The 57,671-nt window shown below is 61.5% G+C and carries 42 protein-coding genes and 3 pseudogenes (1 of these 45 running past the window's edge); 28 read left to right on the top strand and 17 right to left on the bottom strand.

Going from position 1 to position 57,671, the window contains the following annotated elements; genetic code table 11:
- The 7 genes from NKI08_RS20930 to NKI08_RS20900 form a co-directional block, all read left to right on the top strand.
- Positions 1 to 162 carry the 3' portion of a hypothetical protein gene (locus NKI08_RS20930; protein WP_352771872.1) on the top strand. 15 nt of this gene lie to the left of the window's left edge, so only the last 162 of its 177 coding nucleotides appear in the window; the start codon falls outside the window, past its left edge; it ends in the stop codon at positions 160 to 162.
- Between the two features lie 645 nt (positions 163 to 807).
- The gene (locus tag NKI08_RS20925; RefSeq protein ID WP_352771981.1) at positions 808 to 2,805 is read left to right on the top strand and encodes a conjugal transfer protein TraG; all 1,998 of its coding nucleotides are present in this window, start codon (positions 808 to 810) and stop codon (positions 2,803 to 2,805) included.
- On the top strand, positions 2,789 to 3,244 hold the full coding sequence (locus NKI08_RS20920) for a CopG family transcriptional regulator (protein ID WP_352470524.1): 456 nt from the start codon (positions 2,789 to 2,791) through the stop codon (positions 3,242 to 3,244). Before NKI08_RS20925 ends, NKI08_RS20920 begins: the two co-directional genes overlap by 17 nt.
- A gap of 297 nt (positions 3,245 to 3,541) precedes the next feature.
- A complete protein-coding gene (locus NKI08_RS20915) occupies positions 3,542 to 4,540 on the top strand; it encodes a LacI family DNA-binding transcriptional regulator (protein WP_352540063.1) in 999 nt (332 codons plus the stop codon).
- The gene (locus NKI08_RS20910) at positions 4,537 to 6,054 is read left to right on the top strand and encodes a sugar ABC transporter ATP-binding protein (RefSeq protein WP_352771870.1); all 1,518 of its coding nucleotides are present in this window, start codon (positions 4,537 to 4,539) and stop codon (positions 6,052 to 6,054) included. The genes NKI08_RS20915 and NKI08_RS20910 overlap by 4 nt, the downstream gene beginning before the upstream one ends.
- On the top strand, positions 6,054 to 7,109 hold the full coding sequence (locus NKI08_RS20905) for an ABC transporter permease (protein WP_352502907.1): 1,056 nt from the start codon (positions 6,054 to 6,056) through the stop codon (positions 7,107 to 7,109). The genes NKI08_RS20910 and NKI08_RS20905 overlap by 1 nt, the downstream gene beginning before the upstream one ends.
- A 73-nt stretch (positions 7,110 to 7,182) precedes the next feature.
- Positions 7,183 to 8,172, top strand: a complete 990-nt coding sequence (locus NKI08_RS20900) for a substrate-binding domain-containing protein (RefSeq protein WP_352470518.1) — start codon at positions 7,183 to 7,185, stop codon at positions 8,170 to 8,172.
- A gap of 724 nt (positions 8,173 to 8,896) precedes the next feature.
- On the opposite strand, the gene NKI08_RS20895 is transcribed toward NKI08_RS20900, so the two are convergent.
- The 11 genes and pseudogenes from NKI08_RS20895 to NKI08_RS20845 form a co-directional block, all read right to left on the bottom strand.
- Entirely contained in the window at positions 8,897 to 9,547 is a 651-nt protein-coding gene (locus NKI08_RS20895) for a hypothetical protein (RefSeq protein WP_352502906.1), read from the bottom strand.
- Between the two features lie 32 nt (positions 9,548 to 9,579).
- A complete protein-coding gene (locus NKI08_RS20890) occupies positions 9,580 to 16,041 on the bottom strand; it encodes an RHS repeat-associated core domain-containing protein (RefSeq protein WP_352771867.1) in 6,462 nt (2,153 codons plus the stop codon).
- A 25-nt stretch (positions 16,042 to 16,066) separates the two neighbouring features.
- Entirely contained in the window at positions 16,067 to 18,904 is a 2,838-nt protein-coding gene (locus tag NKI08_RS20885; protein WP_352540059.1) for a leucine-rich repeat domain-containing protein, read from the bottom strand.
- A gap of 65 nt (positions 18,905 to 18,969) precedes the next feature.
- A complete protein-coding gene (locus NKI08_RS20880) occupies positions 18,970 to 21,087 on the bottom strand; it encodes an RICIN domain-containing protein (protein WP_352771865.1) in 2,118 nt (705 codons plus the stop codon).
- An 18-nt stretch (positions 21,088 to 21,105) separates the two neighbouring features.
- Entirely contained in the window at positions 21,106 to 23,151 is a 2,046-nt protein-coding gene (locus NKI08_RS20875) for a hypothetical protein (RefSeq protein ID WP_352771863.1), read from the bottom strand.
- A complete protein-coding gene (locus tag NKI08_RS20870) occupies positions 23,148 to 24,488 on the bottom strand; it encodes a hypothetical protein (protein ID WP_352771861.1) in 1,341 nt (446 codons plus the stop codon). The genes NKI08_RS20875 and NKI08_RS20870 overlap by 4 nt, the downstream gene beginning before the upstream one ends.
- Positions 24,485 to 28,333, bottom strand: coding sequence for a hypothetical protein (locus NKI08_RS20865; protein WP_352502900.1), 3,849 nt, complete (start codon positions 28,331 to 28,333; stop codon positions 24,485 to 24,487). Before NKI08_RS20865 ends, NKI08_RS20870 begins: the two co-directional genes overlap by 4 nt.
- Positions 28,330 to 29,658 carry a hypothetical protein gene (locus tag NKI08_RS20860; RefSeq protein WP_352771859.1) on the bottom strand — a complete coding sequence of 443 codons (1,329 nt, stop codon included), beginning with the start codon at positions 29,656 to 29,658 and terminating at the stop codon, positions 28,330 to 28,332. The genes NKI08_RS20865 and NKI08_RS20860 overlap by 4 nt, the downstream gene beginning before the upstream one ends.
- The gene (locus tag NKI08_RS20855; RefSeq protein ID WP_352502898.1) at positions 29,655 to 30,785 is read right to left on the bottom strand and encodes a hypothetical protein; all 1,131 of its coding nucleotides are present in this window, start codon (positions 30,783 to 30,785) and stop codon (positions 29,655 to 29,657) included. The genes NKI08_RS20860 and NKI08_RS20855 overlap by 4 nt, the downstream gene beginning before the upstream one ends.
- Positions 30,786 to 31,159: 374 nt before the next feature.
- Positions 31,160 to 31,795, bottom strand: a complete 636-nt coding sequence (locus NKI08_RS20850) for an Lcl C-terminal domain-containing protein (protein WP_352771857.1) — start codon at positions 31,793 to 31,795, stop codon at positions 31,160 to 31,162.
- Between the two features lie 225 nt (positions 31,796 to 32,020).
- Positions 32,021 to 32,851, bottom strand: a pseudogene (locus NKI08_RS20845) (IS5 family transposase).
- A 358-nt stretch (positions 32,852 to 33,209) separates the two neighbouring features.
- Here NKI08_RS20845 and NKI08_RS20840 point away from each other — a divergent pair.
- The gene (locus NKI08_RS20840) at positions 33,210 to 33,380 is read left to right on the top strand and encodes a hypothetical protein (RefSeq protein WP_352612588.1); all 171 of its coding nucleotides are present in this window, start codon (positions 33,210 to 33,212) and stop codon (positions 33,378 to 33,380) included.
- Positions 33,381 to 34,093: 713 nt separating this feature from the next.
- On the opposite strand, the gene NKI08_RS20835 is transcribed toward NKI08_RS20840, so the two are convergent.
- On the bottom strand, positions 34,094 to 34,399 hold the full coding sequence (locus NKI08_RS20835; RefSeq protein ID WP_352612590.1) for a hypothetical protein: 306 nt from the start codon (positions 34,397 to 34,399) through the stop codon (positions 34,094 to 34,096).
- A 669-nt stretch (positions 34,400 to 35,068) separates the two neighbouring features.
- Positions 35,069 to 35,962: a hypothetical protein gene (locus NKI08_RS20830; RefSeq protein ID WP_352771854.1), complete on the bottom strand. Its 894-nt coding sequence runs from the start codon at positions 35,960 to 35,962 to the stop codon at positions 35,069 to 35,071.
- A 603-nt stretch (positions 35,963 to 36,565) separates the two neighbouring features.
- On the opposite strand from NKI08_RS20830, the gene NKI08_RS20825 reads away from it, so the two are divergent.
- Positions 36,566 to 36,868 carry a hypothetical protein gene (locus tag NKI08_RS20825; RefSeq protein ID WP_352771852.1) on the top strand — a complete coding sequence of 101 codons (303 nt, stop codon included), beginning with the start codon at positions 36,566 to 36,568 and terminating at the stop codon, positions 36,866 to 36,868.
- A 96-nt stretch (positions 36,869 to 36,964) separates the two neighbouring features.
- Here the strand turns inward: NKI08_RS20825 and NKI08_RS20820 are convergent, their stop codons facing one another.
- A complete protein-coding gene (locus NKI08_RS20820; RefSeq protein ID WP_352502879.1) occupies positions 36,965 to 37,183 on the bottom strand; it encodes a DUF3072 domain-containing protein in 219 nt (72 codons plus the stop codon).
- A gap of 443 nt (positions 37,184 to 37,626) precedes the next feature.
- Positions 37,627 to 38,391 (bottom strand): Crp/Fnr family transcriptional regulator, encoded by a 765-nt coding sequence (locus NKI08_RS20815; protein WP_352771850.1) that lies wholly within the window; start codon positions 38,389 to 38,391, stop codon positions 37,627 to 37,629.
- A gap of 261 nt (positions 38,392 to 38,652) precedes the next feature.
- Here NKI08_RS20815 and NKI08_RS20810 point away from each other — a divergent pair, with 261 nt between their 5' ends.
- Complete coding sequence (locus tag NKI08_RS20810) at positions 38,653 to 38,883, top strand: hypothetical protein (RefSeq protein WP_352502878.1); 231 nt, start codon at positions 38,653 to 38,655, stop codon at positions 38,881 to 38,883.
- Positions 38,884 to 38,898: 15 nt separating this feature from the next.
- Positions 38,899 to 39,191: pseudogene (locus tag NKI08_RS20805) on the top strand (GSU2403 family nucleotidyltransferase fold protein).
- A gap of 226 nt (positions 39,192 to 39,417) precedes the next feature.
- Here the strand turns inward: NKI08_RS20805 and NKI08_RS20800 are convergent.
- Both NKI08_RS20800 and NKI08_RS20795 read right to left on the bottom strand, forming a co-directional pair.
- Positions 39,418 to 39,804 carry a type II toxin-antitoxin system VapC family toxin gene (locus NKI08_RS20800; protein ID WP_352612595.1) on the bottom strand — a complete coding sequence of 129 codons (387 nt, stop codon included), beginning with the start codon at positions 39,802 to 39,804 and terminating at the stop codon, positions 39,418 to 39,420.
- Positions 39,804 to 40,061 (bottom strand): type II toxin-antitoxin system VapB family antitoxin, encoded by a 258-nt coding sequence (locus NKI08_RS20795; RefSeq protein ID WP_352492342.1) that lies wholly within the window; start codon positions 40,059 to 40,061, stop codon positions 39,804 to 39,806. The genes NKI08_RS20800 and NKI08_RS20795 overlap by 1 nt, the downstream gene beginning before the upstream one ends.
- A 516-nt stretch (positions 40,062 to 40,577) precedes the next feature.
- Between NKI08_RS20795 and trbB the strand changes: the two genes are divergently transcribed.
- From trbB to NKI08_RS20710, 17 genes and pseudogenes are all read left to right on the top strand, one after another.
- The gene (gene trbB, locus NKI08_RS20790; protein ID WP_352502876.1) at positions 40,578 to 41,594 is read left to right on the top strand and encodes a P-type conjugative transfer ATPase TrbB; all 1,017 of its coding nucleotides are present in this window, start codon (positions 40,578 to 40,580) and stop codon (positions 41,592 to 41,594) included.
- 74 nt (positions 41,595 to 41,668) lie between these two features.
- On the top strand, positions 41,669 to 41,932 hold the full coding sequence (locus NKI08_RS20785) for a TrbC/VirB2 family type IV secretion system protein (protein WP_352474837.1): 264 nt from the start codon (positions 41,669 to 41,671) through the stop codon (positions 41,930 to 41,932).
- Complete coding sequence (locus tag NKI08_RS20780; RefSeq protein ID WP_352685422.1) at positions 41,932 to 42,195, top strand: VirB3 family type IV secretion system protein; 264 nt, start codon at positions 41,932 to 41,934, stop codon at positions 42,193 to 42,195. Before NKI08_RS20785 ends, NKI08_RS20780 begins: the two co-directional genes overlap by 1 nt.
- A gap of 10 nt (positions 42,196 to 42,205) precedes the next feature.
- The gene (trbE, locus tag NKI08_RS20775; RefSeq protein ID WP_352771979.1) at positions 42,206 to 44,713 is read left to right on the top strand and encodes a conjugal transfer protein TrbE; all 2,508 of its coding nucleotides are present in this window, start codon (positions 42,206 to 42,208) and stop codon (positions 44,711 to 44,713) included.
- Entirely contained in the window at positions 44,710 to 45,459 is a 750-nt protein-coding gene (gene trbJ / locus NKI08_RS20770) for a P-type conjugative transfer protein TrbJ (RefSeq protein ID WP_502898815.1), read from the top strand. Before trbE ends, trbJ begins: the two co-directional genes overlap by 4 nt.
- 12 nt (positions 45,460 to 45,471) lie before the next feature.
- Positions 45,472 to 45,840, top strand: coding sequence for a putative entry exclusion protein TrbK-alt (trbK-alt, locus tag NKI08_RS20765; RefSeq protein ID WP_352771847.1), 369 nt, complete (start codon positions 45,472 to 45,474; stop codon positions 45,838 to 45,840).
- Positions 45,837 to 47,207 (top strand): P-type conjugative transfer protein TrbL, encoded by a 1,371-nt coding sequence (trbL, locus tag NKI08_RS20760; RefSeq protein WP_352771845.1) that lies wholly within the window; start codon positions 45,837 to 45,839, stop codon positions 47,205 to 47,207. Before trbK-alt ends, trbL begins: the two co-directional genes overlap by 4 nt.
- Complete coding sequence (trbF, locus tag NKI08_RS20755) at positions 47,204 to 47,890, top strand: conjugal transfer protein TrbF (RefSeq protein ID WP_352771843.1); 687 nt, start codon at positions 47,204 to 47,206, stop codon at positions 47,888 to 47,890. The genes trbL and trbF overlap by 4 nt, the downstream gene beginning before the upstream one ends.
- Positions 47,887 to 48,951: a P-type conjugative transfer protein TrbG gene (gene trbG / locus NKI08_RS20750; RefSeq protein ID WP_352771841.1), complete on the top strand. Its 1,065-nt coding sequence runs from the start codon at positions 47,887 to 47,889 to the stop codon at positions 48,949 to 48,951. Before trbF ends, trbG begins: the two co-directional genes overlap by 4 nt.
- Entirely contained in the window at positions 48,948 to 50,162 is a 1,215-nt protein-coding gene (locus NKI08_RS20745; protein ID WP_352771839.1) for a TraB/TrbI/VirB10 family type IV secretion system protein, read from the top strand. The genes trbG and NKI08_RS20745 overlap by 4 nt, the downstream gene beginning before the upstream one ends.
- Positions 50,159 to 50,266 (top strand): annotated as a pseudogene (locus tag NKI08_RS20740) (DUF2274 domain-containing protein); the annotation flags it as partial. The gene NKI08_RS20745 and the pseudogene NKI08_RS20740, both read left to right, overlap by 4 nt.
- A 41-nt stretch (positions 50,267 to 50,307) precedes the next feature.
- Positions 50,308 to 50,595 (top strand): DUF2274 domain-containing protein, encoded by a 288-nt coding sequence (locus NKI08_RS20735; RefSeq protein ID WP_352502869.1) that lies wholly within the window; start codon positions 50,308 to 50,310, stop codon positions 50,593 to 50,595.
- A gap of 292 nt (positions 50,596 to 50,887) precedes the next feature.
- Positions 50,888 to 51,646 (top strand): Tll0287-like domain-containing protein, encoded by a 759-nt coding sequence (locus NKI08_RS20730; RefSeq protein ID WP_352771837.1) that lies wholly within the window; start codon positions 50,888 to 50,890, stop codon positions 51,644 to 51,646.
- Positions 51,643 to 54,435, top strand: coding sequence for an ATP-binding response regulator (locus NKI08_RS20725; RefSeq protein WP_352771835.1), 2,793 nt, complete (start codon positions 51,643 to 51,645; stop codon positions 54,433 to 54,435). Before NKI08_RS20730 ends, NKI08_RS20725 begins: the two co-directional genes overlap by 4 nt.
- Positions 54,432 to 54,803 carry a response regulator gene (locus NKI08_RS20720; protein ID WP_352474820.1) on the top strand — a complete coding sequence of 124 codons (372 nt, stop codon included), beginning with the start codon at positions 54,432 to 54,434 and terminating at the stop codon, positions 54,801 to 54,803. Before NKI08_RS20725 ends, NKI08_RS20720 begins: the two co-directional genes overlap by 4 nt.
- A gap of 24 nt (positions 54,804 to 54,827) precedes the next feature.
- Positions 54,828 to 56,390 carry an adenylate/guanylate cyclase domain-containing protein gene (locus tag NKI08_RS20715; RefSeq protein ID WP_352771832.1) on the top strand — a complete coding sequence of 521 codons (1,563 nt, stop codon included), beginning with the start codon at positions 54,828 to 54,830 and terminating at the stop codon, positions 56,388 to 56,390.
- Positions 56,391 to 56,480: 90 nt separating this feature from the next.
- Positions 56,481 to 57,305: an IS5 family transposase gene (locus NKI08_RS20710; RefSeq protein ID WP_352771830.1), complete on the top strand. Its 825-nt coding sequence runs from the start codon at positions 56,481 to 56,483 to the stop codon at positions 57,303 to 57,305.
- Positions 57,306 to 57,671: the final 366 nt, after the last annotated feature.

The following is a 57,671-nucleotide window of genomic DNA, read 5'->3' as shown; positions in this document are numbered from 1 at the left end:
GACGACCGTGCCCGCCGTACTGAGCGGGACACATCCGCAGCCCGTTACCTGGCCACAGAGACCGGCATCTCGGAGAACCAGGCGCGAGACCTCATCAATATGATCGGGTACGATCGCCCGTCGTTGCTGCGCGAGGCTCGCATAATGAAGAAGGTGCCTTAAGAGTCGCTCGCCGCCCTCTGTACATGGCCGGGATACAGGACGAGGAAGAACTTGTTTCGGCCTCCAAGCTACCAATGGGACGATAAGCGGCGGCCCCGCCACGGTGTATCGGACCGGAGCCCACCGCGAAGGGTGCGGCGGGCTTTTTCTTCGTTTGCGGGCGCGCGTTCCTCAATCCTAGAACACGTTGATCAACCGCAGAAAATAGCCACCGCAGCCGCGATCATCTTTCAAATTGCGGATCTTATGCGCGGCTGCACGTGATCAGGGCGTCGGCAGACAGTGCGATCGGGCGCAAGAGATCGAGCGGCTCTGGGCCGGACGTTCCATGTGCCAGGTCTATCAGACCCATTTCCATTCAAGGCGCAAGTGAGATGGTTGTGCAGATCTGCGATTTAGTAGATCTCCTTCACGGCCACCACAATGAGAACAGCCACGATTGTTCCAAGGTGGCCCAATGCCAACGACCCGACTCTGATCTCTCTGCCCAAAGTGAAATACTTTCCAAAGAAATCTCGGACCGAATTCTACAAGTCTTTCCATCTCAGAGTACGTCCTGCCGCTTTTGACAACTCCTTCCCCTTGCATATCTCGACACTCGGTCTTTCTTCGTGGTTCGGGTCATTCAGATCGGAGAAACAACAAGTGCCGGCAACCAAGATTTTGTGGGGACAGGTCCTCACCGCCTTTCTGATCGTCGTCGCGACAACATGGGGAGCAACACAGTGGACGGCATGGCGGCTCGGCTTTCAAAGCCAACTCGGTCCGCCGTGGTTCGAATTGGCTGGACACCCCATTTATCCCCCGCCAGCCTTTTTCTGGTGGTGGTTTTTCTACGACGCCTACGCGCCGAAGGTCTTCCTGGAGGGCGCGGCGATTGCGGCGAGCGGAAGCCTCATGGCTATCGTCGCAGCGATCGGGATGTCGCTGTGGCGGGGGCGCGAGGCAAAGGACACCACGACTTACGGCTCGGCGCGCTGGGCGACGCGAGACGAAATCAAGGCCGCTGGGATGATCGGTCAGGATGGGGTGATCCTGGGTATGTTGGGCCGACACTATCTGCGCCACGACGGTCCCGAACACGTGATGTGTGTTGCGCCGACGCGAAGCGGCAAGGGTGTTGGCTTGGTCGTGCCGTCACTACTGACCTGGCCGGGTTCGGCAATCGTCCACGACATCAAAGGCGAAAACTGGGAACTGACGGCCGGATGGCGGGCCCGTTTCGGCCAGGTGCTTCTGTTCGATCCGACCAATGCTGGATCAGCAGCCTACAATCCTCTGCTGGAGGTGCGACGGGGCGAGTGGGAAGTTCGAGATGTGCAGAACGTGGCGGATGTCCTGGTCGACCCAGAAGGCACATTGGAACGCCGCAACCACTGGGAGAAGACCAGCCATGCGTTGCTGGTCGGCGCTATACTGCACGTGCTCTATGCGGAGAAAGACAAGACCCTTGCCGGCGTGGCGAACTTCCTTTCCGATCCAGAGCGGCCAATCGAGGCAACGTTGCGCGCCATGATGCTGACGCGGCATTTGGGTGATGCAGGCCCGCATCCCGTCGTGGCGTCGGCTGCTCGGGAACTGCTTAATAAGTCCGAGAACGAGCGTTCCGGCGTGCTCTCGACGGCCATGAGTTTTCTGGGCCTCTACCGCGATCCAGTTGTGGCCAAGGTGACGTCATGCTGTGATTGGCGGATCGCAGACCTTGTCGAGGAGGCACGGCCGACGACGCTTTATCTGGTCGTGCCGCCATCGGACATCAGTCGCACAAAGCCGCTGATCCGACTCGTGCTTAACCAGATCGGCCGCAGGCTCGCCGAAGATCTTCACGCGAAGGATCACCGGCAGCGTCTTTTGATGCTGCTGGACGAGTTTCCCGCGCTCGGCAGGCTCGATTTCTTCGAAAGCGCGCTGGCCTTCATGGCCGGGTATGGCATCAAGTCGTTCCTGATTGCACAATCGCTCAATCAGATCGAGAGGGCCTACGGACCGAACAATTCCATCCTCGACAATTGTCATGTGCGGGTGAGCTTCGCCACGAATGACGAGAGGACGGCCAAGCGCGTCTCAGACTCTCTGGGGACCGCGACCGAGTTGCGCGCCATGAAGAACTATGCGGGGCACAGATTGTCGCCCTGGCTCGGGCATCTGATGGTGTCGCGGCAGGAAACGGCGCGTGCACTGATGACGCCGGGCGAGATCATGCAGCTGCCGCCGACCGAGGCGATCATTATGATCTCGGGCCAGTTCCCAGTCCGTGCGAAGAAGGCACGCTACTTTGCCGACCCGCGTCTTGCCGAGCGCGTGTTGCCGCCACCAAGGACCGGAGGGACAACGCAGAACGCTCGCCCTGACGACTGGACCGACACGACACTTCTTGCTGGGCCGGAAGGCAAATCTCGCAAGCTGAGGCTTGCCAGGGATCAGCAGGACGAGGATCCGGCCAATGGCGGCATTCGCCGCCAGCCCGAGCTTCCCGAACACGAAGACATCGCGCCGGAACGAACGCCACGCTGCGACGATGAGTTCGACCTCGACAGGGACGAGCCCGATGATGACGCCGTTCGTCGCCGCAGTGTCGATCAAGCCATGAGACGCGCAGCTCGTCAGGCCGCCCTTGACCCCAATGATGGCATTGAGCTTTGAGCGCATGAAGAACGCCAAGAAAAGACGTCTGTCTGCCTATCTCGACCCTGACATAATGAGGGCACTGGCGGATTACGCTGGGCGGCGCGAGGTCTCGCTGTCACTGGTCGCCGAGGCTGCGCTCGCGTCGTTCCTGTCGCCGGACGCCGAAGAACGAAAGCAAGCGGCGATCACTCGCCGCCTCGACCAGATCGATCGACGCGTGCAGCGGGTCGAGCGTGACGTCGGAATTGCTATTGAGACGCTAGCATTGTTCGTCCGGTTTTGGCTCAACTCGACTCCAGCCTTGCCGGAATCGGCGCAAGCGGAGGCGCGCGCCAAGGGCTTGCAGCGCTACGACAATTTCGTCGATGCGCTCGGTCGCCGGCTCAGCAAAGGACCAAGGCTCAGGCAGGAAATAGCCGACGATGTCCCGCCAGTGCCGCCAGCGAGCCGATAAGGCGCGTGACGCCAGATTGAAGCGTCTCTCGGGACCGTGATCTTGCCGACGGGTTGGTATCTGCTCGCGCACCGTTCCTAAACGTGCCCACAAAGTTCGGGTGGTGAGCGAGCGGACGTCGTACGTCTGCTTTGCTCCATTCCAGACAACATTAGTCTAATCAGATCAAAACGACTATCGAATCGATTGCGCAAACGTTTCGATGGCACTATGGTTATCGTATCCGCCAGGACAGAGCGGGTTTAAAGCGCAACATCAGGGAGGAGCGCTTGCGTGCAGCACTCCGTTTGAGCCGCAATGGCAACGATGGTTGAGGTAGCCCGTCGTGCCGGGGTGTCGGTCTCAACGGTGTCACATGTGATCAACCGCACGCGCTTTGTCTCGCCTGCGAAATCGAGAGCCATTAACGAAGCGATTGCTTTGCTTGGATATCAGCCCAATGGGCTGGCGCGTTCCCTCAAGGTCGCTTCAACCAACAGCGTCGGCTTGGCGATTTCGGCGATCTCGAACCCGTATTTCACTGACATCATCTGTGCCGTGGAAGCGGAATGCGCGCGTCTTGGCCTCATGGTTTTCCTTTCCGACACGCAGGACGATCCTGATCGGGAGCTTGCGGTCGTTCGCGCCTTCCATCAACGACGTGTTGACGGCGTTATTTTGGCGCCCTCGGGTGCCCCAGAGCGAGCCACCAATTACCTTGCCGAGAAAATGGTTCCCTGCGTTCTGATCGACCGGTTTGCCGACGAACGATTTGACCAGATCGGCGTTGAGAACCAATCTGCGATGCGCGCTCTTATCGACCACGTCGCATCCTTCGGCCATCAGCGGATTGGGTTCATTGCAGGGCAGCCGGGCCTTGCTACGACTCGCGAACGTATCGATGCGTTCAAGTCAGCTTTGATGGCTAACGGACTTGCCTACGTGTCGGAATATCTGCAGCCAGGGAACGTCGACACGGCGAGCGCTACGGCGTCGACCCGCGCGATGTTGTCGTTGCCTTCGCCGCCTACGGCCTTGGTCACCGGCAACAATATGGCGACGATCGGAGCGGTCCGAGCGGTTCGCGAAAAAGGTCTCGAAATACCTCGGGATCTTTCACTTGTCGGCTTTGACGACTTCGAATGGGCCGATTGTTTTGAGCCGCAACTGACCCTTATTGCGCAGCCTTGCGCCGAAATCGGGCGGCAGGCCGCATCGCTGCTTAGCGCCCGAATTGCATCAACGGATACAGAGCCCCGCTCGGTGCGGCTTCAGGCGACGCTGCATGCCCGTCAATCCTGCGGGAGGCCGGCATGAGCGCGCCGCTTCTATCGGTGACTGGGGCCGTGAAACGCTTCGGCGGCGTTCAGGCACTACGCGGTGTCGATTTTGATCTCAAGCCAGGCGAGATCCACGCCCTGCTGGGCGAGAACGGCGCCGGCAAATCGACATTGATGAATCTGCTGTCGGGAGTTTACGCACCCGACGAAGGTACAATCCAGATTGACGGCAAGCCGGTGCGATTCAACAACCCGCGCGAGGCGCAGACGGCCGGAATTGCGACCATTTTTCAGGAGCTTGATCTCGTTCCAACGCTCGATGTGGCGTCAAACCTCTTCCTTGGCCGCGAATTGATGCGCTCGGGCGGACTGCTCGATGTGGCGGGGATGCGCCGCGAAGCTCGCAAGCGTCTGGAAGCTATCGAACTGGCTATCGATCCCGCCGGGCTAGTCGGCGACCTCTCGATAGGGCAACGCCAGGTCGTTGCCATCGTCAAAGCGTTGTCCTATGCGACGCGGGTCTTGATCATGGACGAGCCGACGGCGGCCCTAACGGTGGGCGAGGTCGAGAGGCTGTTCGACATCATGCGCAAGCTCGCCGCCAGTGGCGTCGGCATCGTCTATATCTCCCACCGTCTGGAGGAAGTGCCGCAGATCGCGGACCGGGTGACGGTGATGCGGGACGGACGTGTAGCCGGCATCACCGATCCGCACACACCGCAGGCCGAACTGGTGCGGCTGCTCGTCGGGCGCCCACTGGACGAACTCTATCCCCAGCGCACCACGGCCGTCGGCCGGGCTCTGCTCAGCCTGCGCAATGCCAGCTTCCGGCTAGCGCGCGAAAGCGCCGGCTGGCAGGCCCCGACAGGGCTTTCACTCGAGGTGCATGAAGGCGAGATCGTCGGGCTGGCCGGCATCATGGGGGCAGGGCGCACCGAGCTCCTGAGCGCGCTTTACGGCACCGGCCTTTCCGGCCAATGGGAGGGCGGCGTGGTCATTTCCGGCCGTCCGATCAAGCTTGATTCGATCAGAGCCGCGCGCCTTGCCGGCATCGCCTTCGTCACCGACGACCGCCGTGGCAGTGGCCTAATGCTGAGGATGGCCGTTGGCCTCAACCTCGTCATGTCGGTGATCCGGCGAATATCGCCGGGCGGACTGATGTCACCGGGCCGCCAGGCCGAGGCGGTGAAACAATCGTTCGGCCAGTTCGACATTCGGCCGAAGAATCCCGACATCGCGGTCGGCGCGCTGTCCGGCGGCAACCAGCAGAAGGTGGTGCTGGCCAAGGAGATACTTGGCAATCCCCGGCTCTTGCTGCTCGACGAGCCGACGCGCGGCGTCGATGTCGGCGCCAAGGGCGAGATCTATCAGCGGCTGCGGCAGTTGGCTGCACAAGGCCTGGGCATCCTAGTTGCCTCCAGCGAAATGCCGGAGCTGATTGGCCTGTGCGACCGCATCGTGGTGCTGCGCCAGGGGCGCAATGTAGCGGAATTCACCAGTGGCGTTGACGAGCACACCGTGATGGCAGCGGCAAATGGCAGGGAGGCGTGATGTCCGAACAGAAGATTTCGGTTGCGAGCGGTCCGGTGCTAGCCGCACCGGCCGCAAAGCATCGCGATCCACTCGCGCTGATCGTGCGCTTCCAAAGCTTGATCGGCCTGGTGCTGGTGGCGATCGGCGGCGTCATCTTCTCGCCCAGGCGCCATGGCGAGATACTGTTCCTTGCGCCCGACAACATGGCCAACATCGTGCGCGCCGTGTCGGAGACCGGCATTATCGCCATCGGCATGACCTTCGTCATTATCACCGCCGGCATCGACCTTTCGGTGGGGGCAGTGCTTGGTCTCTCCAGCGTCGTCACCGCGACGATGATGATCTCCGGCGGCTTCGGGCTTATCCCGACCATTCTCGCGGTGCTGGTAATGGGCACCGTCTTCGGCGTGATCCAGGGCACCATTTCCAGCCGCTTTCGGCTTGAGCCGTTCATCGTCACGCTCGCCGGCCTGCAGGCGGCGCGGGGTCTCGCGCTGGTCGTTTCCGGCAACCAGTACATTAATATTTCCTATGGCGAGGGGCCCGGCCTGGCGCCACCTGTCTTCGCGGTACTGGGCGAGCGCCTGTTCAACAACACAGTGCCGGTGGCGACCATCGTCTTCATCGTCTTCGCCGCTATTGCTACCCTGGTACTGAATACCACGCGCTTCGGCCGCTATGTCTTTGCCGTCGGCGGCAACGAGCGAGCGGCGCGCATTTCGGGCGTTCCTGTCTCTATGGTCAAGATCTCGGTCTATGCCATTACCGGATTTGCCGCCGCCCTTGCCGGCGTCGTGCACGCGGGTCAGTTCAACTTCGGCAGCGCCAATGACGGTATGGGCTATGAGCTCACGGCCATCGCGGCCGTGGTCATCGGCGGCACCAGCCTGTTCGGCGGCGCCGGCTCGATGGTCGGCACCGTTGCCGGCACCATCATGCTCGGCGCGCTCGCCAACATCCTTCAGCTCAACAACATTACCCCCGCCATGCAGCTGCTCGCGACCGCCGCGATCATCGTTGTGGCGGCAGTGCTTCAATCCCTCGTTCGCCGCCGCGAGGGTTTGGGACGATAGGAGGCCGGCGGCAGCATTTGGAAGACCATGAAACCAAGGTCTGGCCATAGGCCCGACGAGGAGGAGAGCAAGCATGACAACGATGGAAAAAGGATCGAGGCGCGCCCTGCAGGTCGCCTTTCTGGCAGGCTCTTGCCTGTGCATGGCGGGTGCTGCCCAAGCGGCCGACCCGATGGTCAAGGCCTGCGCCAAGGACGGCCAGTTCATCATCGGCTTTTCGCAGGCGAACAATGCCGAGCCCTACCGCCAGCATGTCAATGACGAGCTGACCGCGGCGGTCAAGGATGTGCCGCAGTTCACGCTGCAGATCGCCGACGGCGCCGGCAACGTCAACACGCAGACCTCGCAGGTGGACAACTTCATAACCCAGAAAGTTGATCTGCTGTTGATCTCGCCCTTCGAGGCAGCACCCATAACCCCGGCGGTGAAGCGCGCGATGGATGCCGGCATTCCCGTCATCGAACTAGACCGCAAAACGGTAGGCGACCCCGGCAAGGACTACACCGCCTTCATCGGCGGCGACAATTACAAGATCGCGCTCGAAGCGGGCAAATACACCGCAAAGACCCTGCTCCCGGAAGGCGGCGAGGCGGCGGTGCTTGAAGGGCTGCCGAGTTCGACGCCAGCGGTGGAGCGGCTCAACGGCTTCAAGGACGGTGTGAAGGAGAATGCCAAAATCCAAGTGGTGGCCGAGCAGGCCGCCGACTGGGTGCCCGACAAAGCTCAGACCGCCTTTTCCGCCATGCTGCAAGCGCACCCGGACATCAAGGTGCTCTATGCCTCGAACGACATGATGGCGGCGGGTGCGCTGCTCGCAGCCAAGGGCGCGGGCAAGCAGGTCAAGATCATCGGCACTGATGGCCTGCCGGGTCCGGCCGGCGGCATCGAGGCCGTGGCCAAGGGCGACTGGGCGGCAACCTTCACCTACCCGACCGGCGCCAAGGAAGCGATCGAGATGTCGAAAAAGATCCTGCTTGAGTGTGCTTCGTCGGTGGAGCCGACGGTGACGGTGGACACGACCGCGATCACGCCGGAAAATGCCAAGCAGATGACGGGAAACTGAGGGCAGGGCCGACAGCAGAGTTGATACGACAAGGCCCGGGAGTGGGCCTTGTTGTTTTTGTGAGCGAGCCGGCGTGGTCGTCGTCGGTCAAAACTCCGGCTAGAAAAATCCCGGCGGTCGAAGGACGGCACGCAGTTGAGCGCGTAGGCGGCATCAGCCCGTCTCGCCGCGATTTCAGCTGGATCTTGCAAGCAGCCTTGCCACGGGCTCGTTTCCATTTGGTTGGCGCCAGGCACTCGCGGAAAGCGCGAAAAGCGCCTCTATTCCGGAATAAAGCGGTCACGCCGATGACCGCCACCGTCACCGCCGCCGCCCTCTCGAGAAAGACTTCGGCGCTCATGAGGATACCTCCGTCCGCAATCCGGTCGTCATCGCACGCACCGTGCTGCTGGCCTACGAGGTTTTTGTCCGGCTGTTGAAGCGCGACAGGCGGGTCGAGTTGATAGCGGAGCTCAACAAGGACGATATCGCTGCGGTCGAAGTCTCCGCATGGAGCCCAGTCTCGACCATCTCACGACGAGCTCTCTGAGCCAAAACCAAAGTCCAAGGTCGCACAGGTCTTCCGATATTCCTATCTCTGGCACTGGCACACGGGAGGGCGCGGAGAAGGCGACAAGGACCGGCCCCGCCTGGTGCTGGCGCTGGTCGGCCCCACAAAGCACGTGGACAATACAAGTCTAGCGTTTCGTCGGCGCCAGGTGTTGCTTGCTACCTCGCGGCTGGCCTACCGCAGGTCCAGCTGCAACAGCCCGCTATAATCCTCGGTCGCCAGGAAGAAGCCCTCGTCGATCGCCTTGGCTCTGAAAGCGGGATCGTCGCCGAGGTTGCGAAATTCCGGCTTCAATGTGCCTGATGCATCGAAGTAGCGATCTCGAAAGGTCGCCCGGTCAAGCCCGGCATAGTCTTTACCCTGACCTGCGACCGTGCAGGATTTCAGTTCGGTTTGGTCGGCAGCGTCCGCCGGGAAACTCTTCCTTGCGAAATCCATGGGACCGATGCCTGGAGCAATGCTGCGGGGGAATTGCGTGACGCACCGCTTCGTCGCGTCACCCGCAGCGATCGTCAGATCGAAATAGGGAGGCCTCAGCCCCTTGGTCGCGAGGTAGGCAAAGGCACGAATGCGATTGGCTGCCTTCAACGTATCAAGGTCGGTCGTCTCCAGAATGCCGCCATCGATGGTGAGCTTTCCCGACCCGCCAAGTGCGGCAATTTGCTTCTGCAGCCAGTCTGCGTCACGATCGATCCAGGTCAGGAAATCGAGTGGCATCGCTTGCGGCTCCTTCATCTGCGGGTTCATGGATTGAGCGAGGGCCGCCGCAGTGATGAGCATCGCCAGCCCGGCCAGCGCTGCCGTAGAGAGAGGGAAGTTACGCATGTCATGCCTCCGTCCTTCTGCGTTGCCGCGAATCAGTTGTAGTGGTTGCGCGGCTTGATACCGAGCATGTCGCGCAATTGGTTCTCCGTTATGTCGTCAGGCCGCGGCGTTCCGCCGACACCGACGGTCCGCGCTTCCTCGTCCATGGAGGTATGTGGCTTTCCATCAAGCCCGTTGTAGGTGGCTGGACCCATGCCGGAAATCTGTCCCGCCTGGATGTGGGAGGCGTGGATTTGCTCATGGGCGAGCACGATGCCGGGATCGGCCGGGTTTGTCGCGACCGTGCCGGTCGATTTGTCGAACTCGCTCGACGTGCGGATACGGGCTGCCGCCGGATCGTAAGAGATGACCGCTCCTCCCGGTGTCGTCGTCGGATCCTTCGTGTGATCGGCGAGATCGGTTCCGGTGCGGCCGGCCACGTTCTGGATCGTCACCGTTTCTGGGCTGTCGACAATCCTCTTGGTGAGTTCGCGCCCTGTATCCATCCCGGTACCGGGTACGAAGAAGTCCTTGACGTCGAGCCAGGCGCCGTGGAGCCAGCTTTGCGAAACCTCGCCGGTCTTGCTGTCGACTCGGGCAGTCGGGTCTGTGCGTTGGATATCCTCCTCAACTTGCCGCCGATAGGCGGCATCGCCGGCCACGATCTCCTTGAGACCTGTCGGGTCGATATAGGCCATCGGATTATTGTTGGCATATGCGAAGAGATTGCATGATGTGGGGTTGCCGGTGCAGCGCTCAGGATCGCCGACATACAGCGGGTCGGGTGAGACGAAGCGGCCAAGGGCCGGATCGTAGTAGCGGGCACCGAAGTAGTAGAGCCCGGTATCGTCGTCGAGATATTTGCCGGTGAACCGATGGTGGGTTTTTTCGCGCGGCAACTCGCCCGAAATGTCTGTCAAGTGATCGGCCCAGGCAGGAGCCAGTACTTCTGGCTTGTGCTCGGTTCCGTATGCCCGATAGAGCATTTGCTCGACCGGGGCGCCGCCCGAGGCGATCACATAGTCGCTGCTCTCGATATGATCCTTGAGGTAATAGAACCATTTACCGGTGCCGTGCTCGAGCCGCACCAACTTGGTCGAGGCAATGTTGACATAGCTCTCTTCGCCCTTTGGGCCGACCTCGAATGTCTCCACTGGATAGAGATAAAGCTGGTCTGGCTTCGATCCGTCCGGAGTAACGATCTTCTTGTATAGGCGTCGACCGGTCTGGTCGTAGCCGTAGAAGACGTCGTTGGTCGCGGTTTGCGCTCGGATGAGCCGGCCGTTGATGTCAAAGACAGTGCCGGTAAGGTTCGGCGACGTCGCCAGCTGGCCGAAGCCATCGAAACCATATGGCTTGGACGCGCTGCCGGTCGGAATGAGGCCGGTCGCGCTGGCTGCCGCCGGGACAATCCGTGCTCCGGGATCGAGCTCGTCATTGCGGGCGAAGGTGCCGGCAGGCGAATAGCCGAATTCGGCATGTTTGCCATAGCGATCGATACTCACGAGCTCGTTCTTGAAGTCATAGTGAAAGGTGCCGGAACGGTCGACATGGGTCGCGTCGCCGGCGCCACTGCCCAGCGCATCGACGATCTGTGTGATGGAGCCGTTCGAGTTGAAAGCCATGGTCAAGTCCTGCAGCGGAACGCCTCCCGCTTGCGAGACGATATGCGTCAGGAACAGCGTCGTCGGATCGTAGGTCATCTGCGTGAAGGCGCCGAGCCGGTAGTTGACGCGCTCGACCCGTCCTTCCGGATTGTACGTGATGTTCTCGATCACTTTCTGCGGGCCGGCGAAGTCCGGATGGGATACCGTCACGGAGCGGAGATTCTTGTCCGGTCCGAGCGCGAATTTCGACGTCAGGCCGCGTGGGCCGATCGATGAATCGATCCGGCCATCAAGCGTGTGATGGAAGCGATCGGCATACTTTGCGTGGTTGATCTCCACCTCGTTGGCGGTCATGCGGCCGTTCGCGTTGTAGGCGTAGCGTTCGGCCGCATCGAACAGGCCGTTGGGATCGTGGATGATGACCTCGGTTATTTTATCGAGCGGCAACGCGATCGGCACTTCGAACCCGGCCGCAGAGGCTATCTCGACGCCCCGGTCGTAGCGGTATTCGAGATGGAGGACACCGTCGTCAACCTCTGTGAGCTTGCGGTTAAGGAAGTCGTAGGTGGACGTCTGCACGGAAGCTTCGCCGTTCACGCCGACGCGCGCGATCGCTGATTGCCGCCCGCGCGCGTCGTAGAAGGTGTACCGGTCGCCCATTCCGGGGATCGACTGGAATTCGATGTCGCCGACCGAATTGTAGATCAACCGTCGAGGCGCAGTTTCGCCCGGCAGCCAAATCTCGCTCAAATAGCCGAAGGAATCGCGCACGAAGCGGGAAATTTGCATCACGCCGTCGCCATTGGCGGCGATGAAGCCGGTCACCCCGTTCTCGTTGCTGAGCGAATATTCCTCGCTCCGCACCGTACCATCGAACTGATCAGCATAGGTCGTTATTGTGTGCGTGCCCCAAGGCCCGAAGGTCATCTCGGAAACCTTGCCCGACGGGTAAGACTCACGCACCATGCGGCCCGTTGCGTCGTAGGTATATGTGTTGCCGATTTCGTGATCCGGACGCGGAACGTCGCCCAGCTCGAAGACCTTCTGCAGGTTCAGATCGTCGATACCGCCGAAGCTCCTGACGACGAATGGGGTCCAGCGGAAGACCAGTTTCTCGTTGCGATTGTAGAGTGCGAAGTTGCGGACCCGCACGCCCCCCTCGGCAACGCTTTCCAGGTCGGCGATCTGGTTGCCGCGGGCGTTGTAGGCGGCGAGCTCGGCAATGAATTCGCTTTCGCTTTCCGGAGTTTGGGCAGCGCTTGCGTAACGGCGCTTCGATGTCAAGATCAGTGAGGGCAGGCCGCTCTCGCCGATCTTGTAGCTGTAGAATTTCTCCGCACCGTCGGCTGCCACCTCATGGATCCTACGGCCGAGCGCGTCATAGTCGTTGGTGACGACCATGCCGAGGGGAGTCGTCATCGTTCGCACAGCTCCGGCCCGTGGCCCGTCGTAGGTCATTGACGTGATCTGGTTGAGCTCAGGCGCACCACCCGCCATCTTGGTGTGGCTCATCGGCAAGGTGCCGGTCTCTTCGTAGAGAACGGCCTCTGTCTGCCCAAGGTCGTCCGACAGCGCGGTGGTGTTGCCAAAGACGTCATAGCCCATTCTCTTGGTGAGGGTGCGGGTGGCGTTGCGGAACTGCTCGAGCGACGCCGGCAAGTTGCTGAGGCCGGAAAAGACTTCGAGTGTCCGGGTGCCCATGCGACCGCCCGCGTCGGCTAGATAGGTGAAGCTTTCACGGCTGAGCAGTCGCGTTCCGGTTAGGATACGGCGCTCGGATGCGGCGTTGACAATGCTGAGCGCGGCGAGATCGGCACGCGACTGCGCATACCCGGTCTGGGTGGTGCGGCTAAAGCCCTGAATGGTCAAATCCGCGGGTCCCGGGATATCGCGAACCTGCACAGTTTCCGAGGCGGGCATATTGAATTCGTCGAAATCGGCATACGTCTGGACCTTCACCGGGTCCTTACATTCGGGATCGGCCGGGTCCTGCTGTTCGGCGTCGCCGGCGGAACCGGTCAGCGTCTCCTTGACCTTTCTGAGATAGGACGAGCCGTCGCCACGCGAAAACGTCTCCCACACCGACGACTCGCACTTCAACATCATCCCGGTCGTCGGCAGCTTCTGGGTGCGCGTGGCGGTCGACAGCGAGTGCAGCGCCGCCGCCGACGGATCGAGCGTCTCGGTCGTCTCCGCGCTCGCGACGAGCGTCGCCTCGGGCTTCACTTCATAGGTCTTGCGGATCTTCAGTTTGCCGGCGAGGTTCAGGTCAGCCGCCGTTTCCGCGAAGGTGTAATACTGTTCGCGATCGAGGCTTGAGCGCTGCGTGATCCGCTGGCCGGCCGCGTTCTCGTCGCCGTACGCGATCCTCTCGACGTCCGAGAAGCCGATAAAACGGCGATTGATCACATCGTAAAATGGATTGTGGTAGAAATATTCGTCCGTCTGCACTTGGGCGCGAACCTGGCCGGGTATGCCCTGCGACGTGACGAGTTGCTTGGCAACGACAACGGGAAAATGCAGGTTGCGCGTCGGCTGGCCGTTGGCGCGGTCGCGCAGCATCTCGTCGATCGAAGTCGCATAGCGAATGTCGTGCCGGCGGCCGGAATCGAAGTCGACGACCGTGAGCAGGTTGGCCTTGACCAACTGCACCGTGTCGGTGCGATTGAAGTCAATCACGACGACGGGCTTCACCTCGTCGCCGGACGGCTTCTGGAACACGATGATTTCGCTCTGGCCGTCGCCGTCGATGTCTGCGACGCGCGAAGCGAAGGTCTGCGTCGACGCGCCAAGTTGAACCCGCAGATTGAGCGCGATGCTGAGCGGATCCTTCAGGTAGGTCCCGTCGCCGAAGCCGAGCCAGACGCGCATCTGGTCAGTGCGCTCGCCCATCGACGCGAAATCGATGATGCCGTCGCCGTTGGCGTCGATGTACCACATTGTGGCGAGGTTATCGCCGGGCTGCATGCCGCCAATCTTCGAGAAGCTGCCGTGACCGCAGACCGGATCGTTGATCGCGGCGTCGCCAAACAGCAGCGCATTCGGGTCCTTCGAGAACATGTTGCCCTGGTTCTCATAGAGGCAGAAGCCCTGGTCAGCCGGGCGGATGACGACGAGATCGGGCAGCCGGTCGCCATTGATGTCGACCATCCGCACATTGTTGCGGCCGAGTATCTGGCCGTCCTGACTGTTGAATGGGAACGCTTTGGTAAGCGCTCCGAAATTGACGTTGTAACCCCCATCGGCCTGCCGCCGGGTGAGATTGAGAAATATCCGCCATTCCGTGCGGCCATCAGCATTGAGGCGCGTCGTGACGATGTCGGACAGGCTGTCCATATTAACGTCGGCGAAGCGGCCGTTGCCGCCCGCGAATGTCGTTGGCGAGACGCCGGGCAGCGGGATCGAGCGGCCGAGATAAGGGAAGGTCCCGTCGGCCTTGCCGTCATAGACGTGCATCAGCCCGTCTTCGATTTCGACGATATCGACGAAGCTGTCGCCCAGGATGTCGGCAAAAGCGAAGCGATTGTCGGTGAGCCGGGGGGCGATCTGGCGCATTAGTCCAGCCTCGGTCGGACGCGACAGCACGAGTTGGCTGGTGTCGCCGAAGGCGCTGTTCAGGTCGCCGCTTCCGAGATGCACCGTCGCGCCGTCATCCTTGGTCTGCACGATGTCGACCAGTGCATCCATGTTGAGGTCGGCCAATTCGAAATTCTGCGGCGGGATGTCGCCGGCGAACGCCATTTTCGGCGCTTCGAACACGACGGGGCGCGACGCCAGTTCGGCGCTTGTCCACGACGAATAGCCGAAATGGATGTCCGGGAACTTCAGCGTCGATTGCGCCAGCGCCTCGCCGCCGGTGTCACCATACCGGTAGAGCACGCGCAGCTGGTCGAGCACATTGACCGACTTCGCGTCGATGAGCGGCGTGAGGTCGGCCTGAGCCTTCGCCAGGCAGTCCGGATGCGCCCGGACGACGAACTTCGACGTGTCACTGGTATCACGGCCGACATATCCCATGCACCATTGGGCGTAGACGGTGTCTTTGAACTTGGCCGTCACCTTGCCGTAGAGCCGGGCGTTCTCCTGTTTGCTGCCATTGGTGTGGCTTACGAGCGTCGATTGCGTCTCGATCAGCTCGAACTGATAGCTGCTCTGACCGCCGGCGAAGCTGGCCTTTGTCAGGTAGCTGCGTCCACCGAAACGCTGGTACTCGTAGCGGATGGCTTCGCGGTTGGCATTGAGCTGCAGCACCAGGGGCCATTTCGTGACATAGGGCGCGGCTACATCGAAATTGCCCTCTGCCACGGAGGAATCGCCGCTGAAGATCAGCCGTGTTCCGTTGGCGTTGATCACCTCGAAACCGGAGGAGATGGTGTCGGTGTGTAGGCCGCCCGTCAGGTCGAGCGAAAGGACGTCGAACGCGCCAGTGTGGTAGAGGATCTTGACGAAATCCTCGGCATATTCGGGCTTGTACTCCCAGACGCCGTTCTGGTTGCCGAGGAAGATGAGCCGCGCGCCCATATACGACAGGCGGGAGAAGAAATCGCCGCCTGGCTTGGTGCCGGGCACGGCCGTGCCGAGATCGTCATTGACGGCGATCGCCTGGGTATTGAACTGCCAGCCGATACCGAGCCCGTTGCCGGTATCGCCCGCGAACTGGCTGTAGGTGAGGCTCAGTTGCGGCCCGAACTGGCCGCGCGTCGGCAGGGTGGGTAGCGGCACGGTGAAGTTCGCCGATCCCGTATTGTTGTTCAGCGTGAAGCTGCCTTCCTCCTGCGTGACAGTGCCGCCCGCAGCGGGCAACTGCACAATCGACGTCGCAGATTTGTCTTCGGCGCGGGCCGGTGAGCCGAGTACTGCGGCGCCAGCGGCCAGGGCTGCGAGGGCGGTAAGGGTCTTTATGAACATGGGACTACCTCTCCGGATGCAGGCACTACTGATGAATTTGCGGACCCACGATGATGAGCTGTAAGCAGTTCGGGCGCGGACAGATGACCGAGGGCTGGACGGCGATCGCGTCGTGCAAGTGAATGTTTCCATCGAAGATGCGCCACGGCTCGCGGTTGCAGGCTTCGGCGACTTGAGGGAGGAGCGGCTGCGGGAAGGAGCAGACCGGATTGTTGCCCAGATAGGTCTTTCCGATCACCGGATGGACGCTAGCGAAGTTCTCGATCCGATTGCCTCTCAGATCGACGACTGACAGCGCCGGAAGCGAGCCGAGCGGCAGCGCATCGAAGACCCGGTTGTTGCGCAGATCGATATCCGACAACGCCGGCATGTTCGATAGATTGCCGACATTGGTGATCTGGTTGTCGTTCAGGTAGATGTATTTGAGCCCGCTCGATCCGAAGCGCGGGATCGCGGATAGCCGGTTGGTGGCGAGGTTCAGTTTCTGAAGTCCTGTCAGCGAAGCGATCGGCGACGCGTCGGTGATCACATTGTCGAAGAGGTTAAGTTCGCCCAGCGCCCGGAAATGGACCACGGGGTTGACGGCGATGATCGATTTCTTGTTCAGAGTCAGGCTGGTCAGTGACTGCGCCCAGTTCTGCGCTGCACTGCAATCTGCGCTGTCGACGTGGTCGGCCTGCATGCGGCTGTCGAGCGCCGCCATGAAGCCGCGGGCGTCGCCGAGCGCAATAGAATCGAACCGGTAGACGATGCAGTATTCAGCGAAGCTGGCGTATTGCAGCGGCAGATTGCGCATGCCGGCATCCTCGAGCAGCGGCAGGTCCGCCAACGGCGTCACGGATTGTACGTGTGTGTTCGAGAAATAGAGCTTTGTCAGCTTGTTGAGCATCCCGATGCCGATCAGGTTCGACAGGGGATTGCCGTCGATGTTCAGTTGTTCGAGGCGGCGCAGCTGGAGGATGCCCTGGATCGAGGGGATCTGGTTGTTGCGGATCCAAAGCTTCGTCAGCCCCGGTACCGCCGACAGCGCCGAGACGTCGGACAATTGGTTGTCGGACAGGTCGATGGAGGTCAGATTTCCCATCACTGGGAAGAGCGAGACGCTGGTCAACCCGCGGTTCTTCGCATCGGCGAACTGGCGCGAACTGAGATCGTCATAGGCTCTGCCGCAAACAGTCTTGCCCGAGATCGATAGCAGCGCGTTCACTTCCGCGGTTTGCGCGGGCGTTAGAAAGTCGGTCTGGTTCCGCATCATGCATGCCGACAGGAAGTCGCTCGCCTGCACGGGATTGTCGGAAAGATCGAGACTGATCAGGCCCGACAGCGCTGCCAGCGGTCTGACATTGGCGATCGAATTCTTCGACAGGTTGAGTGTGCCGAGATTGGTCAGGCCGGCAAGCGGCGAGACGTCCGTGATGGCATTGTTGGACAGGTTGAGCGAGGTGAGTTGCGGTAAGGTGGCGAGCGGACGCAGATCGCTGACGATCTTCGACGACAAATCGAGTGCGGTGGTCGCCAGCAGCTTGTTGCCGACCACCAAGCACGTCCCGCCACCCTCCAGTTCGACCATGGCTCGTATGGTTTGCCCAAGCGGGGTCGCCGCGTCGCGGTGCAGCACGCACAGGTCAACGAAGCTCTGCCCGCCATTCGCCACGATTGGATTGCCGCTGAGATTGATGGCCAGCGTCGAGGGGAAGCTGCCGAGATTGGCGAAGGTCTCGATCTTGTTGTTGGCGAGGTTGAGACTGGTCAGGCCGCCGAGCGCGCTGAGCGGATCGAGCATGTCGCCCGTGAGGCCATTGTTGGCGATGGACAGGATCGAGAGCGCCTGCAGGAATTGCAGCGGCTCAAGGCTGGCGATCTTGTTGTCGTCGAGTGTGAGGTTCGTCAGCAACGCCAGCGCCGACAGCGCGCGGATGTCGGTGATGTCGTTGTCGGAGACGTCGGCCCGCGTCAGCGCGATCAGTGGCGCCAGGGCGTTGATGTTGCTGACGTGATTGCCGGAAATATCAAGAAAGGTCAGTGTCTTGAGCTTGGCCAGCGGCCCGAGTTCGGCGATCGAGTTGTTGCCGGCGATCGACAGGCTGGTGAGGTTCGTCAGCACCGCAATCGGCTCGAGTGATTGCACGCCCTTGCCGCTCAGGTTCAGCGTCGTGATCGATTCCAGGAAGGTCTGTGCGGTGGCGCAGGCGGCCGGGTTGCCGAGCGCGGAGACTCCGCCGGGCGTTGAATCGAGCACCGCCATCACGGTCGCCGTTTCAGCCGGCGTGCGGTCGCCCTTGATGCACCATTTCGCGAAGGTGGTCGGCTTGTTGACCAGCGGCGCGCCCGAGAGGCACGTGATGGTGTGGATCTTGCCGGCGAAGAACGGCGTGGGGTCGGCGTTCAGCGCCTGGTCGAGATTGAGCTTCAACTCGGTGACCAGCGGTGCGCAGGATGGAATGTAGAGCCGGTCGGAAAATGTCGTTGCGCCGAAGTCTGAGGGAAATTGCAAGTAGTAGATGAGGCCGCTGCCATTATCATACGCGAACACCTTTATTGGGTATGTCTCGCCCGAGGGGCACAGCAGCGGATTGGCGGCCGGATCCGCGGCGACGATCGCGCTGTCGACGGCGGTCAACACCTCCGAGGGAACCGTCGCGAAGCCAAGTCCGCGGATCACTGCTTCCTCGTCCGCCTGGTCCTTGCAGCGGATGCGGTAGCCGCGCCCGTCGGAGATAAGCAACGGATAATGCAGCCGGTTCGCCTCCAGCGCCGGATCCTCGAACAGCACAACCTTCGGCTCGTCCGCGCGGGCCGGGCCGGCGGCGGCGGCCACGAGCATGACCAGAACAAGGAGCAGCGATTGGCCGATGCGGTTCATCTGGTTTCTCCTTTCGAGGCTCAGGCTGATCGATGCGGCTCAATCAGCCCGAACCAATGGCAGCGCTACATCTCGTCCGCGGTCTTGATGGTCCAAAAGCTCGACGGCTCGCGATCGCAAGTGAACTGAAGGGCCGGGATGTTGTTCAAGTTGCTAACCCCGCCGGCAATGATCAGGCACTTGCCTGTCTGGACGTTTTCCGCCTGAACTCCGTCGCGCGTCTCGACAAGGTTCCAACGACGCGAAGGATCGCTGTCACAGTTGAACTGCAAGGCCGGGATGTTGTCTTCGGTACTGACTCCGCCGGCAATCGTCAGGCACTTGCTTGTCCGGACGTTGGCCACCTGGAAGCCATCGCCCGTCTCGACCAGCCTCCAGCGCTGCCATTGACTGCCGTCGCAGTCGAATTGCACCGTCGGTGCATTGTTGTCGGTTCGTCCTTCCGCGACCGAAAGGCACCTTTCGGTTTGCCGGTTCACCAGCAACACTTCCGGGTCGGCCGCCCGGATGCTCCAGAACCGCGACGGATCGCGGTCGCAGTTGAATTGGAGGGCAGGGACGTTGTCATCGGTGCTCACCCCGCCGGCAATGGTCAGGCATTTGCTCGTCTGCATGTTTTCAGCCTGGAAGCCGTCGCCGGTTGCGGTCAGCTTCCAGCGCCGCGACGGATCTCGGTCGCAGTCGAATTGAAGGGCCGGGATGTTGTTGTCGGTGCTGACACCGCCGGCAATCGTCAGGCATTTTCCGGTCCGCACGTTCTGTAACTGAAAACCGTCATTCGTCTCGACCAGCTTCCAGCGGCGCCACTGGTCGCCGTCGCAGTTGAACTGTACGGCCGGCGCGTTGTTGTCGAGGCGCCCCTCGGAAACTGCCAGGCATTTGCCGGTCTGCATGTTTGCCAGCACCACGTCTCCCTCCTTGATCGCCGTGATGCAGGCTTCGAAAATTTTCCCGGTGGCCGCGGTCGATTGCTCCGGTCGACTGATGCAGACCGGATTGCCGTCCAGCGAAGGCTTGAATGGCAGGATGGCGCTGACGGACTGCACCGTGGCCAGACGGTTCGCGCGCAGGTTAAGAGAGGTGAGTTCGGTAAGGCCCATCAAGGCGCGCGCATCCGTGACGCGGTTTTTCGACAGGTCGAGCGCCGTGAGCTCTTGCAGAAACCGCAACGGCGACACGTCGGCGATCTTGTTGCTGGCCAGAACCAGTCGCGTCAGCGCCCGCGCCGAGGCGAGCGGCCGCAGGTCGGCGATCTGGTTGGAACTGAGGTCGGCGTCGGCCAAATCCTTCATCACGCCAGTCACGTTGATGTTGCTGATCCTGTTTCGCGACAGATCGAGAAAGGTAAGCTTGGTCAGCTTTTCCAGATCGCGCGTGTCGGCTATTTCATTGCCGGACAAGGTCAGGCGCGTCAGATGGGTAAGTGTCGCCAGCGGCTCGAGATTTGTCAGCCGTCGCCCGGCAAGGTCGAGCGTCGTGCTCGACGCGAGAAAGTCCTGCGCGCTTGCGCACGCCGCCGGATTGCCCAACGCGGAGGCACCGCCGGGTGTCAGCTCGAGCAGCTCCTCGACCGTCGTCTGCTGGGCAGGATCAAGGTCGTTCTTGATGCACCAACTGGCAAAGGTCGTCGGCCGTCCGACAAGCGGCGGGCCCGCCAGGCATGCGATGGTATGGACCTTTCCGGCAAAGAAAGGGGTGGGGTCGGCCTCGATCGCCTGATTGAGGTTGAGCTTTAACCCTTCGACCAACGGCGCGCAGCCGGGAATGTAGAGTTGGTCGGAAAAGGATGTTGACCCGAAATCGGTCGGGAACTGCAGGTAGTAGACGAGCCCGCTGCCGCTATCATGCGCAAAGACCTTGATCGGGTAGTGCTCGTCGGATGGGCACAACAGCGGATTGGCGGCTGGGTCGGCCGCGATGACCGCATTGTCGACGGCGCTCAGCATTTGCGACGGGACGGTTACTAAGCCCAGTCCGCGGATCACTGCTTCCTCGGCCGCCTGAACACTGCAGCGAATGCGGTAGCCGCGTCCTTCGGAGATGAGCAGGGGATAGTGCAAGCGAGTGGCGTTCAGCGTCGGGTCCTCCAACAGAACGAGCTTCGGTTCCTCGGCTCGGGCCCGACCGGCGCCGATCACCGCAAGCAGCGCCAGCAGGAGCAGCGATCGGGCTATGCGGGTCATCTGGTTCTCCTTTCCGCTCTATTCGACCAGGCTGAAGCGGCCTGGCCCGCAGGCCCGGCTGGTATTGTCGTGTGCAATGTCGTTGCCCGGCAGCAGGAAACTGGCGCTGGAGGCGCTGTCGGCGAAACTGACCGCGCAGCGGAAGCCGGACACCGTCGAGGTGGTGAAATTCGCCGACGAACCGCGCTCGAGCTGGATGGCGGAGCCGACCGTAAGGCCAGCGGCCATGGGCGCGAGCCCGTCCGAGCGACCCGCCACGACCGCGCCGCGCAGAACTAGCGGATTGGCGGCGGCGATGTCGGTGAAGGCCATCCGCATCAGGCTGTCGGAGGTGAGCACCGCGCCGAAGCGTGCGCGCACAATGCTGGAGCGGGCAGGCGCTTGGGCCGAGATCAGCAGCCGTGCCCGAACGCCTTGGATCGCCAGCATGTCTGCTTCGACCCTGAGCCCGCGCGCATAAAGGTCCGCCAGGCATAGCGACGCGCCCCGCGCGATCGGCGACAGTCCGTCCGCCACGGTGCCGATAGTCACATCGTCGAGCGCGACCGCGCCATTCTGCGCGATCACGGCGACGACCTCGTCGGTCGTTTGAGCGGCTGCCCGCGCCAGATCGATCCGCTCGAGTTCGAGCCGCGGCAATCCATCGGCGACGATGATCACGCCTGTGGCTGACAGGATGCATGACGACGTGCCGGCAGGCACTCGGTTGGCGGTGCCGACGAGCCGCGTGCGGGCAACGCCGGGGGCCGGCGCCATGTGCACGGTCTTGAACGGCAATCCCTTCAGGATTAGCGTCTGCGGCATCTGGACCGATGCGGGCAGTTCGAGCCTGAGATTCGCCCGCCCGGCGCAATCGCCCTCGGCAGAGAATTGCGCCAGCGTCAGCGTGCCGCCATCATTGATGCGGCGAAGGCACGTATCGCCGGCCGAACCCCGACAGTCGAACCCGGTACCCGGCGCCGGAGCGGCTGTCAGCGCGCGATCCGTCTCGCCCATCCAGTCGCCAATGCCGGGGGCGGAGAGGCCGAGCGCCAACGTCAGACGCGGGCAACCCGTAAATGACAGGCTTCGCCCCTCCGCGAAGATCCAATCCAGCCGCGCATTGCCGAGGGAGTCAAGCGAGGTGATGGACAGGCCGGCTGACAGCGGCGTCAGGCCGAGGTCGATACCCGGCTGCGCGAAGGTCGAGTGCTCGCGCTGATAGCCATCGCAATTCGACAGACACAGGTCGACGAAGGGCGCCGAACGAAGCGCCGCCACCGCGTCGGCGCCGAGCAGGGTTACGGCCTCGGCCTCAGCGATGCCGAAGAATGATCGCAGCTTCTTCTCCGCCGCTTCCGCTCCGGCTGCATCGGCAATGATGTCGCGCGTCGCCTTGCCGTCAAGGCGCACAATCGGCAGGTAGGAGGGCTGCGCACCTTCGCCCGGCGGCGCGTAGCGCACGACATAGATCGTGTCGCCAATGCTTTCGGCGCTGAGGAAGGTTTCAAACCGGTGCAGACTCCAGCGCGCCGCACTCGCCACCGCTACATTCGATGTGCCGCCAAGATCGGCGCGCCCGCAATCGAACACGAAGGGTATCCCGACATCGGGCGGCGCGACGAAGCCCTGCAGTACGCCAGGGAGTTGCAACCGCTCGCGGATGGCGAGCGCTGCCTTGATCTCCGCGCAGGCGGCGGGGACGGCGAAATAACCGCTGCCCGAGACGGCGGGGAGATAGTAGTTGCCCGATGCCTCGACATCGGCCCAGATGGCGGTCGTCGCCGGCCAGTCGATATCGAAGGCCGTGCCGGGGCATGGCAAGCGCGGCTGCGCGCCGAAGCCGTTTTCGGTCTGAAGCTTGGCGAACGTTGCCTCCGAGACGATAGCGGTGTCAGGCAGGTGCAGCAGCCGCTTCGCCTGGCCGGCGCTGGCGCAGCCGGCAAGCTCCACCGCCTTGCCGTCGAAAAGCGCGACATAGACGTCCTTGTTCTGATCGGTGACGAAAGCGTCAAGCTGCGGCTCGGCGGGGGCCACCGAAGTGCTGGCGAGAAACAGGGTGAGCAATGCGGCCGCCTGTCTCATCTCAGTTCGCTCAGGCAGCTTGCCGCACGGGTGGGCTCCATATTGACTTCGGTCATCAACGGATCGAGGCCGGCCGACTGGCACAGCTCCTTGACCGAGATCGAGTGCGGCCCCTGGAAATCGACCTTGAGAGTTCCATTGCTCATCTGCCCGTTCTGGCCGATGCACAGCGGATTGTTGGCGAGCGCCGGCCGACGGCAGGTGCGGATGACGTCGGCCATGGCCCGGCGGTTGGTCAGTTCGCAGAAGTAGATGCGGCAAAGCGCGGCGACTGCGGCGCGGTTCTCGGCGTCGGCATTGATGATGCGCTTGATGTCGGTGATCAGGCCGCTCGCCTTGGCTGCGAATGCTAGGCCTTCGACGCGAGTTTTCTCGCCCGCGATCTCGCCCGACCGTTCGGTGATCTTCGGCATCAGGTTGATGTTTTCCGACGTTATGAACAGGCCGCCTTTCCAGCGGTCGAACTCGTCGAGAATCGAGGTCGCCCTCAGGATCGCTTCGCGGTAGGCGTTGTAGATCGGCCCCATCTTGGTGTCGCGCGCCGCCTCGTAAACCTGGTTTAGCGCAGCGTATTCCTTGTTCACCGCGTCGGCGCCCGCCTTGATGCCGTCGATGCCGGCGCGCGAACTCTGCACCAGACCCTCGGCACGCTTCAGCTTGCGGGAAAACATCGCCGTAATCGGGCTCTCGACGCTGGCGAAGTAGCTTTCGATCACCTTGCCGGCCGCTCCGTCGGCGAAGGCATTGATCTCGGTGTCGGACAGATTGGAGATCAGGCCGCACTGGGCGTCGAAATCGGCGCTCAAGGGCCCGGCCTGGCAGGAGCTCATCTCCGCCAGTCTCTGATCGAGCGTTCGGTTCGAAGCGAGCCCGTCGGCATACTCGAACAGCGCATGATTCCATTCGATAGCATTCAAGTCAGCCTGGCTGTGCCGCCGGTCGCGGCAGAACAGCGTCTGCTCCATCCGGCTCTGGTTGCCCGAAGCGCGGTAGGCGTCGAGGTGACGCGTCGCCTCGGCGCAGGTCGCCAGACCTGAAATCAGCCCGGCAAGCTGCTGGTGGACGGGCGGCAGTCCGCGTGTCTGCGCCTCCCGCATTAGATTGGCGGCGCGTTGGCTGTCTTCGGGACTGCGGGCCGGGCGGTGGAAGACGCAGAGGCCTTGCTCGAAGGTTTTCAGCGTGCCGTCCGGAATGGCCGGCCCCTCGCAGTTTGGAGCGTCGAGAACACGCGATTCGATCGTATAGCCGGCAAGATTGTCGACGAAGAGGTCGCGCGCGGCCGCTCCCGTCGCGCCAAGCGCCAGACCGAGCGCCGCTGTGGCGATGATCGCTCTCATGGCGCGCTCGCGAAGATGAAATAGAGGGTGAACACAGCGCCGTCGAAGGGGCAGTCGCTCGGCTGCAGCGACAGCCGGTACGAGCCGATCAGCGGCGCGCCGAGATAGGGCAGGATCAGGCTTGTGTCGTTCGACGGTCCGGGTGCGCGCGGGAACTTGCGCGCCTGGTAGCGATCCTGAACCCAGTAGCGGATGATCCGGCTGATCTCGTCGCCGCTGTCGGCCTGGTTGAAAAAGGTCTGCAAGGCGACCCGCTCCGGCCCGACCGAAATGTCGGCGCGGACCTCGTTCGACCCCTTGGTCAGCGGCTTGAACACGAAGCCGCTGCCGCGGTGTTGCAAGGCGAAGCGGTTCCACTGCGCGCCAGTGCACTGGTAGTCGGTGCCGACGAAGACATCGATCAGGGTTAGGTTCTTGCGCTCGCGGAATTTGTTGGGCGCCCATAGCGCGAAATAGCCGTTCGCTTTCATCAGCCCGTCGGTCGATGCGAAGGGCGAAACCTCGAACTCGACATTCTCGTCGAGCGCCAGCTTGCGGGCGAAACCGGAATTGGCGGGCACTACGATCTGGGCGACATCGATATTGATCTGCCGCTCGTCGAAAAAGCGCTTGGCGACAATGTCGTCGATCATTGCCTGCAGCTGGGTTGCGTTGCGCACATAGACCTCGGGCACAGTCGCGGCCTCGCCGGTGAAGGCCTGCACCACTTCAAAGCGGCGGCGCATCAGGTGCATCAGCCGGTTGGCGGTCTCAAGCACGCGCCGCTTGGTCACCAGATATTCGGGAATGCCCTTCATCAGGTCGGCTACGGTGTCCTGGGTCGCGATGAACAGATTCTTGCCCGTCGCCGGATCGTCGATTTGGGTAACGAGCTTGGTCATGTCTTCTTGCTGCTTTGTCACCTCCGCCTGAATATTGCCCTGGAACTTCAGGATGCTGTCCTGGAGCGCGCGGCTCTTGAGACCGAGATCCTTGGCCTGGTTCAGGCCCGCGACGAGTTCCTCGGTGTTGCCGCGCGACTGCGTGATGCGCTGCTCGACGAAGGCGAGTTCGGCATCGTTCAGCGCCAGCATCTTGTCCCTCTGCCTGTCGCGTAGTTCGTTGATCAGGTTGGTCGAGGCATTTGATTTCTCGGCGAGGCCGGTGACGGTTGTCTGCGCAGCGCGGACGCGCTCGATGCGGCCGTTGGTTGCCGCGACCAGTTCGGCAACACGTGCATTGTCCTCGTTGAGCTGAGCTTCCGACAAGGACAGCTTGTCGAGTTCGAGATTGAGGATCGCGATCTCGTTGGTCAGCCGGTCGATCGTACGCTGCTGATCGGTGATCTGGAAACTGAGCATGTCGTTTTCGCGCGCCTGAAGATCGAGTCCGGCAAGTATTCGTTCATGGTCGGACGTGAGCCGCGCCACCTGCTCGTCGATGCCGAGATCCTGGCTCTGGCAGTCGACCGCCGCCATCGAGCCCTGCAGTGTCAGCTCCTTGATCTCTTCGGCCCCTTGCGCCAGCCGGCCGGCGAGTTGGAAATGCGTGTCGATCAGCGCCCGGGCCTTGAGCGCCTTGTCGAGGTCGAGTTCCTCATTCGCTTGGCGCAGCTGCGTGATCCTCTGCTGCAGGCCGTTGATCTGGTTGATGTTCTCCTGCGTCACCCGCCCGGTCGCGATGATCGTCGACAAGATCGACTGTGCCGCTTCGAGCGACGCCTTGACGACCTTGGAGGTGTCGATCTTGGTCGCCGCGCCGCTGGCGAGCCCGCAGGCGCAGACGTTGACCTCGGGTATCGCCGCGGAGATCGCGTAGGCGGCCTGGATGGCGGTGAGCGTGATCTGCGCGGCCTGCGTCGTGCCGTTGAACGCAGCGAACCAGGCGATCACTTCGGTCAACTGGCCGTCGACCTGGTCGCGGGCTTCCTCAAGGTCCGCCTTTTTCTTGGCATAGGCGTCACGCTCGGCTTCATAGAGCTTCTTGGCGAAGTCGGTTTCCGTCTGTGTGAACGAGCCGCAACTGACGTTCGCCAGTTCCTGCGGCAGCGAGACGTTCGACGTGATCATCTGCTGGTCGGACATCAGCGGCTCGACGTCGGCGAAATCGGCGTCACCGATGACGCACTTCATCAGGAAAGCCCTGGCCTGGGTCTGTGTGGCCAAGAGCTGAGCCCTGAGGCCCGACTGTCCATCAGGGCCGCACATCTGGGCGACATACTGGTTGCGCGTGAAGGCCGGCGTCACTGTCTGGCACGGCTGTTCGCCCGCAAGCAGCGGGGTGAATGGATGGGCCGGCGCCTCTCCGATCAGGGCGAGCTGGTTCTCGATGCCGCAAAGCTGTTCGCGGTCGACGGCCCGGCGGCGCTGATAGAGATCGGTCTGGCGCAGTTGCAGTTCGGTGATTGCGTCGTTGGCGCGGGCGATCGCACCCTGGTTGTTGGTGATCTGGGTTTGGAGGATCTGCCGCTGGCGAACCGCCTGTTCGAGCTGGTTGGCGTTGCGCTCGGTCTGGCGGGCATATTCGGTGATCTGGCTCTCGAGCGAGGAAATCTGCAGATCGAGGTTCATCTGAGTCATTTCCCAATTCAGCAGCCAGCGCAGTTCGTTGCGCCGCTCGACTTCGGCCTCCTTGGAGAGGACGATGAGATCGAGTTCCTGCCTGTCATTGATCTGACGGCGCTGGTTCTCGAACTCGGCGATCTTGGTGCCGAGCTCGATCTCCAGCGACCTGATCTGCTGGCGATAGCCGAACGTGTCCTTCTCGGCGTCGACCGCGTTGATCTCTTGCTGGACGGTGGTGGCGAAGGTCTGCGCCTCGTGCTCCAGCTTGCCGATTTTGTGGGCGATCAGGTTGACTTCCTGGCTGCGGATCGTCCGCTCCTCATCGATCGCGCGGGTCGCTTGGCCTTCCTTGTTCGCGTACCACCGCTCAACCAGCGCCTCGACATTGCGCTCGACCTCGGTCAGTCGCTGTTCGCTTTCGGCCAGGGCCTGCTGCAGTTCTTCGAACGGGATCGTGGTGAACTGCATGGGGTCGATGTTGAGGAACAGGAAACCCTTGTGCACGCTGTCCATGCGGGCATCGAGGTCGCTGTGCTGCAGCAGCAGGTCGGCGCGCAAGTCGTCGTAGGTGGACTCGCCCGGAATATCCATCTGCGTCTCGACCAGCACCCACATTGCGGCCTCGTAATTGGTGTAGGCCTTGGAGAGGTTGGGTTGGCTGTCGAGGCCGGCGCCTCCGACAGCGCCCAACGTATCGTAGACCAGGAAGTCGAGCGCCTTGACGCGCGCCTCCGAGAGGGTCTGGTACCAGACGTCGCCGGTGTTCATAAGCAACTGGATCTTCAGCGAGGACAGCGCCGTCAACTGCCGCACGAAGCTGCGGTAACTCGCATCCGCTCCCGCCGCGGCTCCCTGGTCGTTGCCTTGTTGCCGCGCGAGAATGCGAAGACCCCTGTCGACGATCTCGATGCCTTGCCGGCCGAATTCCTGCGCCGCCTGCGGCGAAACCGGCGTATCGTTTCGGCTGACACCGCTCGCCGACGACAGGAAGGGCATGTCGGCCGCGAGGAACAGGCGGTAGCGCCCGAGTTGCAGATGGCAGTCGAAATCGCACACGATCGCCAGCCGTCCGGTCGCCTCGTCGCCGCAGGTCGTCAGGAACTGTTCGAGTTCGGTGGCGACTTCACCCATATATTTTACGTCGGCGCGGAAATTAGCGATCTTCAGCAGGGTCGTCAGCTCGCCGGCATGGCCGGCCGCCGCGTCGACGTCGAGCGCCATGCAGTCCTGCGCGCGCGCCATTCCCGCAGCGCCGAAGACGACGCCGGCAACCAGTCCGCAAAGCAGGAAAAACCGTCTCATGGCTGCCCCGTCGTCAGAAGAACCTCGGAAATCTGGCGCACGTGCCGGGCAAGTTCGGCCATCTGCGCCTTGGAAAGCGAAGGATTCTGGAACCGCCCGACCACCGCCCGGGCATGATTGATGCAGTCTTCGTAGGGCCCATTGATCTTCGCAGTCAGCGCGCCGGTGTCCAGCGTGAGGTCGAGCGTCGAATACGCGCCGGCCAGTCCTGCGCAGGAAGAAAGCTCTGACGTGATCGTCGGATCGTCGACGACATGCGCGAGGCCGGACAGAGCCGTCATCACCCCTTCGATTTGTCCGACGATCTGTGCCATCCTTGCCTTACCGTCCTCGAACTCCTTCAGCGAATCCGGCTGGTTGAGGCTGGAGAGATCGACGGCCTGCAGCGTGGCGATCGTCTCGGCTGCTTTCAGCTGGTCCTCCTTGACAAGCACCATGTTGGCCTGAGCGTTGCCGAGTACTCGCTCCAACTCCATCACCTCGGCCGACTTGATCGTCACGTCCATCTCGTTGACCAGCGACTGATATTGGGTCGAAGCGGCGTTCATCAGGTTGAGCGTGTCGTCGACCTTCGTCCTGACCGCCTTGACGATCTGTTCGCGCACCCGCGTCTCGATGAGGCCGGTCGTCTCGGCCCGCCCACGCACTGGCCTGGCCGAACAGACCAGCTTTGCCAGCGCGTCCGAGCCGAGCCGTGCACGCACCGCCCCAACGATCGGGAATAGCGGGCGCCAGGCAGCAGGCAGCGCATCCGCGCTTGCGCCCGACAAAGGTCCAGCATCGATCTCGTTCATACGCGTCAGATGCCGGCATTTCTCCTGCAAGTCGGCCCCGGAAAAGTAAAGCCGCCCGGTGATCAGGTAAGCCTCGATCGCGGCTGCGTATTGTCGCCCGACGAGGGCGGCGAGTTCTTCAGCGTTATCGGTCGAGACCGGGGCGAAGAAGCGGTAGCGGCTGAGATAGATCTCCGCCCAGGCGAGGCGGCGCATCAGCACCGAGGCGTCGTCGGCCGAAAGCGGGATGACCGGAAAGCCGACGCTGCGGCTGCCGCCCGAGGGGGCAGATGCCTCGCCGATCACCTCGCCGGCGAAGGGCAGGCCGAAATCGGGCTGCGTCGCCTCGTGACTCGGTTCGACGGCGACGGGGCCGGGGGCGAGCAAGCTGAACCGGGTCGTTTCGGGCGTCGCGTTCGAGAGCGTGGCGTTCCAGAAGCCGTCAAGTTTTTCCGATGTGTAAGCGCGCTCCAGAATCGATGCGCCGCCGGCTTCGCTGGCCAACACGCAACTGACGATGACGAATAACACGATGTCTCGGAAGCTTGTCATCGGCAGTACCACACCCTGTCGGCTGCGCCTGCCTGGGCGCAGATGCCGGTCGCAGCGCCGTGCGCCTTCCAGTCCGCCTTAATCTTGGTGAGATCATTGAATGCGCCCTGTGCCGCGTTGTCGGCATGAACCTCGGCATCCAGTCGCCAGAAGGGCTTTGCCGGATCGGTCGGGAGCAGCACCCCGATCATATTGATGTGGAAGGCGGAGACTTTGAGAAAGTCCTCAGCGCTAGCGACGGTCTTGCGATTAAGATTGGCGTATTGCTCAGGCGTTACGTTGCCGAGCGCCCGCTTGAACTCTTCCTCCGAAACTTCGACGGAGCGCAGCATCTGCGTCGTCTTCGCTGCCAACCCGTCGAGGATTGAGGTGTTGGCGACCAGCGTCGCGCCCGCACCGCTCACCGGTCCGAAGATCTCCGCGAAAATGGCGCGGATCGCCTTCAAGTGCGTGTCGGCCGACTTAATCTCGACGCGGCGCAGCGCGATGCCCGTTTCGAGGTCTGACGCCCGACTGACGAAGCCACTCAGCGCGCCTTGCAGCGTTTCGAACGAGGAACGGGCTTCCGGCGGCGGCTGCAGGAACACCGAGCGCGCATAGCGTACGGCCTCACTGCGGGCGATGTCCTCGACGGCGGCGCGTGTGAGTGCCGATTCCGGGCAACCGGTTACGCTGCCGAGGTCGGTCAGCATCTGCGCGGCATGATAGATTTGATCCATCTGTCGCACCGTGCCGAAGGAGCCGCTGGTGGTGAACTCGGTCTCGACGCCGGACAGATAGTCGGTCAGGTATTCGCGCGCGAACTTCACCATCTCGCACTGCACGCCGGCGGCACGTTCGCGAATGTGGCGGCCGTAGAATGAGGCGCCGACGAAGTATTTCTGGTCGGGCGTCGGTTCGAACCGCTCGACGAAGAGCGACTGGATAACGGTATCGTATTCACCGCACGCATAGGTGCGTTCAAGGCATGCGGGGTCGGTCTGCAGGTCGCACTGCGATAGCGCGGGGCCGCAGATTTGCTGGGCTGCAGCGGGGTCAATTCCTTCGCCGTGCACAAGAAACGCCGCGACGATGATCGCTCGATTGAAGATGTACCTCTTCAACATAACGACCAAAGGAAAATGCACAAAAGCCTCCCCCACCGTCGAAACGGCGGCCTCATTGCTCTTTACTGGCAATATGCTAGCAGGCTACTTTTGGTATTTGTTCGCTACAGCGGAAATTGGCCGCCGAAGGCGTGGCCAATTCAAATTCAGCTTCGCTTTAAAATGCACTGCTAAAGTAAGATAGAACGGTTTGTCTGTCGATACACGTGGCTTTTCGCATTCCGTTACGGAAATGCGTGCCTAAGTGTTGATGCAGTTAACGCATCGTAAAGAGTTGTCTTTTCCGCTCTCTTGGCCCCGTCCAAGGATCGTTCGGCGCCCACGGTTCGAATGCGGGAGGTCACGATCTGGCCTTGGGCCCTAACCTCAACCAATCTGCGCGGGCTGCCAGGCAGCTAGTCCAAGCCTGTGGCGGGCGCCCCAAAAACGCACCATACGCCTGCCTTCTTGGACGCTTCAAGCGGACGCACCAGAGTGGTGGGGGCACTGAAGGCAACGACCGCAAAGGACCCTGCCAGGCCCGGCCATTCAGTGCGGGTCCAGTATTCGGTTTCGCTACGTGCGAGCGGCGGCAGCTTGTATTGCGCGAACGCCTCGCGCTGACTTGGCCAGTCTGCCGAATCGAGGCTCGTCAGTTCCGCCATCGTTGGAAGCTCCCAGCCCATGTCGCCGTGCGGCCCGCCTTGCCCGAGCGTGGCGCAGTACCCCATCGCATCGCTCAGCGTTGCGGGTTGATCAAGCCTGTCTAGCCGGGCAACAAGGCAAGTGCGTTGGTCGACGAAAGCTTTGCCGTCATGTTCAGCGAGCAACCAGAAATTTTGATCACTCAGCGGCTGGCGGGCTTGCTTGTGCACGATACCGCAAGGTGCAGCTTGGGATTGTGACGCTGATATGGTTGCAAAAAAGGCAAGCCCTATGCTGAAAGTCGCAAGAGTGGCGATCCGATGCATGCCTTCCTCCTCCTTGGCCGCGCGTTCGACATGGCAATCGGAAGCGTACTTGAACCGGCGAATAATTGAAAGTTCCTGCACTTGCCGGGTTGCCTTGTAAATGATCGAAGCATTGGTCCACCAAGCGAATGCGTGCAGTAATCCTCGAGCCGAACACCGATCGCTTTAACCTTTCATCGACCAACCGGGAGTATTGGCTTGTGCTCATATGCGCCGAACGATCAATTCTGGTCTGGAAGTAATCCTCGGTCGTTTCTGCGCCGTCGAGCCAGAGAACAAGCTCTAAGAGCCTGACTCGAAACTCGGTTACGCACGACGCGGAGCTGCCATGCGGCGAAGCATGAGGCCGATCGAGGCGATGAAGATCCACGCCTCAGCGCTGGCGATGGTCGGCTCGAAGTCTTTGGCGAGCCGGCGACAACGTCCCAGCCAGGCGAAGGTTCGCTCGACGACCCATCGTCGTGGCAGCATCTCAAAGCCCTTGGCTGCGTCGGAGCGCTTGATGATTTCGATGGTCCATGTGCCGAGATTGGCCAGAGCCTGCGACAGTTTTTCTCCGGCATAGCCGGCGTCGGCGAACAGATGGCGCAACCAGGGATAAGGCCGTCGAATGGAGGCGATGACGCCGACTGCCCCATCCCTGTCCTGGAAGTCGGCTGCGTGCACCCTCAGCCCGACCAAGTGTCCCTCGCTGTCGGTAATGATATGGCCCTTGCGGTCTTTGACCTTCTTGCCGGCGTCGTTACCGCGCAAACCGGCAACGTCCGTGGTCTTTGCCGATTGGCTGTCGATGACACCGGCGCTCGGGCTCGCCTCGCGACCAGCGCAGGCGTGCCGCAGCCACCAAGTGCAAGTTGATGGTCTCCACAGCCCGTTGTCCCGCCAGGCATAGAACTAGCGTTGAACCGTCGAAACCGGCGGGAACCGGTCGGGCAATGCCCGCCATTGGCAGCCGGTCCAGGCGATGTAGAGAAGCGCGTCCACGACCGCCCGAAGTTCTGTCGTCCGCGGTCGTCCCGTTGTCTTCGTTCCCGACAGGAACGGCTCGATCAACGCCCATTCCCTGTCCGTCAACGCGTTTGCATGTCGCTGCCCCGCGCGGCAATATCGCCGGCGGGCGGTCTCCGTCCAACCCATGTCGTGATCCCGTTCAAGTCTAGACAACTCAAACGAATCACAACGGACGGGGCCACTCAACCGCTTCCACCCCCCTCGGCATTCGTCTCCACAGTCGATCTCGGCCAGCAGTGTGCGTTGCCGAATTGGAGGTCTTTCGACCGCGCATGCTTGGTTGAATTCGAGCCTTGCCGCCGGAGGAAAAGGTTCTTGCCCGTGCCGTAACCAACGGTTGCAGATGATAATCACTTTGAACAGCCCGGTGGGACGGCATCGCTGTCAAAACCGGACATCGGACCCTTTCCTTAGGCGCAATAACTTTGAAACAAATCCTGCCGGCAAGCGTTCCAGCATAGCGGGCGGGTTGCCGGAGGACCCAATGCCCGACGATGATATCGTCCTTCCCCAAGACCACGACGCTTCGCCACTTCGGGAGGAGGAGTATTATGTCGTCTGCCCGGCGTGCGGCCAGGCGTTCGATATCAGGTGTATGGCAGAGGCGCTTCATCACAACGAGCTGGGCCACGAGCCCTACGACCTCGACTCGTAGTCGGCAATTACCGACGGTCGTCGACGAACGTCAACCCTGATCGAGACCAACACCGAGTTCTCGCTCATCTGGCCGGCGTTGCCGTCCGGTCGGCCTACAACGAATCCCGGTCGCCAGGGCGGAGCTTCGCCGGCACGCTATGTCGTGACAGACACCTTGCGGGCTTTCAGCGACGACTTGATTGCCGTTGAGGGCGTTGTCGGTGCGGTCGTGGCCGCCACTGACCGGCATGGCCGTCAGTGGCCGGGTTCTTAACCCAGGCGGCTTGCTCCACCGCAACATGTCGCCCAGTTGCCTCGCGACGCTCCGAAGCAGACCTTTGCCGGCATCGGGGCGGGGCGGAACATGTGATCTCCATAATGCGCACCAACCGGAGCCTATCGCGATTGAAATTGCTGATCGGCGAACAGGCGCTCGTTGCAGAGAAAGGTTACGATCGATCGCGATGCCCGCGTGCCTTCACGCGAAGGCACATGCTACGCGTCTTGGACGGGCGGGCCGCCTGTTGCCGAGAGCGGACGGCAGGTGAAGCGCGCTTGCGATGGCCCGAATCTGACTTGCTTCACCAGTAACCCGGAAGACGCCAGGGACGCGCTGCGCTGGACGCGTGCCCTAGCCGTCGAGCTCCCATCTATCGGACGGCGCCGCACCCTTGGGCTGTTCAAAGGCGCTTGCATCTTCCCTGCGCCGACGCTGGCAGTGTATCCGGAGCGTCAACCCGCTGAAGTCCGGTTGCGCTTTCTCAGCCGAGTAATCGCCGAATTGTCGACAGTGATCACCCCGCCGCAGTCAATCCGCACAGTGAGTTTGTTCACCCCGCGATCGACGCGGGTGACGTCCCCAACAAGAACCACTCTGTCGCCGGCCCGGACTTTCGGTGGCGGATCAATCGTATAAGGATGGTCATACGAAGGAATGCTCACCCTGGCGCGCCCACTGGGGAGAATCGCGATCACGATACCTGCCAGCGCCACCTCATCGCCGACCTCAAATTCGCGAGGCATGTTAACGTGCAGCATGGTCTTCCTCCCGATGCCTTCCTAATTCACGCTTTGCTAAATTAATGCCCGGCCAACCGGGTTGGTTGCTTGCAATCGACTTCGTACGGTTCCGCACAATTCCAAGCTGGTATGCACTCCCAGTTGGCCTCGGATCGGCCTTGTGCGTCAAAATTCTGCAGAAACGGTTTGACCTTCAGGATGACCTTGGCGCGCCCGCCACACGGTAGCGGAGCGGCGGACTTCATCGCAGTCCGGCGATGGCATAAACGCTGAGCGTGAAGCGGAAATGAATGTTTCGCGTTCAGGTACATCGTTCTGGCAAATTCGAGCAACGCCACGCCGGAAGCAGGAATCGTGTGCTGCTCCCAAGCTCCCTCGGAAGGCAAGTTGACCACCCGCCCACCGTTAGTCTAGGTCCGGCCGGTGCGTTCCAAACGTCATAGAAGCCGGTCGATGGCTTTACTGCCACGCGGGTTATTGGAGCCGGATCATCGATGCTGGTGTCGTGCGCCTACGCGCACGTCAAGTCGGTTTCATGCATGGGACCTTCAAGGCCAGCGACGTCATCATCGAGCAATGTTCAGCCAAGCCGTATGTTGTTCGCAATCGTTGCACATGGAAGGCTCCGATCGGGGTGACATCTCAACACTAGGGCAACCGGACAGACGGTGGAAAACGGCCCCAGCTTCAAAAGCTAGAACAATGCCATAAGCCTTGTGCCCTTCTTCGCGCCAGGCTTCGAGCTATTTGGCGAGCTATCCTGAGTTCGGCCAGCGTTGGTTGCCACCAGCCTCGCTGCCGTTCCGGTAATCCGGCAGCACGCCGAGCGGGCCATGTTCTAATCAATTCAGCCAACGTCGCCGGACGCCATCGGCCCCAGACGTGGTCGACGTTCGCCTCGATCAAATGCGGATAGAACGCTGCTATCTGCGAGGCGTCGACGAGTTCACCCGAAATCTCGGTGAAGACCACGATACCGTATTGCTCCGTTGCCACGGCACGGCCAAGCCGGGGTAAATCGTCTGGGGGCAGTGGATAGCGACGTCGCCTGCGTTCGGCATACCGCAATCTGGCGGCTTTATATTCCTCGGAATCTTTGGACGCTTCTCGTCGCCGTTTCCTCTCCTCCGGTTCTGCGCGGCCTGCGGCCCTTTCGATGCTTGGCCAATGGCGCTTCAACTCCTCGTACGAGCGGAAAGGCACCCTCCAGGCCCGCAGTTCGTCGTCCCAGCTCGCCCATGGAACGGCTCGCAGTTCCTCAAGAACCGTCCGCGAATAAGGCGTGCGAATGCGCAGGTCGTCCGCGACTTCCAGATACCGGCTCGACAGGGGATCGAAGGCGAAGGCATCCCGTCCCTTGCTGTCATCATGTGCTGCTCGCAAATCCGCCTCTTGCGCAAGCCAGCGCTGGATCCGCCGCTCTGCAGTCTTTCCTGGCACGAACCAGGTTCTGCGCTCGTCACTCCACCTGGCGCGCGGGAATGTCTGTCGAAACCGCTCAACCGCCGCACGATCGTACGGAAAGCGCGCTTCGGCACCAGGAGCTGTCTGCGGTGCAGCAGGGGCGTCGGATTTTTCCATCAGATTGCGAAGCACAGCATGCGCGCAAACAACGCGGTGCAGCTCATTTGGGTCCAAGAACATCAGAACGCATAGTTAGACCTGCAAGAGGAAGCCGACGAGGCGATCGGTGAAGGCGCTCCCGCCTCACATATGCCGCTACGGTTGACCAGGATCCGCGCAACCTCCAACGTGAGAACTTCACGTTTGTGCTCCGATTGGCACCGGGTCCTGACAGCATCGTGCTTTCGGTTGTTCTGTGGTTCCTCGACCGACAACAGGACGGCGAGCCCGCGTCGCCGGAGGATAAGAACGACGCGGGCCGATCGGAGATATCCGATCTGGCAGCAAAAATATGAGGGAAAGAGTTTGCTGCGTGGGCAGAACTTTTCCTGCGCGCCGGTGTTCCATCGCGTGAGGAAAAAAGCCCGCCGCACAGGTTGATGCGGCGGGTCGATCAAACGCTGTTGCACCGAGCGGGGGGTCGGACATGCCCGGTGCGCGCGGACCACGCGAACTTTAGATGCACCAGCTGCGATGCGTCCACCAACCGACGGTTGGAGTTTCATTCCGAGAACTGTCTCACAGTGCGAAGCGGGCAAGTAGTTTATCGGGAACCCAGCCTTGGCACAGCACGTTGCTCAGTCGCTGACCTTCGCAAAGGAAGCGAAAGACATATCTCGCGAGGAAGAGCAACGCGGCACCGAAAAAGTTTTCTTCTGGGGCGCTGCAATCGCCCTTGTCCTGTTTGTGTCTTTGGTTACCATCGCCCTCGTCGGAAGGGCCTGGTCTGTTTCGACAGTAGGATTGGATCGGCGGGTGCGAGGTCTCGGTGGGTTTTGGGGCGAATGCGGGCTGTTGTACCCTATGAGCCGCTCCCATCCGCCGTTTGTCGTCTCGATCGCCGGTCGAGCCACAATGCACTGAATTCAGAAGATTCATCGCGGGTCACCTGCAGCAAAACTGTCCCAATCCAATCCGATCGGCTGTCCTTTGCTAGAGACGAAAAGCCACGGGCGGACGCTACAGGCCTAACTTTTCCCGGAGTGCACCAATGCGTTTAGAAGCTTCCGCCTTGCTAAGGCCGTCGGCATAGGCCTCAGGGTCGTCGGCCTGTTCGGCCAGAGTTTTCAGATATGAGGCTTGTGCGGGAGTCATTGGGTCATCTCCGCTGACCCAATCTTCCGGGTCTTTTCCGACATTTGCCGATGCCTCGATTTTTGGGTTGTGCCGGTCGCCCATGGTCAATCTCCCTTGATTGATCAGCACAATGAGAAACGATCATGTTCCGCCACATTTGGTAGGCTCTCTCAGGCCGTTTGCAGGGCTGCTCGTCACCGACCTGGTCAGTGTGTGGGATCGGTCGGAGTAACGTCGACGCTGGCCGGGATCCGGACAACACGTCGACTGCGGCTGGATGGTGGTTCCCGCGCCGGACTGGCAGCCATATCCTGCTCTGGTCGCCAACGGCGCTGACAGAGCCTCCGGTCTCAAGATATCAATTCTTTGCGGGAAGGGAGAGACTCGGCGTGCCTCACTCAACGGTCGCAACCAGCAGGGGTTGCCCTTCGCGAATCGAGACCCCCCGCCCAGCATTAGCGATGGCCTGCCGCTTTAGGTAGTTTGTCTCATCCCATCGGCGGACTTCGATATTGGCGCGGATCATGGAGATGCCTGCTCGCCGATCAGGCGGGCATATTCCGCCTCCGGCTGGCCATATGAGCTGTTTGCCAAGGTGATGAGACCAGTTCGATCACGGAGATGACCTCGCCACGATTTGACCTGATCAGGCCGCGGCCTTCCAGCATTTGAAGTGCCACGGTGACGCCCGGCCGTCGTACACCCAACATGACCGACAGGAATTCATGGGTAATCGGCAGCCGGTCGCCTTCTATGCGGTCGTTGCACATGACCAGCCATCTTGCCAGCCGTTCTTCCAGTTTCAAACGCGCATTGGCGAGGGCGGTATAGCTTGCCTGGATCCACGCGTAGTGCACGTACCGCAGCAGAAAAAGCCGCAGCGTCGGGCTGTCGGAAAGCGCCTTTGTGAATGGCTCGGCGTCCATGCTGGCAACCTCGGCATCCGCTTGAATGTAGCAGTCGTGCGGCGATCGATCGCCGCCCATGATCAGCGCCGAGCCGGTCATGCCCTCGAAACCAATGACTATAACTTCGGCGTCGACCTCCGGCCGGAGTTTCGCCACCATCGAGCCGATCCCCGTCTCAAAGAAGTAGACGGCCTCGATAGCGGCGTTTGCGGTTTCGAGCTGCGTCCTCAATGGCAGAAAGCTGCTGTGAAGGTGAGGGCTGAGCAATTGAAGGTCGGCCGGAGACATGCGCCGCAGCAGTTCGTTTCTGTATACAGGCTCTGGGCTAGGAATTGGCTGTGGCGCCCGATCGCGGTCTTCTGAGTTTGCGACGCCAATTTTGGAGGTGTTGGGGCTGCTCATGGCTCCCTCCCGAATTGGGGCGGAAGCACGATGCTCGCTCACAGCCGGCGATGCCCTTAATGTTTATCACCGATCAAAGCAGAGTACGGCTTTCAAACCGGCGAGTCCCGAGAATTATTCGTCGGTCGATGCGGCCTGTCCACCTCTCCAGGCCTCTGCGGCCCTGTCTCATAGCAGAGGAACAACCGCACTCGCATCCGTTCGGCACCGCCAGAACCCTCCGGCTGAATGTCTCTTCGGTGCCGCAAATGGAGATGTTGCATGGCTCGATCCGTAGAGCACGTTTTCAAAGACCATCTGAGGCTGCGTTCCGCCGGCGATCTCGAGCAGAATCTCAGGCACAGTTATGCCGACGTCGTTCTCTTGGCCGCGAATCCGAATCTGGTGGGCCATGATGCCGCGCGCGTATCGTCCAAACACCTGCGCGGCCAATTGCCCGAAGGGGAGTTCAAGTACCTCTCAAAACAGGTTCGCGGTCCCACACACTGCTGATCTGGTCTGGCATGGTTGGAAAATGCCCCTGCTTTCGAAGCAATCGCCATCGATGAAAAAGGCGGACCGTTACGGCTCGTGGTTCCCGATCCGCGTATTTTTGCTGCTCACAATTCTGGGTCTCAAAACGAGCTGATCGCGAGCCAGTCAAGCGCGGTCGTGACTTGGCCCAAGCGCAAGTGGTTGTCCCGCTGACGACGCAGTATCTCGAGCATCTCACCCACCAAGCAAGCGAGCTTCGGGCCCTCCCAAGGGCTGTTTTCGACGAGGCCCATCATCTATTGGTGCAGCCAGCGTCGCGGCCGTGAATGTCTGAGTTACAAGTTGGCCGGCTGGATTGGCCCTCAACTTCCAACCCATCCGAGACGCGGCCCAGCAGCGCCAGATCGGAAAGACGAAAGACGCCAGCTTGCTCTGCTTTTGGACCAATTGGCATGACGCCCCTCGATGCAGGCCCAGCCGACAGGGCCGAAACTAATTGGGCGCTATTACAGGTTCAAGCTGGGGACAGCCGATCATCTTACAATCTCGTGCTCATGCCGGTTCGATATCCGTTTGGCAGAAGTCTTTGCCGATGAAAAGCAGCGGTTCGTCTGCACGCTTTGCCAAAGCATAGGAGAGGCAATCGGCAAAATTCAGCGCCGCCGGGTGGTGGCCCTTGCCGTAGGTCAGCCAACCCTGGGTCGCAAGATCAACCAATTCGGAGTCGACAGGAATGATGTCGGCCTCGATTTTGCGCAGCCAAAGATCGATCTCAGCCAACGCGTGTTCGCCGCGCCTGCTGACCAGCACCATGCGTACCTCGAGCACGCAGGTTGCCGGGATCAGACGGATTGGATCGGAGACCAGCGCTCGTTCCAGCCTTGCTGCCTCAGGCTCGCTCCGAAGGATCGCTACAACAGCTGAGGTATCGATCACCATCAGTTAGGGATTCCATGCTCGTCATACCCGATGATCTCCTCGTCGCTGCGACCATCCAGTTCAGGCAATCGTGCCACTCTTTCTCGGATGGCGCGCAATTCTGCCAGCAGACGCTCCTGAGCGGTCTCTCCAAAGCCCAAGCGGTGCAAGCGCTCGCTAAGGGCCTGATGAATGGCTGCTGTCTTACTGATACCCTGGCGGCGTGCGAGTTCATCGGCGAGAGCAACGGTGGCTGGATTTTTGATGTTCAGGGACACGAGAAACTCCAAAAATCTACCTTTCTGGCAATTTCTACCAGAGTTCTCTACGCTCTTCAACATACCTGCTAGCCTCGCCTACCCGCGCCGGATTGACCACGACAATCGCCAGGCCGACGCCTGCCAAGCGGCGACCGCAGTCTCCCGAAGCTGCCTGTCGACTCCAATCCGACGACGGCCGGCGAGGAACTCTACCGGGGCCGCGGTAAAGAGCGTTCCGGCAGCGGTCCATAGAGCGTGAAAGCAGTCCCTTCATCCTGTCAGACGCACCTAACGAGGCGCTGATCCTCCGTCGCGATGCCACCTCTTGAATATAGCCGCCTGTTCTGCTGGAGCGGCGATGGCCAGTCGGGCACCGGGTTGCTGAGCTGTCGCGGTAGCGGCACCGCATCTCGCAAGTCTCTGCACGTCATGCCACGATCGCCGGTTTTGCTTGTTGCAAGGCCGGCGCTCCTGCCTTTTCTAATGATCCCCGACCGCGCCAAGAACAGTTCGTGGCGAGAAACGGGGACCCGCATGGCGACCAACTATCATGCCAGTAAGGGAGCGGTATCGCGCGGCGCGCGCATGCTGCGCACCGCCCTCGGCCCGGCGGTCGCAGGCTTCCTTGACGATCCAGCCATTGTCGAGGTGATGCTCAATCCCGACGGTCGCCTGTGGGTTGACCGTCTCAGCGAAGGACTCGCTGCAAGCAATGAAACACTGATCGCGGCAGACGGCGAACGGATCGTCAGGCTGGTCGCGCACCATGTCGGTGCGGAGGTGCATTCGGGCTCGCCGCGCGTTTCGGCTGAACTGCCCGGGACCGGTGAACGGTTCGAGGGCCTTTTGCCGCCTGTCGTCACGGCCCCAACATTCGCCATCCGCAAGCCGGCAGTCGCGGTGTTTACGCTTCAAGACTATGTCGCTGCCGGCATCATGACCGAAGGCCAGGCTGACGTCCTGCAGCTTGCCGTGGAGACACGCAAGAACGTGCTGGTGGCCGGCGGTACATCGACGGGCAAGACCACGCTGGTCAACGCGCTTTTGGCGGAGGTGGCTAAAACCGCCGAGCGCGTCGTGCTGATCGAGGACACACGCGAGTTGCAGTGCGCTGCGCCCAATCTTGTAGCGCTGCGCACAAAGGATGGTGTCGCCTCGCTGTCCGATCTGGTGAAGTCATCATTGCGGCTTCGGCCCGACCGCATCCCGATAGGCGAGGTACGGGGCGCCGAAGCGCTCGATTTGCTGAAGGCCTGGGGCACCGGCCATCCCGGCGGCATCGGCACCATTCACGCCAATTCTGCCATTGGCGCACTGCAGCGACTGGAACAGCTCGTACAGGAGGCCGTCGTCACGGTCCCGCGCGCGCTGATAGCCGAAACCATAGACCTCGTCGCCGTCCTCGCCGGCCGCGGCTCCGCGCGCCGGCTCGTCGAAATCGCCTTTGTCGACGGGCTCGATGCGGCCACCGGTGACTACCGCACCCTGGAAGCAAATGTCGAGACCACAATGACCGTGAATCACCACTCGCCCTTTGGAGCTTCAGAATGACCCCGATCCGCTTCAATTCATCGGCTATCCGCAAACTTGCCGTGGAGCTGTCGTATGCGACGACCGCCGCGATCATGACGATTGCGCCCGCCCATGCTGCCGGCTCCTCCATGCCCTGGGAGGAGCCGCTTCAGCAAATTCTCGAATCGATCGAGGGGCCAGTCGCCAAGATCGTGGCGGTGATCATCATCATCGTCACTGGCTTGTCGCTCGCTTTCGGCGACACATCGGGCGGATTTCGCCGGCTGATTCAGATCGTCTTCGGGCTGTCGATCGCTTTCGCGGCAAGTTCGTTCTTCCTGTCCTTTTTCTCCTTCGGCGGCGGGGCGTTGATCTGATGGAGGAGGAAGTCCGTGGCTTTTTCGCGCCGGTGCATCGCGCGCTTACTGAACCGATCCTGCTCGGCGGCGCGCCGCGCGCCGTCGCTATCGCCAACGGCACGCTGGCAGGCGCGGTCGGGTTGGGTCTTCGTCTGTGGATCGCGGGGCTCGTCATCTGGGCGGTCGGGCATCTCGCCGCCGTCTGGGCGGCAAAGCGCGATGCGCAGTTCGTCGACGTGGTTCGCCGGCACCTGCGCTATCCCGCGCATTTCGGCTGTTGAGGTTTTCGCCGTGATGAACCTCGCGGAATATCGAAACAAGAGCGCCAGCCTCGTCGACTATCTGCCTTGGGCCGCCCTGGTGGCGCCGGGCGTGGTGCTCAACAAGGACGGCAGTTTTCAAAGAACGGCGCGTTTTCGCGGGCCGGACCTGGACTCCGCCACGCCGGCGGAGCTGGTCGGCACGACCGCACGGCTCAACGGCGCGCTGCGCCGGCTCGGCTCCGGCTGGGCGATCTTTGTCGAAGCGCAGCGCAATTCCGCCAGCGGCTATCCCGACAGCCGGTTCCCGGATTGCGCATCCGCGCTTCTCGACGTTGAGCGGCGCGAACAGTTCGAAGGGTCCGGCGTGCTGTTTGAAAGCAGCTACTTTCTCACCTTCGTGTGGCTGCCTCCGGCCGAGGAAGCGTCGCGAATGGAGAGCTTGCTCTACGAAGGCCGGCAAAAGACCGGCGTCGATCCTTGGGAGCTCCTGAAGAGTTATGTCGATCGCACGGACCGCGTGCTCAACCTCATCGAAGGCTTCGTTCCCGAAGCTGACTGGCTCGATGATGGCGAGACGCTGAGTTACCTGCACTCAACAATTTCGACCAAGCGGCATCGCGTTCGCGTGCCGGAAACGCCGATGCATCTCGATGGCTTGCTTGTCGATCAGCCGTTAGCCGGCGGGTTAGAGCCGAGGCTTGGCGATGCGCATCTGCGCACACTCACTATCATCGGGTTTCCGAACATGACCTTCCCGGGGATTCTCGACGACCTTAATCGGCTTGCCTTCCCCTACCGCTGGTCCACGCGGGCGATCATGCTCGACAAGACCGACGCGACGAAGCTGGTGACGAAGATCCGTCGCCAGTGGTTCGCCAAACGCAAATCGATCGCCGCAATTTTGAAGGAGGTGATGACCAACGAGGCGTCAGTCCTCGTTGATACGGACGCCGCCAACAAGGCGGCCGATGCGGACGCGGCCCTGCAGGATCTCGGTTCAGATCAGATCGGCGAAGCCTATGTCACCGCCTCCGTGACGGTCTGGGATGCTGATCCGTCAATTGCCGACGAAAAGCTGCGCCTGATCGAAAAGGTCATTCAGGGCAGGGATTTCACCTGCATCGCCGAAAGCGTCAACGCGGTCGAGGCTTGGCTCGGCAGCATCCCTGGCCACGTCTACGCCAATGTCCGCCAGCCGCCGATCTCGACTCTGAACCTCGCCCACATGATTCCACTTTCGGCGGTCTGGGCTGGACCGATTGAGGACGAGCATTTTGGCGCCCCGCCGCTGTTCTTCGCCAGAACGGAAGGCGCCACACCGTTCCGGTTCAGCCTTCACGTCGGCGATGTCGGCCACACCCTCGTCATCGGCCCGACCGGTGCCGGCAAGTCGGTCCTGTTGGCGATGATCGCGCTGCAGTTCCGACGTTACGAGCACAGCCAGGTTTTTGCCTTCGACTTCGGCGGCTCAATCCGCGCGGCCATTCTCGCCATGCATGGCGATTGGCATGATCTCGGAAGAAATGCCGGAACTGGGCAGGGGGCTGACGATCCGTTGCCCTTGCTTACTTTGGCCGATCTGTCGGACGACGTTCATACCGTTTCGCTACAGCCGCTCGCCCATATTCATCATACGCCAGAGCGAGCCTGGGCGGCCGACTGGATTGTCGACATCCTTCTGCGCGAAGGCGTGTCCATCACGCCGCAGGTAAAGGAACATCTGTGGTCGGCGTTGACGTCGCTGGCCTCTGCGCCCGTCCACGAACGGACGCTGACTGGCCTGTCCGTATTGCTGCAATCTTCGCCGCTGAAGCAGGCGCTCCTTCCCTATTGCATCGGTGGCCCTTATGGCGGCCTGCTCGATGCCGAGCACGAGCGGCTGGGCGAGGCTTCGGTCCAGGCGTTCGAAACCGAAGGCCTGATCGGCACAGGTGCAGCGCCCGCCGTGCTCGCCTATCTGTTCCACCGCATCGAGCAGAGGATGGACGGCCGGCCGACACTGCTGCTCATCGACGAGGGTTGGCTCGCGCTCGACGACGGCGGTTTCGCTGACCAGTTGCGCGAATGGCTGAAGACGCTGAGGAAGAAGAACGCCAGCATGGTCTTCGCCACCCAGTCGCTTTCGGACATCGACGGATCGCCAATCGCACCGGCAATCGTCGAAAGCTGCCCGACGCGGCTGTTCTTGCCGAACGAGCGCGCCGTCGAGCCGCAGATCACAGAGATCTACCGACGCTTTGGTCTCAACGATCGCCAGATCGAGATCGTCGCGCGAGCGACACCGAAGCGCGACTATTACTGTCAAAGCCGCCGCGGCAACCGCCTGTTCGAGCTGGGGCTTGGTCCGATCGCGCTGGCGCTCTGCGCCGCATCGTCCAAATCGGACCAGGCCGCGATCGACCGGATAATCGCCGGGGCGGGGCGAGACCATTTCCTCGAGGCCTGGCTTACGAACCGTGGTCTCTCCTGGGCGGCAGACCTCATTCCCAATCTCACTGGCGTGATCGACCAATCCACAAAGGAGCTTCCCTCATGAATTCCGTTCTTGCAGGTCGCCGTATCCGTCGCATGGCGGCAGCCGGCGCAATCGTCGTCGCGACGGCGCTGTCATCGGCACCGGCATCGGCACTGATCGTGTTCGACCCAAAGAACTACGCCGAGAACCTGCTTTCGGCATCGCGTGCGCTGGAGCAGATCCACAACCAGATCAGCTCGCTTCAGAACGAAGCGCAGATGCTGATCAACCAGGCGAAGAATCTCACCTCCCTGCCAACCTCGCTGCTTGGCCAGATCGAGGCCAATTTTTCCGAGATGAAGAGCCTGCTCGGCGAGGCCGACAAGCTGGCCTATAGCGTCCAGGAGATCGAGAGCCAGTTTACCTCCACTTACGAGAATTTCGGGTCGGAACTCTCCAGCCAGCAGCTTGTCGACGGCGCGCGTCAACGCTGGCAGACCTCGGTGTCGGCCTTTGAGCATTCGCTGAAGACCGGCGCCGTCGCAGTAGACAACATCGCAGAGACACAGGAGCAGACGAGTGCGCTGGTCAGCGCCAGCCAGTCGGCTGTCGGCGTGCTGCAGGCGACGCAAGCCGGCAACCAGCTTCTTGCCGTGCAGGCCAAGCAAGTTGCCGATCTCACTGCGATGCTGGCCGCACAAGGACGAGCCGAAGCTCTTGAGCAAGCGAGAAGGGCGGCCGCACAGGAGCAGGCGCGGGAACAGTTCAGCCGTTTCATGACGGGCAGCAGCTACAGTGCGTCATCCGTAAAAATGTTCCACGACTGAGGCGAAGACCGCATGGATCTCAAGATCGCCGCCCGGATAACAGCCGTTCTTGCCCTTGGCGCCGCCATGACCGCCGCCTCCATGGCGCTGCGCGGCGGCGGCTCGCAGGACGCGTCCTCCCCGCGCTCCGCATATCCGGGCGGCGAGCCGGCAAGCGTCGAGCTTGCCCGATGCCGGGACATCGGAATTGCGGCGATCGATGACGACGCCTGCAGGAAAGCCTGGGCGGAAGGCCGCCGACGCTTCCTGCGGCCATTCCGCCCGATCATGCCAAACGTGGCTCCGCCGACCGAAAAGGACCCGACCCGGCTGCCGCCGCTCCAACCGCCAACGCCGCCTTTCGCGGAAGACCGGCCCTATCCCGAAACGGTGGCGCCATGAACGACACCGGCGTCATCGATCGCTTCCTCGAGACTTTCACTCGCTACATCGATTCAGGATTTGGCCTGCTCGGTGGGGAAGTTGCGTTTCTCACTTCGACCCTGATTGTGATCGACATCACACTGGCCGGCCTGTTCTGGGCATGGGGTGCTGATGAAGACGTGCTGCACCGACTGGTGAAGAAGACGCTCTATATCGGCTTCTTTGCCTTCATCATCGGCAACTTCAACCGTCTTGCCGGCATCGTCTTCGAGAGCTTTTCCGGGCTCGGCCTGAAGGCTGGAGGCTCGGCACTTTCAGGCTCGGCATTGCTGCAGCCGGGCCGCGTCGCGCAAGTTGGCATCGATGCCGGCAATCCAATCCTCGAGGCCGCCAGCCAGCTGATGGGCTACGTCTCGTTCTTCGAGAATTTCGTCCAGATCGTAGTGCTGATGATCGCCTGGGCGATCGTACTGATTGCGTTCTTTCTTCTGGCCGTCCAGATATTCGTCACGCTGGTCGAATTCAAGCTGACGACGCTTGCCGGGTTTGTGCTGATACCTTTTGCGCTGTTCAACCGGACCGCCTTCCTTGCCGAAAAAGTGCTCGGCAACATCGTTGCCTCCGGCGTGAAGATACTGGTCCTTGCCGTCATCGTCGGCATCGGCTCGGGCCTGTTCGGCGAGTTCACCCAAGGCTTCGGCGCCGAACAGCCCACAATCACGGATGCGCTGTCGCTTGTCCTGGGCGCTCTGTCGCTGATGGGACTGTCGATCTTCGGTCCCGGCATTGCGACGGGGCTGGTCTCCGGTGCCCCGCAACTGGGCGCAGGTGCCGCTGTTGGCACGAGCCTCGTCGCTGGCGGCCTTGGCGTGGCTGGCGCTATGGGTGCTCGCGCCGGATTGAGCGGCGCGGCAGGCGCACTCAATGGCAGTGCGCGTATGTCGGCAGCAGCCGCACGCCGCGGCGCGCATCTGGCCGGCAGCACTTCGGCCGCCTGGGAACTTGGCGCAGCGACATCTGGAAGAGGTGGTGCAGGCTCGGTCGCCGCCGGCGTGGCGGGTGTCGCCAGGGCCGGTGCCAGCGCTGCCGTTCGACCGGTGAAGCAGGCCATGTCGCGCGCCGCCTCGGCGCTGTCCGACAGCTATGATGCCGGCCGCTTTGCGGCTTGGAGTGCGACGAGTGGAGAGCGATCGTCGGGAACGGCTTCCTCGGGTGACTGGTCGGCCTCCGACACCAGTTCCGACGCCCCGCCCGCATGGGCAAAACGCATGAAGCGCAACCAGGCCATGGGCCACGGCGCCAGTATCGCCGCCCATTCGGTCCACTCAAGTGATGATGGGGGCGGCTCGATGAATGTTTCCCTCGATCAGGACGACCGCCGATGACCCCCTTAAGACGCCCTTTTGTTCGTTACGCAAAAACGCCTCACCCCGAGACGCCATATCAGCGTGCAGCCCAGATTTGGGACGAGCGCATCGGCTCGGCTCGCGTCCAGGCGAGAAACTGGCGGCTGATGGCCTTCGGCTCTCTCGTCCTGGCCGGCGGTTTTGCATCCGCATTGGTCTGGCAGTCAACGCGCGGCTCAGTGGTTCCCTGGGTGGTGGAGGTCGACAAGTTCGGTGAAGCGCAGGTTGTCGCTCCGGCCGTTGCCGACTATCGGCCGACCGATCCGCAGGTCGCCTGGCATCTGGCCCGCTTCATCGAACAGGTCAGAAGCATTCCGGCCGACCCGGTCATCGTCCGCCAAAACTGGCTGCGCGCCTACGACTACACCACAGACCGCGGCGCCATTTCCCTTAATGATTACGCCCGGTTGAACGACCCTTTTGCCAAATTGGGCAAACTCCAGATCGCCATCGAGGTTTCCAGCGTCATCCGTGCTACCCCCGATTCGTTTCGCGTCGCCTGGGTCGAGCGCCGTTACGAGAATGGCAACCTGGCCGGCACCGAGCGCTGGACCGCAATCCTCACAATCGCGATTCAGCAACCCCGCGACGCTGACCGGCTCAAAGCCAATCCGCTTGGCGTCTATGTCAACGCCATCAGCTGGTCGAAGGAGTTTTCATGATGCGTGCAGCACCAACAAGAACATCGGCGAGACCGGCCACGCGCAATGCGCCCAAGGCACGTAGGCTTGCCCTGACACTGCTGTCGGCAACGGCGCTCGCCGGCTGTGCATCGAAGAAATACATTCCGCCGGAAATCGCCTACGACGATGCGGTGCCTGCGGTGCGCAGGGTCGAGCCGCCTGGTCCGGTCAAAGTGGTGGAAGTGCCGAAACCGCTTCCGCTGCCTGGTCAGTTGAAACCAGTCGACGCTACGAAGGTGGAGCCGGAGCCGCCCGATCCGAAGCAGCGTATCAGCCAGGCGAACGAGGCAGCGAGGATGCAGCCGGTTCGCGACGGGTTCGTCAATGCCATCCAGCTCTATCCGTGGAGTGAGGGCGCGCTCTACCAGATTTATGCCGCGCCCGGCCAGGTCACCGACATCGCCTTGCAGCCGGGCGAGCAGCTTGTCGGCTCCGGGCCTGTGGCCGCCGGCGACACGGTGCGCTGGATCATCGGCGATACGCAAAGTGGGGCAGGGGAGCGCCAGCAGGTCCATATTCTTGTGAAGCCGACACGGCCGGATCTGCAGACCAATCTCGTCATCAACAGCGACCGCCGCACCTATCATCTCGAGCTGCGCTCGACCGAAAAGACCTACATGGCTTCGGTCTCCTGGCAGTACCCGCAGGACCAGCTGATTGCGCTGCGGCGCCAGAACGCGCAGGCTTCCGCCGCACAGCCGGTCGCGTCCGGCGTCGACATCCAGAAACTGAATTTTCGCTATCGCATCGAGGGCGACATGGCGCCCTGGCGGCCGCTTCGCGCCTTCGATGACGGTGCAAAAGTCTACATCGAGTTCCCGTCGGGCATATGGCAAGGTGAAATGCCGCCGCTCTTTGTCATCGGCCCGTCGGGCGGCTCGGAGCTGGTCAACTACCGTGCTCGCCAGAACTACTACCTCGTTGATCGGCTGTTTGCCGCCGCTGAATTGAGGCTCGGCGACAAAACAAGCGAAAAGCGCGTCCGCATCGTGCGCACGGACGGCAAACGAACCTCGCCCAGCACGAGGCTGTTCCGATGAGCGACCCTGCAAATGCACCCAACCAGGACATTCGAGCGGAACTGCGCCTTCGGCCCGAACCGGCCAGGGTCACGCGACTGTCGCGCAAGGTGCTGATAGGCGTCGGTGGAGTTGCCAGCGCTGCGATCCTCGGCACGTTGATTTGGGCGCTCGACACCAGACAGCGCGGAACCGAACAGCCGCCCGAGCTCTTCACCACCGAAAACCGCTCAACGGCCGACGGGCTACAGAAGCTGCCGAAGGACTATGCAGGTGTTCCGCAACTCGGCCCCGCGCTGCCTGGCGATTTGGGCCGGCCGATCTTGCGCGCGCAGGAGCGCGGCCAGCCGATTGGGGCGTCCAACGTCAGTGGACCGCGCGCCGATCCGGAGGAGCAGCGCCGACTGGCCGAGATCGAGGCCGCACGCGTGGCGAAGCTCTTCACCGATACGAACACGAGACCTGGTCCCACACGAAAGGATCCTGGCGGCAGAGTCATAGAACCGGACACCCAATCTGATCTGACTCCGCCGCTTGGGCCGCCACCGATCGATCCTAGCGCCGCGCAAAACGTGCAGGATCGCAAGCTGGCCTTCGTCAATGCCGAGCCAGACCGTCGCACAGTCAGCCCCAATCGGCTCGCCGCGAAGGCCTCGCCCTATGTGGTGCAAGCCGGCAGCGTCATTCCAGCCGCCCTTATCACCGGCATCCGCTCCGACCTGCCCGGCGAGATCACCGCTCAGGTCACGGAAAATGTCTATGACAGCCCGACAGGATCCCATCTCCTGATCCCGCAGGGTGCGAGGCTGATCGGCCAGTACGACAGCCACGTCGCCTTCGGCCAGTCGCGCGTGCTGCTGGTCTGGAACCGGCTGATCATGCCTGACGGCACCTCGATCGTGCTGGAGCGGCAGCAGGGCGCAGACGCTGAAGGATTTTCCGGGCTGGAGGACGAGGTCGACCGTCATTGGGGCCAGATGTTCCGGGCCGCAGCACTCTCGACATTACTGGGCATTGGGACATCGCTTGGGTCCAGCGACGACGAAAGCGAAATCGCCAAGGCCATCCGCGAAAGCGCGCAGGATTCGGCCTCCGATATTGGCCAGCAGCTCGTGCGCAATCAGCTCTATGTCCAGCCTACGCTCACCGTGCGGCCCGGTTTCCCGGTTCGCGTGATTGTCAATCGCGACCTTCTTCTTGTGCCTTACGGCACGTCAAAGGATTCATCATGACCAAGCTGAAACTTTCCGCCATTCCCGATGACCGTCCGGTCAAGATCACCGTCGAACTGCCTGCCGCCGTTCATCGCGACGTCGTTGCCTATGTTGATTATCTGAACAGTCAACATGTCCTTGTCTCACAAGCAGGAGGTGAACAATGCCTGATCTGAGGCTCGGTCGGCTGCCGAAGGTTGGTGTCGTCCGCATGACGATCATCCTGCCGGAGCCCCTCAAGGAGGAACTCGACCAGTATGCGGCCGAGCACAGCCGGCTCTATGAACCCGTGGACACCGCTGCCCTGATTCCGCACATGCTGGAAGCGTTCGTCGGTTCGGATCGCGGCTGGCGCAGCCGTAAGGCGAAGGCCGGCCGTGCCCGTCAACGAGCGGCGTCTCCAGCCAGCAGCACGACGCGAAGCGGTGCTGAAGGTGATGGCTCTGCCTGAAGCTGTCCTGGTGGCTTTACCCTGAGCGAAATGCCGGTTCCGACCTAAGCGGAAGCTCGCTTGCTCCGGACCAATTCACGGCCATCACCCGAAGCCGTCATCCAGTTGGTCGAGGCTGTGGGTTGGCAATGGGGTGTAAGGGACGTTCGGCGGAGATGGGTTACACGCCAGGGACGCTTCGGAACAGATGGCGAATTTCGTTCCCTCCTTCCCTGAGCTTCGAAGTTTGTCGCTGCCTCCCCGGCTTTTATCGTGCTATGCTGCTAGTGGCCTTCCTGGAAGGGAAACGGAAATGTCCGGCATGTCAACGTTGACGCGGACTTTCATTGCCGCTGTTCTTGTCGGCTGCGCGCTCGTCGTGTCGTCTGCCATCGGAGCGGGAGTTACCGAGGATGTCGCGACGGGAACGCGACTCGCGGAATTGCTCCGTGCGGGGCGACGTATCATCTCGAACTACCAGACGCTCATCAATGATCCTGCTCTTGGCGACAAGCACCTCGACGGTGAGCGCATTACGAGAGAGGCCATCGCCGAATACTCAAAACACACCGGCAACGACCCGCTTTCCGGCGAATTGACCGAGCGCGACCGGCGTCTGCTTGAGGTCCAGATTGAGGCGATGCGAGAGGTGGTGGACGAACAGCAAGATAACATCAACCGCGCGGGAATCGCATTCAAGGGCTTCGTGCCAGCCGTGTTTGCGCGTCTGATGAATGACAAGTTCAGCGCCAAGGCCGGCAACGAAGCTCGGGTGCGCGTGACTGCGCCAGAGCAACTCGTGCGCAACCGCAAATCGCTTCCGGACGCCTGGGAAGCACAGATCATCGAAAAGGTCTTGGTGGATCCGCAGAGAGCGAAGGGAGCCTACACGGACGTCACAGAGGCGGATGGACGCCCGGCATTTCGAATGCTGCTGCCCGAATACTATACCGGCTCGTGTCTTTCCTGTCACGGCGAGCCGAAGGGCGAGATCGACGTGACAGGATATCCTAAGGAGGGCGGCAAAGCGGGCGATCTGGGAGGCGCGATCAGCATCGTCTTGTTCAAATGAGCGCTTTGGAACAATCACCGCACCAAGTGGAGGCCGTATCGGCGCCGGCGAGGCCACTTGCGCGTAGCTTCGCCAATCTACCGATTTCGGCCCGCATAGCTGCGCTGACAGCGGCCGGCCTTATCAGCCTCATCGTATCGTCCATCTTTCTCACGCAGGCACTTTATCGCAGTGCAGATCGAACCGCGGAGACCAAGGCATTTTTCGATGTCGCATCCACTGCGGCTGCGGCCCACGTAACATTCGGCGAATTGCGCTACTGGCTGACTGATTTGTCGGTTAGCTTGTTGATGAATTCCCAGCGCAATGCCGAGCAGGCGCGCGAGCGACTGCTGACACATCTGGACCGCCTTTCGAAATCATCACCGGATGCGGTCAGGGAAATCCGCGTTGAGATCGATTCCTATGTCAAAACGGCGTTACGAGCGGCAGACAGCTATACTCAAGACAACCGCATCATCGGCAACACTCTCCTCGCCGAGGCGCGCACCCACAGCGCAAATGTGGATGCCGCGCTAAACAAACTCGTCGAACGAGCGAGCGCCGAGGCAGAAGCCGCTCGCAATGAGGTCGTAACGGAAACCCAGAAAACGGCGACGACCGCTGCCGTGCTGGTGGCCATCGTGGTGATGATCGGGTCGCTTCTCACCATCCTTGTTCTTCGCTCGATCGTCGGCCCGTTGCGGCGCTTGAACCGGGTGATCGGAAATCTGACGGAAGGACGCTATGACGTCGAAATACAGGCAGAGGGAGGCGACGAGCTCGGCGCGATGGCGCGGACGCTTCGGCTTTTCCGGGCGAGCGCAATTGAAAAGCAAAGACTGGAAGATGAGGCGGAGCGGCAAAGACGGACGATCGCAGCGGCACTCGAGGCGATTTCTGACGGATTTGTCCTGTTCGATTCGGAGGACAAGGTCCTTCTTGCCAACAGCAAATACTGCGAAATCTTTCCCGGCAATGAGCGAGCTACTCTTCCTGGGCAAAGCCTTCAGGATATTCTGAAAGGACGCTTGGCGAGCGGGCACGTCGACCTTGAGGGCGCGTCGCCGGAGGAATGGATTGCGGAGAGGCTGCGCATCCAGAAGGATCCGGCAGGCTTCGTCCACGAGGGTCGCTTCGGAGAACGCTGGGTCCGCGTCAGCAAACGAAAGACCCCTGACGGCGGGACCGTCGCCGTTTACACCGACATCACGGAACTGAAGCAGAGAGAGGTCGAACTCGAGCGGGCCAAGAGCCATGCTGAAGCGGCAAATGAGGCCAAGAGCAGCTTCCTCGCGTCCATGAGCCACGAGCTACGCACTCCATTGAACGCGATCATTGGCTACAGCGAGATGCTGATCGAAGAGGCGAGTGACGAGCAAATGAACGAGTTCGTCCCAGATGTGGAAAAGATCGCCGGGGCCGGTCGCCATCTCCTCGCGCTCATCAACGACATCCTCGATCTGTCGAAGATCGAGGCAAATAAGATGGAAAATTTCCTGGAGACTTTCGACGTCGCCGACTTGTTGCGCGATGTCCAGGCCACAGTCGCGCCACTGATGGCGAAAAACAGAAACAGTTTCGTGCTGGACCTCGCGGGCGACCTTGGGAAAATGCATTCGGACCAGACGAAGTTGCGTCATAACCTCTTCAATCTACTCAGTAACGCGGCCAAGTTCACCGAAGTGGGCCATGTAACGCTGGCGGTTCGACGCAACAGGACATCGGATGGCGACTGGCTAATATTCGTAGTGTCGGACACCGGGATCGGGATGACGCCAGAGCAACAAGAACGGCTCTTTGACGCTTTTACGCAGGCAGACGCGTCCACCACTCGCAACTATGGCGGAACGGGATTGGGCCTTAGCATAACCCGGAGTTTCTGCCGAATGATCGGAGGCGTTGTAACGGTCAAGAGCGAGTTCGGAAAAGGCTCGACCTTCACAATGGAGATTCCAGCCGAGTGCAACGAGGAATCTAGCGAGCAGCGACCCGCCGAACCGCTGTCGTCCAGGCCGTCGGACAAGGCGGTTCTGATCATCGATGACGAACCTGCCGCCCGAGCCCTTATCGCCAGGGCCTTGGCAGAGGCGGGACTGGCGTCGATCGAAGCAGCAAGCGGCGAGGAAGGAATAGCCGCTGCGCGAGCGCATCGCCCTGTCGCAATCGTTCTCGACATTATCATGCCGCATCAGGACGGCTGGTCAGTGCTGCGCTCGCTGAAGAGCGACAAGGAGCTCTGCGAGATTCCAGTAATCCTTGCGACGATACTTGCAGATCGTGAACTCGGCCTCTCACTCGGTGCGGTCGAATACCTAACGAAGCCGATCGACACGCGGAAGCTTGTTCGAACGATAGAGGCTTGCGGCAGTGGCAACCGCGATGTGCTTGTTATTGATGACGATCAAGCCTCGCGCGATTTCCTTCGGCGTATTCTGGTCAAGAAGGATTGGCGGGTTCACGAGGCAAGCGATGGCCTGCGCGGCCTCAAGCTGATGAAGCGGTTGTTGCCGCGTCTGGTCCTGCTTGATCTGCTGATGCCCGAAATGGACGGATTCGAGACCTTGAACGAGATGCAGCAGGTGCCCGAACTGCAGAACATTCCGGTCGTCGTCGTGACTTCCAAGGATTTGTCGGCGGACGAGCTCAAATGGCTTCGCGACAGGGCGGTCGCGGTTGTGACCAAGGGCGCAAACAGTCGGTCTCAGTTGGTCGAGGCCCTCGAGCGCCAGATATTCCCACTTGGATCGACAGGTGCCAGCATTGCCGATCCCGGAACCGCCCCCATGGCTGAAGGAAGCCGAGGATGACGAGGATCCTTCTCGTAGAAGACAACGAATTGAATCGCGACATGCTCTCGCGGCGGTTGTCGCGGCGTGGGTTCGAAGTCCTGATTGCGGAAAACGGACAGTCGGGCGTGGAACTCACCGTTTCGGAAAGGCCGGATCTCATCCTCATGGATATGAGCTTGCCGGTCATGGACGGGTGGGAGGCGACCCGGCGAATCAAGGCTGATCCGGCCACCTCCGGGATCCCGATCATTGCGCTTTCTGCGCACGCGATGGCCAGCGATCGCGAAATGGCGCTCGAGGCCGGCTGCGATGACTACGATAGCAAGCCGGTGGACCTGTCGCGACTTGTCCAGAAAATTGAACAATTGCTCGCCGGGAATCGATGAGGCCCAGGCCGACGGTTTGAAAACATGACTGCCAAGAACAAGTTCCAACGCCATGCGATCGCCGTCCATCTGGCACAGCAGCTCGCCGGACCGGCGCGGGCAATCTCAGGATTTCAGGAGTTGCTGACCGAACAGGTGCAGGACCTCGGTCTGGTCCACATGACACCGGATCTGGAGAAGGTCAGCGCCGCTGCTTGCGAATTGAATGGCCTGATCGACAGCTTGATCCATGGCAAAGCCGACAATCAGAACCGGGCAGGGGTCGAGATCGAGGCGAAACTGCGCCACGACTTGCGAACGCCGCTCAACGCGATCATCGGCTATTCCGAAATGATTCGTGAAGAAGCCGAAGAATTGCACGAATACGCGCTGGAAGAGGATGTCAGGGTGATGCTCGCCGCGGCGGCCGAGTTGTTGGCGCATGTCGATGCAATCGCCGGCCTCTCGCGCGCACCCGACAGCGAGGAACCGCGGACCACAAATCAGGCTGAGATCGATGCGGCAGGACTCGAACGGGCACTGATCAAGACGGAGCACCCCGTAAGCTCCGGCTGTGGCCGCATACTTGTCGTCGACGACATCAGCAGTAACCGCGGTCTCCTCTCCCGCCGCTTGCAACGTGACGGTCATCAGGTAGTCACTGCCGAGTCCGGTCTGTCAGCGCTGGCTCACCTTGCGGAACACGAGTTCGACCTGGTTCTGCTGGACCTCCTGATGCCGGACATGAACGGCATCGAGGTGCTCTCACGATTGAAAGCGGAGCGCCGATGGCGGCATATCCCTGTCATCATGATATCGGGGTTGGACGAAGTGGATGCAGTGGTCCGCTGCATCGAGGCGGGGGCCGACGACTACTTGCCTAAACCTTTCAATCCAGTCCTGCTGCGCGCCCGGATCAACTCGAGTTTGGAGAAGAAGCGTTGGCTTGACCGCGAGCACCAGTATCTTCAGCGGATCGAGGTGGAGAAGGGGCGGGCTGACTCGCTTCTTCATGCGATCCTGCCCGGTCAGATCGTGGCACGGCTGCATCGGGGCGAAGAGTTCATTGCCGACCGGTTCGATGAAGTGACCATTCTTTTTGCCGATATTGTCGGTTTCTCGAGCATAGCGGCAAGGTTGCCGCCGTCGGACCTGATCAAGCGCCTCGACAGGCTATTCGGCACGTTCGACGTCTTGGCGGAGAAGCATTCCGTCGAGAAAATCAAGACCATCGGAGACGCCTATATGGCTGCGAGCGGTGTTCCCGAACCGGCAGCTGACCATGCCGACAGGATCGTGGCACTCGGGAAATCCATGCTGGACGCGTTGAAGCCCTTAGCTTGGGGCAACGATAGTTTTCGGATCCGCATTGGCGTGCACACGGGACCGGTGATCGCGGGCCTGATCGGCCGGCATCGGTTCGTCTACGACCTCTGGGGCGAGACCGTGAATATTGCAAGCCGGCTCGAGTCCCAGGGCGTGGCCGACCGCATGCAAATCTCGGAGGCAACCAAGCAGGCCCTGCGCACCTCCTGGAAGCTCGAACCGCGCTGTAATCTAGAACTGGCAGGTGTCGGCAGGATCGAAACCTATCTCGTTCAACACTGATCGGAACAATGTCTGACTGCCCTTAGAGGCCGTTTTGAAAATCGGCTTGCTGGGGTTTCGTCTGAGGCTGGGTTATGATTCAAGCTGTGGATGTGGACAAAGCAGAGCCGCGGCCGGATGGCCCAGATCGCCAAGAAGACCAAGCGCTACCCGTCTGATTTGACGGATGAGGAGTGGGAGCAGTTCGCGCCGCTGATGCCCAAGCCTGGGCGGCGTGGCCGTCCGCGCGAGGTTGATTTTCGCGAGGTGATCAATGCGGTGCGCTACCTGGTCCGTTCGGGTTGCGGCTGGCGGATGCTGCCGATCCACTTTGGACCCTGGCAGACGGTCTATGGCTGGTTTCGAGAGCTGGCGCGGCGATTTTTGTTCCAGACCATCCACGACGTGGCGCTGATGCTGGATCGTGAGCGGGCCGGGCGCGAGGCGAGCCCGTCGGCGGCGGTGATCGATAGCCAGTCGGTCAAGGCTCCGCAAGCAAGAACAAGGGGTTACGACGCCGGCAAGAAGATCGTCGGACGCAAGCGCCATATCGCAGTCGATACGGATGGGCGGCTGTTGATGGTCAACTTGACGCCGGCCGATATCTCCGACAGCGCCGGCGCTCAGGCGATCTTGGATGGTATCCGCCAGCGCTGGCCCTGGGTGAAGCATCTGTTCGCCGACGGCGCCTATGATCGGCTAATGCTCATGGACAAGGCCGCCTATCTGGACTTCGTGGTCGAGGTCATCCGCCGATCCGATGACCAGAAGGGCTTCGAAGTCTTGCCCCGACGCTGGCTCGTCGAGCGGACCTTCGGCTGGATGACAAGATGGCGCCGCCTCGTGCGCGACTACGAGCAGCGCATCGACGTCTCTCACGCAATGATCCTCGTCGCAATGGGCGCAAACCTCATCCGCCGAAACGGTCATCCTTGAATTTCAAAACGGACTCTTAGGGAAATTTCGCGAAGCGATGCTCTGGGTCGCAGGGATCGGCGGTGTGTGCTCGGACCGCCGGCGCTCCGCAGCGTGGCATCAAAAGCGGCCCCTGGCCAGTGCAAGCACTAGGGTTAGCCCTGTGACGAGGGCTACATCGCCACACCTGCTACCCGAGATGAGATAGTGGGGTTTGAGGAGCGCTACCGCCTTTCGGCTTCGGCTATTCCAACACGGCATGCGTTGACGGAAGGGAGAGTGTGAGTCGTCTAATCGCGGACCGAAATGCAAGCCCAAATTTGTATTGAGGTGTCGTTTGCCGGGAGCACGGTCGTCTTCGCGGTCGACATGAAGCCGCCGCATGAT

Origin of the sequence: Mesorhizobium sp. M0768 (assembly GCF_040320195.1) — a bacterium.
Lineage (GTDB): Bacteria > Pseudomonadota > Alphaproteobacteria > Rhizobiales > Rhizobiaceae > Mesorhizobium.
The sequence above is the reverse complement of the archived record's forward strand: the minus strand, read 5'-3'. Positions and strand labels throughout refer to the sequence as shown.

Coding starts and splice junctions, on each gene's coding strand:
- NKI08_RS20920 (WP_352470524.1), top strand. CDS start 2,789: ATGGCATTGAGCTTTGAGCGCATGAAGAACGCCAAGAAAAGACGTCTG.
- NKI08_RS20915 (WP_352540063.1), top strand. CDS start 3,542: ATGGCAACGATGGTTGAGGTAGCCCGTCGTGCCGGGGTGTCGGTCTCA.
- NKI08_RS20910 (WP_352771870.1), top strand. CDS start 4,537: ATGAGCGCGCCGCTTCTATCGGTGACTGGGGCCGTGAAACGCTTCGGC.
- NKI08_RS20905 (WP_352502907.1), top strand. CDS start 6,054: ATGTCCGAACAGAAGATTTCGGTTGCGAGCGGTCCGGTGCTAGCCGCA.
- NKI08_RS20900 (WP_352470518.1), top strand. CDS start 7,183: ATGACAACGATGGAAAAAGGATCGAGGCGCGCCCTGCAGGTCGCCTTT.
- NKI08_RS20895 (WP_352502906.1), bottom strand. CDS start 9,547: ATGCGTAACTTCCCTCTCTCTACGGCAGCGCTGGCCGGGCTGGCGATG.
- NKI08_RS20890 (WP_352771867.1), bottom strand. CDS start 16,041: ATGTTCATAAAGACCCTTACCGCCCTCGCAGCCCTGGCCGCTGGCGCC.
- NKI08_RS20885 (WP_352540059.1), bottom strand. CDS start 18,904: ATGAACCGCATCGGCCAATCGCTGCTCCTTGTTCTGGTCATGCTCGTG.
- NKI08_RS20880 (WP_352771865.1), bottom strand. CDS start 21,087: ATGACCCGCATAGCCCGATCGCTGCTCCTGCTGGCGCTGCTTGCGGTG.
- NKI08_RS20875 (WP_352771863.1), bottom strand. CDS start 23,151: ATGAGACAGGCGGCCGCATTGCTCACCCTGTTTCTCGCCAGCACTTCG.
- NKI08_RS20870 (WP_352771861.1), bottom strand. CDS start 24,488: ATGAGAGCGATCATCGCCACAGCGGCGCTCGGTCTGGCGCTTGGCGCG.
- NKI08_RS20865 (WP_352502900.1), bottom strand. CDS start 28,333: ATGAGACGGTTTTTCCTGCTTTGCGGACTGGTTGCCGGCGTCGTCTTC.
- NKI08_RS20860 (WP_352771859.1), bottom strand. CDS start 29,658: ATGACAAGCTTCCGAGACATCGTGTTATTCGTCATCGTCAGTTGCGTG.
- NKI08_RS20840 (WP_352612588.1), top strand. CDS start 33,210: ATGCCCGACGATGATATCGTCCTTCCCCAAGACCACGACGCTTCGCCA.
- NKI08_RS20835 (WP_352612590.1), bottom strand. CDS start 34,399: ATGCTGCACGTTAACATGCCTCGCGAATTTGAGGTCGGCGATGAGGTG.
- NKI08_RS20830 (WP_352771854.1), bottom strand. CDS start 35,962: ATGGAAAAATCCGACGCCCCTGCTGCACCGCAGACAGCTCCTGGTGCC.
- NKI08_RS20820 (WP_352502879.1), bottom strand. CDS start 37,183: ATGGGCGACCGGCACAACCCAAAAATCGAGGCATCGGCAAATGTCGGA.
- NKI08_RS20815 (WP_352771850.1), bottom strand. CDS start 38,391: ATGAGCAGCCCCAACACCTCCAAAATTGGCGTCGCAAACTCAGAAGAC.
- NKI08_RS20810 (WP_352502878.1), top strand. CDS start 38,653: ATGGCTCGATCCGTAGAGCACGTTTTCAAAGACCATCTGAGGCTGCGT.
- NKI08_RS20800 (WP_352612595.1), bottom strand. CDS start 39,804: ATGGTGATCGATACCTCAGCTGTTGTAGCGATCCTTCGGAGCGAGCCT.
- trbB (WP_352502876.1), top strand. CDS start 40,578: ATGGCGACCAACTATCATGCCAGTAAGGGAGCGGTATCGCGCGGCGCG.
- NKI08_RS20785 (WP_352474837.1), top strand. CDS start 41,669: ATGACGATTGCGCCCGCCCATGCTGCCGGCTCCTCCATGCCCTGGGAG.
- NKI08_RS20780 (WP_352685422.1), top strand. CDS start 41,932: ATGGAGGAGGAAGTCCGTGGCTTTTTCGCGCCGGTGCATCGCGCGCTT.
- trbJ (WP_502898815.1), top strand. CDS start 44,710: ATGAATTCCGTTCTTGCAGGTCGCCGTATCCGTCGCATGGCGGCAGCC.
- trbK-alt (WP_352771847.1), top strand. CDS start 45,472: ATGGATCTCAAGATCGCCGCCCGGATAACAGCCGTTCTTGCCCTTGGC.
- trbL (WP_352771845.1), top strand. CDS start 45,837: ATGAACGACACCGGCGTCATCGATCGCTTCCTCGAGACTTTCACTCGC.
- trbF (WP_352771843.1), top strand. CDS start 47,204: ATGACCCCCTTAAGACGCCCTTTTGTTCGTTACGCAAAAACGCCTCAC.
- trbG (WP_352771841.1), top strand. CDS start 47,887: ATGATGCGTGCAGCACCAACAAGAACATCGGCGAGACCGGCCACGCGC.
- NKI08_RS20745 (WP_352771839.1), top strand. CDS start 48,948: ATGAGCGACCCTGCAAATGCACCCAACCAGGACATTCGAGCGGAACTG.
- NKI08_RS20735 (WP_352502869.1), top strand. CDS start 50,308: ATGCCTGATCTGAGGCTCGGTCGGCTGCCGAAGGTTGGTGTCGTCCGC.
- NKI08_RS20730 (WP_352771837.1), top strand. CDS start 50,888: ATGTCCGGCATGTCAACGTTGACGCGGACTTTCATTGCCGCTGTTCTT.
- NKI08_RS20725 (WP_352771835.1), top strand. CDS start 51,643: ATGAGCGCTTTGGAACAATCACCGCACCAAGTGGAGGCCGTATCGGCG.
- NKI08_RS20720 (WP_352474820.1), top strand. CDS start 54,432: ATGACGAGGATCCTTCTCGTAGAAGACAACGAATTGAATCGCGACATG.
- NKI08_RS20715 (WP_352771832.1), top strand. CDS start 54,828: ATGACTGCCAAGAACAAGTTCCAACGCCATGCGATCGCCGTCCATCTG.
- NKI08_RS20710 (WP_352771830.1), top strand. CDS start 56,481: ATGTGGACAAAGCAGAGCCGCGGCCGGATGGCCCAGATCGCCAAGAAG.